The organism is Mesorhizobium sp. LNJC394B00 (genome assembly GCF_000502555.1).
Classification (GTDB): domain Bacteria; phylum Pseudomonadota; class Alphaproteobacteria; order Rhizobiales; family Rhizobiaceae; genus Mesorhizobium.
Window position 1 is genome coordinate 459,463 of the sequence record NZ_AYWH01000002.1, and the last position, 57,549, is coordinate 517,011.

Annotated in this window: 50 protein-coding genes, 1 tRNA gene and 2 pseudogenes (2 of these 53 cut by a window edge); 22 read left to right on the forward strand and 31 right to left on the reverse strand. The window is 63.0% G+C overall.

Annotated features, from left to right (window positions below):
- From X751_RS156955 to X751_RS156930, 7 genes and pseudogenes are all read left to right on the forward strand, one after another.
- A protein-coding gene (locus tag X751_RS156955) for an ABC transporter substrate-binding protein (protein WP_023671169.1) crosses the window boundary here: on the forward strand, window positions 1-220 show its 3' portion. The gene continues 887 nt to the left of window position 1, outside the view; the window shows 220 of its 1,107 coding nt (coding positions 888-1,107); its start codon lies off the left edge, out of view; the stop codon is at window positions 218-220.
- 63 nt (window positions 221-283) lie between these two features.
- Window positions 284-1,198 carry an ABC transporter permease subunit gene (locus X751_RS156950; RefSeq protein ID WP_023671170.1) on the forward strand — a complete coding sequence of 305 codons (915 nt, stop codon included), beginning with the start codon at window positions 284-286 and terminating at the stop codon, window positions 1,196-1,198.
- Window positions 1,195-1,986: an ABC transporter permease gene (locus X751_RS156945; RefSeq protein ID WP_023671171.1), complete on the forward strand. Its 792-nt coding sequence runs from the start codon at window positions 1,195-1,197 to the stop codon at window positions 1,984-1,986. The genes X751_RS156950 and X751_RS156945 overlap by 4 nt, the downstream gene beginning before the upstream one ends.
- Before the next feature lie 30 nt (window positions 1,987-2,016).
- On the forward strand, window positions 2,017-3,081 hold the full coding sequence (locus X751_RS156940; RefSeq protein ID WP_023744179.1) for an ABC transporter ATP-binding protein: 1,065 nt from the start codon (window positions 2,017-2,019) through the stop codon (window positions 3,079-3,081).
- 148 nt (window positions 3,082-3,229) lie between these two features.
- Window positions 3,230-4,794, forward strand: a pseudogene (locus X751_RS01000000163595) (sodium:proton antiporter).
- An 88-nt stretch (window positions 4,795-4,882) separates the two neighbouring features.
- Window positions 4,883-5,791, forward strand: a complete 909-nt coding sequence (locus X751_RS156935) for an endonuclease/exonuclease/phosphatase family protein (RefSeq protein ID WP_023744180.1) — start codon at window positions 4,883-4,885, stop codon at window positions 5,789-5,791.
- A 7-nt stretch (window positions 5,792-5,798) separates the two neighbouring features.
- On the forward strand, window positions 5,799-6,644 hold the full coding sequence (locus X751_RS156930; RefSeq protein ID WP_023683217.1) for an EamA family transporter: 846 nt from the start codon (window positions 5,799-5,801) through the stop codon (window positions 6,642-6,644).
- Window positions 6,645-6,656: 12 nt separating this feature from the next.
- On the opposite strand, the gene X751_RS156925 is transcribed toward X751_RS156930, so the two are convergent.
- The 14 genes from X751_RS156925 to X751_RS156860 all read right to left on the reverse strand — a co-directional run bounded on the left by X751_RS156925 (window position 6,657) and on the right by X751_RS156860 (window position 22,771).
- Complete coding sequence (locus X751_RS156925) at window positions 6,657-7,874, reverse strand: MFS transporter (RefSeq protein WP_023744181.1); 1,218 nt, start codon at window positions 7,872-7,874, stop codon at window positions 6,657-6,659.
- 89 nt (window positions 7,875-7,963) lie between these two features.
- On the reverse strand, window positions 7,964-8,281 hold the full coding sequence (locus X751_RS156920) for a Dabb family protein (RefSeq protein ID WP_023683219.1): 318 nt from the start codon (window positions 8,279-8,281) through the stop codon (window positions 7,964-7,966).
- 20 nt (window positions 8,282-8,301) lie between these two features.
- The gene (locus X751_RS156915) at window positions 8,302-9,930 is read right to left on the reverse strand and encodes a choline dehydrogenase (protein ID WP_023744182.1); all 1,629 of its coding nucleotides are present in this window, start codon (window positions 9,928-9,930) and stop codon (window positions 8,302-8,304) included.
- A gap of 12 nt (window positions 9,931-9,942) precedes the next feature.
- On the reverse strand, window positions 9,943-10,704 hold the full coding sequence (locus X751_RS156910) for a 3-ketoacyl-ACP reductase (RefSeq protein WP_023671178.1): 762 nt from the start codon (window positions 10,702-10,704) through the stop codon (window positions 9,943-9,945).
- The gene (locus tag X751_RS156905) at window positions 10,701-12,203 is read right to left on the reverse strand and encodes a GMC family oxidoreductase (RefSeq protein ID WP_023744183.1); all 1,503 of its coding nucleotides are present in this window, start codon (window positions 12,201-12,203) and stop codon (window positions 10,701-10,703) included. The genes X751_RS156910 and X751_RS156905 overlap by 4 nt, the downstream gene beginning before the upstream one ends.
- A gap of 5 nt (window positions 12,204-12,208) precedes the next feature.
- A complete protein-coding gene (locus X751_RS156900; protein WP_023671180.1) occupies window positions 12,209-13,324 on the reverse strand; it encodes an ABC transporter ATP-binding protein in 1,116 nt (371 codons plus the stop codon).
- A 20-nt stretch (window positions 13,325-13,344) separates the two neighbouring features.
- The gene (locus X751_RS156895; protein ID WP_023671181.1) at window positions 13,345-14,304 is read right to left on the reverse strand and encodes a carbohydrate ABC transporter permease; all 960 of its coding nucleotides are present in this window, start codon (window positions 14,302-14,304) and stop codon (window positions 13,345-13,347) included.
- Window positions 14,301-15,251, reverse strand: coding sequence for a sugar ABC transporter permease (locus tag X751_RS156890; protein ID WP_023671182.1), 951 nt, complete (start codon window positions 15,249-15,251; stop codon window positions 14,301-14,303). Before X751_RS156890 ends, X751_RS156895 begins: the two co-directional genes overlap by 4 nt.
- A 253-nt stretch (window positions 15,252-15,504) precedes the next feature.
- On the reverse strand, window positions 15,505-16,758 hold the full coding sequence (locus X751_RS156885) for an ABC transporter substrate-binding protein (RefSeq protein WP_032888198.1): 1,254 nt from the start codon (window positions 16,756-16,758) through the stop codon (window positions 15,505-15,507).
- A 58-nt stretch (window positions 16,759-16,816) separates the two neighbouring features.
- Window positions 16,817-18,328: an aldehyde dehydrogenase family protein gene (locus X751_RS156880; RefSeq protein ID WP_023744184.1), complete on the reverse strand. Its 1,512-nt coding sequence runs from the start codon at window positions 18,326-18,328 to the stop codon at window positions 16,817-16,819.
- A 10-nt stretch (window positions 18,329-18,338) separates the two neighbouring features.
- Window positions 18,339-19,115, reverse strand: a complete 777-nt coding sequence (locus X751_RS156875) for an enoyl-CoA hydratase/isomerase family protein (protein WP_023744185.1) — start codon at window positions 19,113-19,115, stop codon at window positions 18,339-18,341.
- Window positions 19,108-20,709, reverse strand: coding sequence for an acyl CoA:acetate/3-ketoacid CoA transferase (locus X751_RS156870; protein ID WP_023744186.1), 1,602 nt, complete (start codon window positions 20,707-20,709; stop codon window positions 19,108-19,110). Before X751_RS156870 ends, X751_RS156875 begins: the two co-directional genes overlap by 8 nt.
- Window positions 20,706-21,716, reverse strand: a complete 1,011-nt coding sequence (locus tag X751_RS156865) for a Gfo/Idh/MocA family oxidoreductase (RefSeq protein ID WP_023744187.1) — start codon at window positions 21,714-21,716, stop codon at window positions 20,706-20,708. The genes X751_RS156870 and X751_RS156865 overlap by 4 nt, the downstream gene beginning before the upstream one ends.
- Entirely contained in the window at window positions 21,713-22,771 is a 1,059-nt protein-coding gene (locus X751_RS156860) for a LacI family DNA-binding transcriptional regulator (RefSeq protein WP_023744188.1), read from the reverse strand. The genes X751_RS156865 and X751_RS156860 overlap by 4 nt, the downstream gene beginning before the upstream one ends.
- A gap of 229 nt (window positions 22,772-23,000) precedes the next feature.
- On the opposite strand from X751_RS156860, the gene X751_RS156855 reads away from it, so the two are divergent.
- The 7 genes and pseudogenes from X751_RS156855 to X751_RS156835 all read left to right on the forward strand — a co-directional run bounded on the left by X751_RS156855 (window position 23,001) and on the right by X751_RS156835 (window position 28,427).
- Window positions 23,001-24,155, forward strand: coding sequence for a dihydrodipicolinate synthase family protein (locus X751_RS156855; RefSeq protein WP_023744189.1), 1,155 nt, complete (start codon window positions 23,001-23,003; stop codon window positions 24,153-24,155).
- Window positions 24,156-24,259: 104 nt separating this feature from the next.
- A complete protein-coding gene (gene gmd / locus X751_RS156850) occupies window positions 24,260-25,330 on the forward strand; it encodes a GDP-mannose 4,6-dehydratase (RefSeq protein ID WP_023686427.1) in 1,071 nt (356 codons plus the stop codon).
- 9 nt (window positions 25,331-25,339) lie between these two features.
- Entirely contained in the window at window positions 25,340-26,308 is a 969-nt protein-coding gene (locus tag X751_RS156845; protein WP_023744190.1) for a GDP-L-fucose synthase, read from the forward strand.
- 81 nt (window positions 26,309-26,389) lie between these two features.
- Entirely contained in the window at window positions 26,390-26,596 is a 207-nt protein-coding gene (locus X751_RS1000000165380) for a hypothetical protein (protein ID WP_023710933.1), read from the forward strand.
- A 404-nt stretch (window positions 26,597-27,000) separates the two neighbouring features.
- Window positions 27,001-27,539 (forward strand): annotated as a pseudogene (locus tag X751_RS01000000163600) (Hsp20 family protein).
- 65 nt (window positions 27,540-27,604) lie between these two features.
- Entirely contained in the window at window positions 27,605-28,027 is a 423-nt protein-coding gene (locus X751_RS156840; protein ID WP_348524324.1) for a DUF982 domain-containing protein, read from the forward strand.
- 112 nt (window positions 28,028-28,139) lie between these two features.
- Window positions 28,140-28,427 carry a DUF982 domain-containing protein gene (locus tag X751_RS156835; RefSeq protein WP_245263703.1) on the forward strand — a complete coding sequence of 96 codons (288 nt, stop codon included), beginning with the start codon at window positions 28,140-28,142 and terminating at the stop codon, window positions 28,425-28,427.
- A gap of 206 nt (window positions 28,428-28,633) precedes the next feature.
- Here X751_RS156835 and X751_RS156830 read toward each other — a convergent pair.
- Window positions 28,634-28,708: transfer RNA gene (locus X751_RS156830), tRNA-Val, on the reverse strand.
- Between the two features lie 115 nt (window positions 28,709-28,823).
- The gene (locus X751_RS156825; protein ID WP_023671195.1) at window positions 28,824-29,186 is read right to left on the reverse strand and encodes a response regulator; all 363 of its coding nucleotides are present in this window, start codon (window positions 29,184-29,186) and stop codon (window positions 28,824-28,826) included.
- 164 nt (window positions 29,187-29,350) lie between these two features.
- On the opposite strand from X751_RS156825, the gene X751_RS156820 reads away from it, so the two are divergent.
- Complete coding sequence (locus X751_RS156820; RefSeq protein ID WP_023733490.1) at window positions 29,351-30,292, forward strand: N-formylglutamate amidohydrolase; 942 nt, start codon at window positions 29,351-29,353, stop codon at window positions 30,290-30,292.
- A gap of 336 nt (window positions 30,293-30,628) precedes the next feature.
- Window positions 30,629-31,402 (forward strand): histidinol-phosphatase, encoded by a 774-nt coding sequence (gene hisN / locus X751_RS156815; RefSeq protein ID WP_023671197.1) that lies wholly within the window; start codon window positions 30,629-30,631, stop codon window positions 31,400-31,402.
- 12 nt (window positions 31,403-31,414) lie between these two features.
- On the opposite strand, the gene X751_RS156810 is transcribed toward hisN, so the two are convergent.
- The 4 genes from X751_RS156810 to X751_RS156800 form a co-directional block, all read right to left on the reverse strand.
- A complete protein-coding gene (locus X751_RS156810; protein WP_023744192.1) occupies window positions 31,415-32,245 on the reverse strand; it encodes an AraC family transcriptional regulator in 831 nt (276 codons plus the stop codon).
- A gap of 127 nt (window positions 32,246-32,372) precedes the next feature.
- Window positions 32,373-32,612 carry a DUF1127 domain-containing protein gene (locus tag X751_RS156805; RefSeq protein WP_023686421.1) on the reverse strand — a complete coding sequence of 80 codons (240 nt, stop codon included), beginning with the start codon at window positions 32,610-32,612 and terminating at the stop codon, window positions 32,373-32,375.
- A 3-nt stretch (window positions 32,613-32,615) separates the two neighbouring features.
- Window positions 32,616-32,786 (reverse strand): hypothetical protein, encoded by a 171-nt coding sequence (locus X751_RS1000000167455; RefSeq protein ID WP_023683236.1) that lies wholly within the window; start codon window positions 32,784-32,786, stop codon window positions 32,616-32,618.
- A 164-nt stretch (window positions 32,787-32,950) separates the two neighbouring features.
- On the reverse strand, window positions 32,951-33,910 hold the full coding sequence (locus X751_RS156800) for an alpha/beta hydrolase (protein ID WP_023704020.1): 960 nt from the start codon (window positions 33,908-33,910) through the stop codon (window positions 32,951-32,953).
- A gap of 458 nt (window positions 33,911-34,368) precedes the next feature.
- On the opposite strand from X751_RS156800, the gene X751_RS156790 reads away from it, so the two are divergent.
- On the forward strand, window positions 34,369-34,836 hold the full coding sequence (locus X751_RS156790) for an Hsp20 family protein (protein WP_023671202.1): 468 nt from the start codon (window positions 34,369-34,371) through the stop codon (window positions 34,834-34,836).
- A 157-nt stretch (window positions 34,837-34,993) separates the two neighbouring features.
- Window positions 34,994-35,758, forward strand: coding sequence for a sulfite exporter TauE/SafE family protein (locus X751_RS156785; RefSeq protein WP_023744193.1), 765 nt, complete (start codon window positions 34,994-34,996; stop codon window positions 35,756-35,758).
- On the opposite strand, the gene X751_RS156780 is transcribed toward X751_RS156785, so the two are convergent.
- Entirely contained in the window at window positions 35,755-36,651 is an 897-nt protein-coding gene (locus X751_RS156780) for an MBL fold metallo-hydrolase (protein WP_023737640.1), read from the reverse strand. The two genes, X751_RS156785 and X751_RS156780, sit on opposite strands and share 4 nt — an antisense overlap.
- Window positions 36,652-36,669: 18 nt before the next feature.
- Window positions 36,670-37,719 carry a low specificity L-threonine aldolase gene (locus tag X751_RS156775; RefSeq protein ID WP_023686416.1) on the reverse strand — a complete coding sequence of 350 codons (1,050 nt, stop codon included), beginning with the start codon at window positions 37,717-37,719 and terminating at the stop codon, window positions 36,670-36,672.
- Window positions 37,720-38,228: 509 nt separating this feature from the next.
- On the opposite strand from X751_RS156775, the gene gltB reads away from it, so the two are divergent.
- Window positions 38,229-42,980 carry a glutamate synthase large subunit gene (gltB, locus tag X751_RS156770; protein WP_023744194.1) on the forward strand — a complete coding sequence of 1,584 codons (4,752 nt, stop codon included), beginning with the start codon at window positions 38,229-38,231 and terminating at the stop codon, window positions 42,978-42,980.
- A gap of 139 nt (window positions 42,981-43,119) precedes the next feature.
- The gene (locus tag X751_RS156765) at window positions 43,120-44,574 is read left to right on the forward strand and encodes a glutamate synthase subunit beta (RefSeq protein ID WP_023686414.1); all 1,455 of its coding nucleotides are present in this window, start codon (window positions 43,120-43,122) and stop codon (window positions 44,572-44,574) included.
- On the opposite strand, the gene X751_RS156760 is transcribed toward X751_RS156765, so the two are convergent.
- On the reverse strand, window positions 44,571-45,776 hold the full coding sequence (locus tag X751_RS156760; RefSeq protein WP_023744195.1) for a DUF459 domain-containing protein: 1,206 nt from the start codon (window positions 45,774-45,776) through the stop codon (window positions 44,571-44,573). The two genes, X751_RS156765 and X751_RS156760, sit on opposite strands and share 4 nt — an antisense overlap.
- A 103-nt stretch (window positions 45,777-45,879) precedes the next feature.
- A complete protein-coding gene (locus X751_RS156755) occupies window positions 45,880-47,103 on the reverse strand; it encodes a lytic murein transglycosylase (protein WP_023744196.1) in 1,224 nt (407 codons plus the stop codon).
- A gap of 206 nt (window positions 47,104-47,309) precedes the next feature.
- Between X751_RS156755 and galU the strand changes: the two genes are divergently transcribed.
- Complete coding sequence (galU, locus tag X751_RS156750; protein ID WP_023671956.1) at window positions 47,310-48,215, forward strand: UTP--glucose-1-phosphate uridylyltransferase GalU; 906 nt, start codon at window positions 47,310-47,312, stop codon at window positions 48,213-48,215.
- Here galU and X751_RS156745 read toward each other — a convergent pair whose 3' ends face one another.
- The gene (locus tag X751_RS156745; protein WP_031246981.1) at window positions 48,216-50,000 is read right to left on the reverse strand and encodes an outer membrane beta-barrel protein; all 1,785 of its coding nucleotides are present in this window, start codon (window positions 49,998-50,000) and stop codon (window positions 48,216-48,218) included. It abuts the gene before it with no gap.
- A gap of 150 nt (window positions 50,001-50,150) precedes the next feature.
- Between X751_RS156745 and X751_RS156740 the strand changes: the two genes are divergently transcribed.
- Entirely contained in the window at window positions 50,151-51,146 is a 996-nt protein-coding gene (locus tag X751_RS156740) for a KpsF/GutQ family sugar-phosphate isomerase (RefSeq protein ID WP_023744198.1), read from the forward strand.
- 87 nt (window positions 51,147-51,233) lie between these two features.
- Here the strand turns inward: X751_RS156740 and X751_RS156735 are convergent, their stop codons facing one another.
- The 6 genes from X751_RS156735 to X751_RS156710 all read right to left on the reverse strand — a co-directional run.
- The gene (locus tag X751_RS156735) at window positions 51,234-51,698 is read right to left on the reverse strand and encodes an NfeD family protein (RefSeq protein WP_023671953.1); all 465 of its coding nucleotides are present in this window, start codon (window positions 51,696-51,698) and stop codon (window positions 51,234-51,236) included.
- A gap of 37 nt (window positions 51,699-51,735) precedes the next feature.
- On the reverse strand, window positions 51,736-52,686 hold the full coding sequence (locus X751_RS156730) for an SPFH domain-containing protein (RefSeq protein WP_023671952.1): 951 nt from the start codon (window positions 52,684-52,686) through the stop codon (window positions 51,736-51,738).
- Window positions 52,687-52,844: 158 nt separating this feature from the next.
- A complete protein-coding gene (hemH, locus tag X751_RS156725; RefSeq protein WP_023686407.1) occupies window positions 52,845-53,909 on the reverse strand; it encodes a ferrochelatase in 1,065 nt (354 codons plus the stop codon).
- Window positions 53,910-54,064: 155 nt separating this feature from the next.
- Window positions 54,065-56,092: a bifunctional UDP-sugar hydrolase/5'-nucleotidase gene (locus X751_RS156720; RefSeq protein WP_023744199.1), complete on the reverse strand. Its 2,028-nt coding sequence runs from the start codon at window positions 56,090-56,092 to the stop codon at window positions 54,065-54,067.
- 197 nt (window positions 56,093-56,289) lie between these two features.
- On the reverse strand, window positions 56,290-56,667 hold the full coding sequence (locus tag X751_RS156715) for a hypothetical protein (RefSeq protein WP_023683250.1): 378 nt from the start codon (window positions 56,665-56,667) through the stop codon (window positions 56,290-56,292).
- A 188-nt stretch (window positions 56,668-56,855) separates the two neighbouring features.
- A protein-coding gene (locus X751_RS156710; RefSeq protein WP_023683251.1) for a homospermidine synthase crosses the window boundary here: on the reverse strand, window positions 56,856-57,549 show its final stretch. It continues 752 nt past the right edge of the window; only the last 694 of its 1,446 coding nucleotides appear in the window; its start codon lies off the right edge, out of view; it ends in the stop codon at window positions 56,856-56,858.

The following is a 57,549-nucleotide window of genomic DNA, read 5'->3' on the forward strand; positions in this document are numbered from 1 at the left end:
CTCCGACGAAGGCCAGATCGGCTGGCTGAAGGGCTATTGCCACCCGATCCGCTTCAACGATCTTGCCAAGAACGGCAAGCTCCCGGCGGACGTGATGGCCAAGCTGCCGCCGGCCGAGGCTTACGCTGCCGCGGTGTTCCCGACGCTGGACGAGCAGGGCAAGGCAAAGGAAGCCGTCACCAAGAACTGGGATGCCGTCGTCGGCGCCAACGTCAAGTAAGGCTTGAAACCAACCGGGCGGCTTCGCGGCCGCCCGGTGTTCCTCGGAGACGGTAGCCGGCGCATGACAGATATCTCGCTTTCCGATCACGCAGTTGCCGGGAAGACCGCGCCCCCCAGCGAGGCGCGTGCAATGCGACTGCCGACGCAATGGCTCGGCGTTGCGCCATTCTTCATCTTCGCCATCATGTTCCTGATTCTACCCACGCTCTATCTGATGCTGGGTGCATTCCAGAACGATGCCGGCGAATTCACGTTCGAAAACATAGCAGCACTGGCGCAGCCATCGATTGTCGCCGCCTACTGGATCTCGCTCAAGGTCAGCCTTTCCTCGTCGCTGATCGGCGCCTTCGCAGGTCTCGGCATCGCCATCGCCATCGTGCGCGGCGGCCTGCCGGAGTGGATACGTTCGGCGACGCTGACATTCTCCGGCGTGGCTTCCAATTTCGCCGGCGTACCGCTGGCCTTCGCCTTCATCGCCACGCTCGGACGCCTCGGTCTCGCCACGGTGCTGCTCAACACCGTGTTCGGCCTCAACATTTATGCGCACGGCTTCAACATCCTATCGTTCTGGGGCCTGACGCTGACCTATGTCTATTTCCAGATTCCCCTAATGGTGGTCATCATCACGCCGGCGATCGACGGCTTGAAGAAGGAGTGGGGCGAGGCTGCGGCGACGCTTGGCGCCACCCAGACGCAATACTGGCGCATGGTGGTCATCCCGGTGATCTGGCCGAGTTTCCTCGGCACGGTCATCCTGCTCTTCGCCAATGCCTTCGGCGCCATCGCCACCGCCTATGCGCTGACCGGCTCTTCACTCAACATCGTGCCGATCCTGCTCTATGCGCAGATACGCGGTGACGTGCTGCACAATGCCCATCTCGGCTATGCGATCGCCTTCGGCATGATCGTCATCACCGGGCTGGCCAATGTCTTCTACATCTGGTTCCGGACGCGCTCGGAGAGGTGGCTGAAATGAAGTCCGGAAAATTCTGGGCCTGGGTCGTCTTCGGGCTGGGCGCGGCCTATTTCTTCATTCCGCTGATCGCGACGGTGGAATTTTCCTTGCGCATGCGGCGCGGCGCTTATTCCTTCGACGCCTATCAGATCGTGCTTGGCGACCCTCGTTTTCAGGCGACCTTTGGCTACTCAGTGCTTGCCGCCATCTTCACCATCATTCTGGGCGTGTTGATCGTGGTGCCCGCCGCCTACTGGATTCGACTGCGCCTGCCGCAACTGCGGCCGATCGTAGAGTTCATCACGCTGCTGCCGCTGGTCATTCCCGCCATCGTCATCGTCTTCGGCTATATCAGGATGTACGGTTCGAATTCGCCGCTGCCGTTCCTGGCGACCGACATGGGCACAAATGCCTTGCTGGTCATCGGCTATGCAATGCTGGCGCTGCCCTACATGTATCGCGCGGTCGATACCGGACTGCGCACCATCGACGTCAGGACGCTGACCGAAGCGGCGCAGATCCTTGGCGCCGGTTGGGGCACGATCATTGGTCGTGTGATCCTGCCCAATGTGCTGATCGCCGTGCTGTCGGGCGCCTTCCTTACCTTCGCCATCGTCATTGGCGAATTCACCATGGCCAGCTTGCTCAACCGGCCCGCCTTCGGCCCCTATCTGCAAAACGTTGGCGCCAACCGCGCCTATGAGCCGGCGGCGCTTGCCATCATCGCCTTCGCCATCACCTGGGGCTGTATGTCGCTGATCCAGATCCTGTCCCGTTTCGCGCCGAGATCGGCGAACCGCCCGAACTGATCGACAAAGTACTGATCGAAAGAAAAAGCCATGGCCGAACCATTCCTCTCCATCCAGCATGTGCGAAAATCCTTCGGCGCCACCACCGTGGTCGAAGATTTCAATCTTGATGTCGAGCCGGGCGAGTTCGTTTCCTTCCTTGGGCCATCGGGTTGCGGCAAGACCACCGTGCTGCGCATGGTCGCCGGTTTCGAAGAGCCGTCGGCGGGCAAGATCGTCGTCGCAGGCAAGGACATCACGAGGCTAAAGCCCAACCAGCGCAATGTCGGCATGGTGTTCCAAGCCTATGCGCTGTTCCCCAACCTGACGGTGGCGCAAAACATCGGCTTTGGCCTGAAGGTCGCCGGCTTGCCCAAGGCGGACATCGACAGACGCGTGGCCGAGATGCTCGATATCATCAAGCTGCCGCAGATGGCAGACCGCTATCCCTACCAGCTCTCCGGCGGCCAGCAGCAGCGTATCGCGCTGGCGCGTGCCATTGCGCCGAAGCCGAAGCTGCTTCTGCTCGACGAGCCGCTGTCGGCGCTCGATGCCAAAGTACGTGTGTCGTTGCGCGAGGAAATCCGCTCGATCCAGAAGAAGCTCGGCATCACCACCATCTTCGTCACCCATGACCAGGAAGAGGCGCTGTCGATCTCCGACCGCATCGCGGTGATGTATGGCGGCAAGGCCGAGCAGGTCGGCACGCCGTTCGAGATCTACAACCGGCCGGCGACCAAGTTCGTCGCCAATTTCGTCGGCACGCTGAACGTGCTCGAAGGCAAGGTCACTGACGCCGCGGCCGGCACGGTGCAAGTCAACACGCAGGAAGTCTCGCTCAAGGGCAAGCTCAACGGCTCGAAGTCGGGCGACACGCTGTCGCTGGCGCTGCGTCCCGAGGCGATCTCGCTCGGACGCCAGCCCGGTCGCGATTCAAGCCTGTCGGGCGAAATCTCTGAAGTGCACTTCCTCGGCTCGGTCATTCGCGTTCGCGTCGGCATCGGCGGCAACACGGTGTCGCTCGACACCTTCAACAGCCCGGCAACGCCACCGCCGGCTGTCGGCGAGAAGGCCGACATATCGTTCTCATCAAGCGATATGCTGGTGCTGCACTAGCAGAGCAGCATCCTGGGGCGACCGAGACGGTCGATTCAAGCTGGCGCGATGAACGGCCGTATCATTGCCAGACCCGAGCGCTGGACAATCAACAGCATCTTGTCATCCAGCCACTGCCCACGATGCCACTTCGCCGCTACGATAGGCCATGGCGCTATTCGAACTTACCCTCATCCTGCTCCTGGCTGCCGTCGCGCTGACGGCGCTGTCGCGGCGGCTGGAAATTCCCTATCCGTCCCTGCTGGCTCTGGCCGGCGTCGCGATTGCCTTCGTACCCGGTGCGCCGACGATCGAGATCGATCCGGAGCTGGCGCTTGCCCTGTTCATCGCGCCGGTGCTTCTCGACGCCGCCTATGACACGTCGCTGCGCGACCTCAAGCGCTACCGGCTGTCGCTCGCGTTGCTCGCGCTGGGCGCCGTGGTCTTCACCACCGTGGTGGTTGCCTTGGTCGGCTGGAAGATGGCCGGCCTGCCGATCGCGGCGGCAATCGCGCTTGGCGCCATCGTCGCGCCACCGGATGCGGTGGCCGCATCCGCCGTGCTCAGCCAGTTCAAGGTACCGCACCGCATCACCGCCATCCTGCAGGGCGAGAGCCTGCTCAACGATGCCACGGCGCTGCTGATCTACCGGCTGGCGGTTTCGGCGGCGCTTGGCACGATCATGCTCAGCAACGCCGTTCCGGTGATCCTGCTGGCAACGATCGGCAGTGTGATCGCGGGCTATCTGTTTGGCCGCGTCTCGCTGCTGGCGCTCGGCCGCATCGAGGATGCGGCGAGCAGCACGGTGGTGCAGTTTGCCGGAACCTTCGCCGTGTGGATCATCGCCGACAGGCTCGGCCTTTCCGCCATCATCACCATCGTCGTCTATGCCATGACCATTGCGCGCAGGGCGCCGCGCCAGTCGTCGGCGAGACGCCGCGTCAGTACCTATTCGGTCTGGGAGTCGGCCGTGTTCGTGCTCAACGTGCTGGCTTTCGTGCTGATGGGCCTGCAGGCACGCACGATCGTTGGCAGGCTGGCCGGCGACGGGCAAGGCGAAGCATTCCTTTTCGCCGCAACGGTGCTGGTCGTCGTTATCGTCGCGCGCCTTGTCTGGGTGGCGAGTTACGTCGCGATCATCCGGTGGCTTGCCCGCTTCGGCAGCCAAGAGGCAAGGCGGGAATTGCCGACATTCGGCGGCGCCGTCATTGTCGGCTGGTGCGGCATGCGTGGGTTGGTGACGCTGGTGGTCGCCATTGCGCTGCCGGCCGATTTTCCCGGCCGAGACCCGATCGTGCTTGCCGCCTTCGCGGTGGTGCTGGGCACGCTGGTGCTGCAAGGCNGCTGCAAGGCATGACGCTGAAGCCGCTGCTGCGCTGGATCAACTTCGACCCCGATAGAACCGTCGACAATGAGGTGGCGCAAGCGCGCGTCGCCATCATGCAGGCAGCACTGGACGTGCTGAGCCGCAAGACATCTGCGGCCGCCGCCGTCGTGCGCGAACAGTATGAAGCGCAGCGCCTGATTGCGGAAAACCCGGAGGACGCTCAGGCCGCGACCGAATACGACCGGCTGCGCCTCTATGCCATCAACCGCCAGCGCGACACGCTCGAGGAGTTGCGCAGCAACGGCACGATCGGCGACGAAGCCTACCACCGGCTGGAGGAAGAGATCGACTGGGCCGAACTGGCGGCATCGCCGGCGGGCCGGTTCCAGCCGCTGACCACATCATAGACGCTGGCCCAGTTCCGCCGTCGTGCCGGTACATTGCAACCCATCTGCCGAACCGCTACTGCCAAAGCGAAATTGAGCCGGATAAGCAATGAAGCTGGTCAGCTACAACATCCAGTACGGGATCGGCGGCGATGGCCGTTACGATCTTTCGCGCTGCACCAAGCTGGTCGACGGCGCCGATATCATCGCGCTGCAGGAGGTCGAGCGGCATTGGCAGCGCACCAATGAGGACGACCAGCCGGAGGTCCTGTCCAAGCTGCTGCCTAGCTATTACTGGGTCTATGGCCCGGCCTTCGACATGGACGCCAGTGAGCAGCGCGACGGCCGGGTCGTCAACCGCCGCCGCCAGTTCGGCACCATGCTGCTGTCGAAGCTGCCGATCGCCTGGTCGCGGCTGCACGCGCTGCCCATGCGCCGCACGCTCAAGCCGCTCAACACCCGCAATGCGGCGCTCGAATGCATGATCCGCACACCCGCCGGACCGGTAAGGGTCCTGTCGCTGCACCTCGCCCATGTCGCGGCGGAGGAGCGGCTGGAGCAGATCGACTATCTCTTGGCCGAGCATCGCCGCGCGCCGTCCGAGGGCGGCCCGTGGAGCGGCGCGGACGATGAGCCTTCGCGCAACTGGACCAGCGGCGAGGCCGAGCCGGAGAACCCGACAGCTGCGATCTGGATGGGCGATTTCAACATGGAGCCTGGCAGCGCCGAATACAGCCGCATCGTCGGCAGCACGCCCTATCATCGCGGGGCAGCTTATCTCGACGGCTTTGTTGATGCCGCTGCCGTCGCTAGCGAGCCGGCTGCCGATTTCCACACCCATGTGAAAACGATCGACGGGAAAGTGGCAAAACGCCGGCTCGACCATTGCTTCGTCGGCGGTATGTTCGCGGACCGTGTGCGCTCGGTCAGTGCCGATATAGGCGAGATCGCTTCAGACCATTTTCCGGTCCGGATCGATATCGATCTCGAAACGCCTTTGAGCTCAGGAGATCGGTGAGCCCTCGATGACGCTTTTCGTCTTCTTCGCGGTGCTTGCCGCCGCCGCCATGCACGCGATCTGGAACGCGCTGGTCAAGGTCCATCTCGATCGCTTCCTGTCGATCACGCTGATGACACTGGGCATGGGTTTTGCCGCACTGTTCGTGCTGCCCTTCGTCGAGTTTCCAAAGGCCGCGGTATGGCCCTTTATAATCGCCTCGGTGCTCTTTCACATGGGCTACCGGACCTTCCTGATTGGCGCCTACAAGGCCGGCGATTTCGCCCAGACCTATCCGCTGGCGCGCGGCACGGCGCCGCTTTTGACCGCCCTCGGCGGCGTTGTCGTGGTGCAGGAGATGCCGGCGCCTTTCGCCATCCTCGGCATCCTGCTGCTGTCGGCCGGCACGCTGGTGATGTCGTTTCGCGGCGGCGCGCATCTGGAGCGGATCAATGTGCGGGCGGTCGGCTTTGCGCTCGGCACTTCGATCTTCATATCCAGCTACACGCTCTCCGACGGCAGCGGCGCGCGGCTGGCCGCAACGGCAACGAGCTATGCCGCATGGCTGTTCATCTGCGATGCCACGTGGGCGCTGGTGCTGTGCCTCATCTTTCGCGGGCCCAAGGCGCTGCCCGTGCTGGCGCGCGACTGGAAGGCAGGCCTGTTCACCGGCGTGCTTAGCGGCGCGGCCTACTGGATCGTCATGTGGGCGATGACCAAGGCGCCGATCGCCTCGGTGGCGTCGTTGCGCGAGACGTCGATCCTGTTTGCCATGATGATCTCGGTTTTCGCGCTCGGCGAGAAGATGACAGGCTGGCGCGGCGCCGCCGCGCTCAGCATCGTCGCCGGTGTCGTGGCCCTCAGACTGGGCTGAGAGCCTGATACTTCAGCCGAGCACCGTCATCACCTGTCCGCGCCGTTCCGGACTGAAGCGGATGACGACGATGATGCAGACGGCGACCACGCCGGCTAACAGCGCCAGCGCGTAGCCATAGCTGCCTCCAGACGCCTCGGCGATGCCGGCCTGGTAGGGACCGCCATAGGACGCCGCGAGATTGCCGGCCTGGTAGATGAAGCCGGGCAAGGTTGCCCGCACGGCGCCGGGCGACAGCTCGTTAAGATGCACCGGGATGACGCCCCAGGCGCCCTGCACCGCGACCTGCATGACGAAGGCGCTGATGGCCAGCATGAACGGTGTCGAGCCGAAGGCCCAGAGCGGAATCGAGGGCAAGGCAATCAGGCAGGCGAGCGTTATCGCGTTGACGCGGCCGATGTTCTCCGACAGTGCGCCGAACGCCAACCCGCCGACGATGGCGCCGATATTGGCGGCGATGGTGATCCAGCTCACCGTGTGCGGGTCGAAGCCATGCTGCTTCTTGAGGAAGGTCGGGTAGAGGTCCTGCGTGCCGTGGCTGAAGAAATTGAAGAACATCATCAGCACGACCGCATAGACGGCGACGCCCCAGTGCTTCCGCAGCGTTTCAAGAAGGCCAGGTCTGACGGATTTCTGCGCCTCGACGAAGGCCGGCGATTCCGGCACATGCGAGCGGATGAAGAGCACGATCAGCGCCGGCAGGAAGGAGAGCAGGAACATGGCGCGCCAGCCGATCGTGTAACCACCGATCGTCTGCTGGTAGAGCACGCCGTAAACCACGGCCGCCAGAAGGTAGCCGGTGGGATAGCCGCATTGCAGGATGCCCGAGACCATGCCGCGGGCACTGGGCGGAATGGACTCCATGGCGAGCGAACTGCCCAGCCCCCATTCGCCGCCCATGGCGATGCCGAACAGAGCGCGCAGCGCCAGGAAAATGCCGAGATCGGGCGAGAAGGCAGCCAGCGCGCCGATCACCGAATAGCTTACGATGTTGAGCATCAGAATGGGCTTGCGGCCATATTTGTCGGCCAGCCTGCCGAAGAAGAAGGCGCCGATGAAGCGTGTCGCCAGCGTCAGGAACAACGCTTTGGAGACTGCCGGGACGTCAGTGTTGAATTCGGTTGCGATATCGGTGAGCAGGAACGTCAGAAGGAAGAAATCAAAAGCGTCGAGCGTCCAGCCGAGGAAGGAGGCAAGGACGGTTTTCTTCTTCTGCGCGGTGAGAGCCACGACGTTCCTCCTAAACGCCCCCGGGGAACGATATGTTCCTTGGGGCGCAAAAGAGAACAGGCGTCAGCCGGCTTTCGAAAGAAGCGCGGTCACTTTTTCGTAATGTCGAGATCGAACACCATCAGCCCGTCGGTGCCGCCTTCGAGCGCTGCGACCAATCGGGCGCCGGCGCGCTGATGCGCTTCATGCACGAGATAGGCGTCGCGGGCGGCGGCATCGCGGAAGTCGATGGTGAAGGCATGGCTGAAGCCGCGCGCGAACGGCTCCGGGCTGACATTGGTGCTGAAATGGACCGTGTCCATGCCGTCGACAACGGAGCGCAGTGCTTCGAGATCGGCGTGGATTGCCGTGCGCTCGGTGGCGGGCACATCGCTGCGGAAGCGTACGAAGACGCAGTGTCTGATCATTGGTTCGTTCTCCTAAGTGGCTATGCGGCCCGATTGCCGGAGAACACCGCCGGCGGAAGCGGCTCGCGGCCGAGGATGATGTCGGCGCCTTTTTCGCCGACCATGATGGTCGGCGCATTGGTGTTGGAGGAAGGCACGCGCGGCATCACCGAGGCATCGCAGACGCGCAGGCCCTCGATGCCGCGCAGACGCAGGTCCGGTGTGACCACCGCCATATCGTCATGGCCCATGCGGCAGGTACCCACGGGGTGATGGTCGGTCTTGGCGGTGCGGCAGGCATAGTCGATCAGCTCGTCATCGCTGGCGAGCGATGGTCCGGGCAGCACCTCGCGCAACACGTAAGGCGCAAGCGCCTTCTGCCGCATGATCTCGCGCGCAAGCCTGAGGCCCTTGATCGACATGGCGCGGTCATAAGGGTCCGACCAATAGTTGGGATCGATCAGCGGGTGGTCGGCCGGGTCGGCGCTGCTCAGCCGCACCGTGCCGCGCGAGCGCGGGCGCAGGAAGGCCGAGTTCAAGGTCACGCCGGGGTTCTTCAACCTCTCGACGCCGGCCTCGATGCCGGAGCCCAGTCCCAGATGGAACTGGATGTCGGGCGAGGCGGCGGTCGGATCGGCGTACCAGAAGCCGCCGGTCTCGAACAGGCTGGAGGCGACCGGCCCTTTCTTCAGCAGCAGATACTGCAAGCCGGCCCACGCGGTGCGGTGCAGCTTGGCGTAGTTGTCATAGGTGTGGTCGCCGGTGCATTCGGCGATGACGAACAAATCGAGATGGTCCTGCATGTTGGAGCCGACACCGGGCAGATCATGCACCGGCGTCACGCCGACCGATTTCAGGTGATCAGCCGGGCCGATGCCCGACTGCATCAACAGCTTCGGCGAACCGATGGCGCCGGACGAGACGATCACTTCGCGCTCGGCGCGCATGATGGTCTTCTCGCCGCCGGGCCTGTCGACGATCTCGACGCCGATGGCGCGGCCTTTCTCGACGACGATGCGGGTGACCAGCACATCGGTTCGGACTGTCAGGTTCTTGCGGGCGCGGATGGGCTTCAAATAGGCGACCGAAGCGGATGAGCGCCGGGCGTCCTTCTGGGTCAGCTGGTAGTAGCCGACGCCTTCCTGGCTAGCGCCGTTGAAATCCGGGTTGAAGGGGATGCCCATCTCTTGGCCGGCACGGAAATAGGCCTCGCAAATCGGCAGCGGCGAAATCGGGTTCGACACGCCGAGCGGCCCCTGGTCGCCGTGAAAATCGTTGGCGAAGCGCTGGTTGTTCTCGGCGCGCTTGAAATAGGGCAGCACGTCGCGATAGCCCCAGCCCGCGAGGCCCTCTTCCTTCTCCCATGCGTCGTAGTCGCGAGCGTTGCCGCGCGTGTATATCTGGGCATTGATGGACGAGCCGCCGCCGACCACCTTCGCCTGCGTATACCAGAAGACGCGGTCCTGCATGTGCCTCTGCGGCACGGTCGACCAGCCCCAGGAAGCGATGCCCTTGGTCATTTTGGCAAAGCCCGCCGGCATGTGGATGTAGGGGTGCCAGTCCTTGCCGCCGGCCTCGAGCAGCAGCACGGAATTCGCTGGATCCTCGCTCAGCCGGTTGGCCAGAACGCAGCCGGCCGGGCCGGCACCTACGATGATGTAGTCGGTCATAACCCTATCCACCTACAGTCGAGGCACGGAGAGCGCGCCGTCGACATTGATAATCGAGCCTGTGGAAAAGCCGAGCTTGCCGGCGGCAAGCGTCGCCACCACGGCGCCGATGTCCGATGCTTCGCCCCAGCGTTTTGCCGGCACCAGGCCGCTGTCGATAAGCGCGTCGTATTTGGCTGATACGCTCGCGGTCATGTCGGTGCGAATGATGCCCGGCCGCAGTTCGAACACGCCGATGTTTTCCGGCGCAAGCCGTAGCGCCAGGTTCTTCACCCACATCGAAAGGCCGGCTTTCGAGATGCAGTAGTCGGCGCGTTCCGGCGAGGCCATATCGGCGCTGACCGAGGTGATGGTGATGATCGAGCGCGGATGATTGCTGGGAGCCGCCAGCATCGCCTTGGCGACGGCCTGGCTAAGGAAGACTGTGCCGCGCAGATTGACGTCCAGCGCACGGTCGAAATTCTCGGGCTTCAGCTCCAGCAGATCGCCGCGCACCACGGCGCCGATGCCGGCATTGTTGACGAGGCAGTCGATGCGGCTGAAGGCACGTATGGCGGCGTCGACGAGGGCCGTGTGATCCTCGAGGTTGGCGATATCACAACGGACATAGGCGAACTCCGCACCCCGTGCGGTGATGTTGGCGGCCAGTTCGTCCGGCGCTTGTTCGGCAAGGTCGGCGATCAAAATGTCGAAGCCGTCCCCGGCCAGCGCCTCGGCGCAGGCGAGCCCAATGCCGCGCGCACCGCCGGTGACGATTGCTGCGGGGCGGGTCATGCCGCGAGGTCCGTTCGGCGAATATGCTCGGCCACGCGCAGCGCCTGTGCCGCAATCGACAGCGCCGGATTCACGGCGGCCGAGTTCGGCAAAAAACTGGCGTCGACAACGAACAGGTTCGGGTGGTCGAAGGCGCGGCAGAAAGGGTCGAGCGGCGACGTCGCCGGATGGTCGCCCATTTTCACCGTGCCGCACTGGTGCGAGGGCGTGCGCTTGTCGAAGGGACGCGACAGCACGATGGGATAACCGCAGGCGCGGAAGTTCTCACGCATCACCCTGGTCAGCCCGTCCAGCGACTGCATGTTGGAGCGCCGCCATTGCATGACGATGTCCTTGCCGTCGACCATGATGCGGCTTTCCGGATCGGGCAGATCCTCGCACATCAGATACCAGTCGACGGCGCGACCGGCCATGTAATCGAGCGCGAATTTCGGCACGCGTTTCACGTTGGCCTTCAACATGTTGCCGTCGATCTTGCCGAGCAGCTGGACGTTGCCGAGCGGCTTGCCGCCTTTGCCGTCGGAGAGATAGTAGTCATTCAGCATAAGCGTCTTCTGGTAGACGCTGTCGTTCCTGCGGCGCGGATCGATCGCCAGCATGGCGCTCGAATTATGGTTCATGAAATTGCGGCCGACCTGGTCGGAGCTGTTGGCGAGGCCTTTGCCATCTGGTGAAGGCGAGCGCAGCAGGATGACGGCGGAATTGACCGCGCCGGCCGACAGGATGACCAGCTTCGGCGCGACTTTCTTCAGCTCGCCATTCTGACGGTAGTGAACGGCAGCGATGCTTTTGCCGTCGGACGACGCTTCGAGATATTCGACATGGCAGCCGGTTTCGAGCCGGATATTGCTGTCCTTAAGTGCCGCCGTCAGCGGTCCGGTCTGCGCATCGACCTTGCCCTGGGCGGTATTGGGGAATGCGTCCCAGCCGGTCTTGCCCTCTTTCAGCCAGGTGTCGATGTCGACGCCGAGCGGCAGCGAGGCCGGATGCAGGCCGAGGGCTTTCAACTCAGCGCGGGCGCGCGCAATCGGCGCTTCGTCGGGCACCGGCTTGAAAGCATAGGGCATCGAGTGGAACGGTTCGGTCGGGTCCTCGCCGAGCGAGCCGCGGACGCGAAACAGCTGCTCGGCTTTCGAATACCAAGGCTCGAATTCATCGTAGGAAAACGGCCATGCCGGCGAGACGCCACCGAAGTGCTCCATGGCGGCGAAATCCTCTTTGCGGTAGCGGATCAGCACCGCGCCGTAGAATTTCGAATTGCCGCCGACATAGTAGTAATTGCCGGGGTTGAAGGCCGCACCGCCGGCCTCGCGCCACATCTCCTTCGGACGGTAGTGGCCGTCGACGAAGATGGAGCGCGTGTCGCGGGCATGCGGCGTTGCCGTCAAGGGCTCACCGCGCTCCAGCATCAGGATCGTGGCACCGCTGCCCGCCAGGCCGGAGGCGATCGTAGCGCCGCCGATACCGGAGCCGATGATGACGATATCGGGGCTGACCATCTCGATCAGCGGATGCGGTGTTCGGTCGCCGGATCGAAGAACACGGCCTTGGTCAGGTTGAAGGCGAGCGGCGTGCTGGTGCCCGGCTGGATGTTGGCGTCGGCCCGCAACCGCGCCACCACGCCCTTGCCGCCGAGGTTGGTCACCGCGAACGTGTCGGACCCTGCCGGCTCGACCACTTCGATGTGCAGGTCGGCAGTGGCAATGTTGGAGGCGTTGCGTTCCGCACCTTCCGGATCGGTCAGCGCTTCCGGGCGCACGCCGAAGATGATCGGCTTGCCCTGGAATGCCGAAAGACCCGCCGGCGCGTTGGCCATCGGCAGCGTGATCGGCTCGCGCGCCTCGCGCTCCAACACGACGGACAGCGCATTGCCCGACGTGGCAATGGTCGCCGGGATCAGGTTCATCGCTGGCGAACCCATGAAGTCGGCGACGAACAAATTGGTCGGGTTGTTGTAGATCTCGGCCGGGGTGCCGAACTGCTGCACCTCGCCGTCGCGCATGACGGCGATCTTGGTAGCCAGCGTCATCGCCTCGATCTGGTCGTGGGTGACGTAGACGATGGTTGTGCCGGTGGTGGCATGCAGGCGCTTGATCTCGATGCGCATGTCGACGCGCAATTTGGCGTCGAGGTTGGACAAAGGCTCGTCGAACAGGAACAGCTTGGGGTCGCGCACCAGCGCCCGGCCCATGGCGACGCGCTGGCGCTGGCCGCCGGAAAGCTGGCTCGGCTTGCGCTGCAGGAGGTGGCCGATCTGCAGGACCTTGGCCACCTTGTCGATCGCCTTTTGGCGTTCGTCGGCCGGCACGCCGCGCATCTCCATGCCGAAGGAGATGTTTCCGGCCACCGTCATGTTCGGATAGAGCGCATAGCTCTGGAACACCATGGCGATGTCGCGCTTGGATGGGTGCAGATCGTTGATGGCGCGGCCGTCGACGCGGATTTCGCCCTCGGTGATCTGCTCCAGGCCGGCAATCGTGTTGAGCAAGGTGGACTTGCCGCAGCCGGACGGGCCGACCAGCACCAGGAAGCCGCCCTTTTCGAGCTCGACATCGATGCCCTTCAGGATCTCGACATTCCCGAAGCGCTTCTTCAGCCCATCAATTTCCAGAAAAGCCATGGTCGTTCCTTCCGAATTGATCAGCCCTTGACCGCGCCAGCCATCAGCCCGCGCACGAAATAGCGGCCGGCGACGACATAGACGATCAGAGTGGGCAGAGCCGCGATCATCGCGGCCGCCATGTTGACGTTGTATTCGACGACGCCGGTCGAGGTGTTGACGACGTTGTTGAGCGCCACCGTCATCGGCATGGAGTCGCCTGTGCCGGCGTAAGCCGAAGCGAACAGGAAGTCGTTCCAGATGTTGGTGAACTGGTAGATGACGGTGACGACGAAGATCGGCATCGAGTTCGGCAGCATGATGCGGCGGAAGATCTGGAAGAAGGAGGCGCCGTCGACCTGCGCCGCCTTGATCAGTTCGTTCGGGAACGCCTCGTAATAGTTGCGGAAAAACAGCGTGGTGAAGCCGATGCCGTAGACGACATGGACGAAGACCAGGTTGACCGTCGGATTGCCGAGACCGAAACTCGTACCCGTCGCATTCTGCAGCTTCACGCCGAAACGTCCCAGGCTGCCGAGGATGGTCGCCATCGGCAGCAGCACCGACTGGAACGGAATGAAGCAGGCAAACAGCATCAGCCCGAACACCAGCGTGGCGCCGCGAAAACGCCATTTGGTCAAGACGTAGCCGTTGAGCGCGCCGAGCATGGTCGAGATCAGTACGGCTGGAACCACCATCTTGATCGAGTTCCAGAAATAGCCCTTGATGCCGGCGCAGGTGAGGCCGACGCAGGTCTCGCCCCAGGCCTTCAGCCACGGGTCGAAGGTCGGCGCCGTGGGCAACGCCAGCATGTTGCCGTTCTGGATCTCGTCCATGGTCTTGAACGAGGTCACCAGCATGACGAACAGCGGCATCAGATAAAACAGCGCAAACAGCGCCAGAAGCCCGTAAATTACGATGCGGTTGAGGGTCTTGGTGCTCATGCCGCCGGAGGCCTTTTGGGAAGCAGCGGGGCGGGCAGGGGTGGCGACAGCGCTCATCGCGGCTTCTCCCGCAGTTCGGAATAGAGATAGGGCACGATGATGGCGACGATGGTCATCAGCATGATCACGGCACTGGCCGAGCCGACGGCCATTTCGTTGCGCTTGAAGGTGTACTCATACATGAAGTTGGACGGCAGCCAGGCCGAGCCACCGGGGCCGCCGCTGGTCAGCGCCACGACGAGATCGTAGGACTTGATGGCAAGGTGCGCGAGCACGATGAAGGCCGACAGGAAGATTGGCCGCAGCAGCGGAATGACGATGCGGCGGTAGAGCTGAAAGGTGGTGGCACCGTCGATCTGCGCCGCCTTCATGATCTCGCCGTCAATGCCACGCAGGCCGGCCAGGAACATCGCCATGATGAAGCCGGAGGCCTGCCAGACGCCGGCAATGACCACCGTGTAGATGACGAAATCCTTGTTCTTGATCCAGTCGAAATGGAAGCTCGTCCAGCCCCACTGATGCAAGGTCTGCTCAAGACCGAGGCCGGGGTCGAGGAACCATTTCCAGGCGACGCCGGTGACGATGAAGGACAGCGCCATCGGGTAGAGATAGATCGGCCGCAACACGCCTTCGCCGCGAATCTTCTGGTCGAGCAGGATGGCCAGGAACAGGCCGAGCGCCAGGCAGATGGCGATGTAGAGAAAGCCAAAAATGCCCATATTGACGATCGACGTGTACCAGCTCGATGGCGGGTCGGAGTCGAACGTCCAGCCCCACAGCCGTAGATACGCGCGTGGTCCGGTAATGACATAGGACGGGAAGGTCTTGGAATTAGTGAAGGACAGATAGACAGTCCACAGGATAAAGCCATAGACGAAGACGATGGTGATGGCGAAGCTCGGCGCCAGCACGATCTTCGGCAGCGCGTCCTGCAATCGCGCGCGCACGGAGGGGCGAGACCGCTCGGGTGTCAGCTTGATCTGGGTCGTCGCTACACTGCTCATGAGGCTCCTCCCGTTAGGGTCGTCCGTGCTCTGCCGTCAGGAGGCAAGGCGGCCCCGTGCATACGGGTCTCTGGTCGGCATGGTGTTCAAGAGGGTTTCACCGTTTCACGGAAACGGCGAACCTCTCTAACTCTTTCTTTTACGCAATTCCGGCCGGAAAACCGCTCACACTTTTCCTGGAATTGCGCCAGCCGGCCAATCCTGAGGCGAACCTTCCCCGCCGAAGCGGGAAAGGTGTCTTGCCGGCCAGGGCTTACTTGGCGTCGTCGATTGCCTTGACCAGTTCGGTCACGGCTTCGTCCGAGGTCTTGATCTGACCGTGGACGAACTTCGAAACGACGTCCTTGTAGGCATTGGCGACCGCCGGAGGCGCGCCATAGCCCTGGGCAAGCGAGCCGAACAGTGTGCCGCCTTCGTTGGCAGCCTTCAGGTCGGCGATGCCCTTCTTGCCGCACGCGTCGAAGTCGGTGTCCGGAACGTCGGTACGGGCGGGAACCGAACCCTTGACGACGTTGAAGGCCGACTGGAAGCTCTTCGACAGGGTGGCGGTGGCCAACGCGACCTGGGCGGCCTTGCGGTCGTCCGGAACGTTGAACATGCCGAACATGTCGGAGTTGTAGACCACCGAGCCTTCCGTGCCCGGGAAGCGATAGCACAGGAAGTCGGTGCCCGGCGTTTTCTTGGCGGCGTTGAACTCGCCCTTGGCCCAGTCACCCATCACCTGCACCAGGGCATCGCCCTTGATGACCATGGCGGTGGCAAGGTTCCAGTCGCGGCCCGAGAAGTTCGGGTCGACATAGGTGACGAGCTTGGCGAGGTTGTCGAACGACTTCTTCATCGTGTCCGACTTGAGGGACTCGTCGTCGAGGTCGTTGAAGGCCTTCTTGTAGAACTCAGGTCCGCCGGTCGACAGCACAACCGAGTCGAACATGGTGGCTTCCTGCCAGTTCTGGCCGCCAAGGGCGAGCGGAATAACGCCAGCCGCCTTGGCTTTGTCGAGCAGGGCGACGAAGTCGTCGAAGGTCTTTGGCTCGGTGCCGCCGATCTTGTCCATCACCGCCTTGTTGATCCACAGCCAGTTGACGGAGTGGACGTTGACTGGAGCAGCGACCCACTTGCCATCATAGACGGAGAACTTCTGCAGGGCTGCCGGAACCGACTTGTCCCAGCCTTCCTTCTTCGCCGTCTCGGTCAGGTCGCCCATGACGCCGGCCGCCGCATAGTCGAGCACGGTGTAGCCGAGCATCTGCGACGCGGTCGGGTAATTGCCGGCCGCGACCATCGCCTTCAGCGCAGTCATGGCGGCGTCGCCGCCACCACCGGCCACCGGCACGTCCTTCCAGGCATAGCCTTCCTTGGCAAGGTCGCCCTTGAGGACGTTGAGAGCAGCCGCTTCGCCGCCCGACGTCCACCAATGCAGCATCTGCACTTCCTTGACGTCCTCGGCATGGGCCGAGAAAGCAAAGGCCGTCGCCAGAGCCGTTCCGATAAGCATTTTGCGCAACATGTTCTACCTCCCTTGTTGCATTACACGACCGGTGGAAGCCCACCGGGTTCTTCCAAACTCAGCCGACCCACCAACCGGTGCGCTGGCCGCGATGAAACTGGATTGTCTTTTCCTCGGTATAATCCTCGACAGCGCGTTTGCCGAGTTCGCGTCCGATGCCGGACTGCTTGTAGCCCCCGAATGGCAGCTCGGGAAAGCCTTCCATGAATGTGTTCACCCAAACGGTCCCCGAACGCACACCACGCGCCACCGACATACAAGTGTCGATGCTGGCGCTCCACACCCCTGCCGACAGACCATAGGGCGTGTTGTTGGCGATGTGCAACGCCTTTTCAATCGATCCAAAAGTCAGCACGGAGAGCACCGGGCCAAACACTTCCTCGCGCGCAATAGCCATGTCTTCGGTAACGCCGCGAATGATGGTCGGATCGAGGTACTGGCCGGCATTGGACGCCAATTGGCCGCCACCGCTATAGACATTGCTGCCGTCTTTTGCTGCTGCCGCAACGTAATCTGCGACCTTGGTCAGATGGTCGGCGGAAATCATCGCGCCAACCTTGGTTTGGTCGTCGAGTGGGTCGCCGACCGTTACCTTGGCGGTCAGGGCCTTGACAGTGGCGAGGAAATCGTCGGCGATGGCTTCATGCACGATCAGCCGACTGCCGGCATTGCAGCATTCGCCGGCGTTGAAGAAGCCGCCGAACACTGCTGCGTCAGCGGCCGCCTCGAGATCGGCATCGGGGAAGACGATCTGGCCGTTCTTGCCGCCGAGCTCCATCGAGACTTTCTTCAGCGACTGCGCGGCGGAAGCCATGGTCATCTTGCCGACGCGGGTAGAGCCGGTGAACGACACCATCTCGACCAGCGGATGGCTGACCATCGGCCCCCCGACATCGGCGCCGAGGCCGGCCAGGATGTTGACGACGCCCGCGGGCAGGCCGGCCTGCATCAGGATGTCGCCGAGGACGAAGGTCGAGGCCGAGGTCATTTCGCTCGGCTTGACCACCGCGGTGCAGCCGGCGGCGAGCGCGAAGGGCAGTTTCTGGCTGACGATCAGGAACGGGAAATTCCACGGGGTGATGATCGAGACGACGCCGATCGGCTCGCGCAGGACCACGCCCAGCATGGCGTCGCCGAGATTGGCGTAGCTTTCGCCGTGCAGCGTGCGGGCGAGCGAGGCGGCATAGCGCCAGATGTCGATGGCGCCGCCGATCTCGCCGCGCGCCTGGGCGATCGGCTTGCCGGATTCCAGCGCATCGAGTCGGGCGATGTCTTCGAGCTGGGCCTCGATCAGGTCGGCCGTCTTGAGCAGGATGGCTGCGCGCTCGGCCGCCTTCGTGCGCGGCCACGGGCCGGTCTCGAATGCCTTGTGCGCGGCCTGCATGGCCGCCTCCACCTCGGCCTCGCCGGCCTGCGCATAGCGCGAAACGGTGAAGCCATGGCCGGGGCTGTTGCGCGCAATCGTGCGGCCGTCACGGGCATCGACATGCTTGCCGTCGATCAGGAGCTTGTAAACCTTCGGCGCCTTGGACGCCTCGGCCGGCATGGAAATGTTGAGCGGTGCGTTCATCATGCTTTCTCTAAGATCTGGAAAAGGCCGGCCTCTGCTTGGCCTTGAAGGCGCTCACGCCGGCTTTGAGGTCGCCGGTCAGCGCAACGAAGCCGCTGGCGAGCGCCTCGGTGGCGGCCGCACTTTCCTCGCCTTCGGCGACTGCGATCATCAGCTTGGCGGCTTCGGTTGCGAGCGGCCCGCGCCCGGCGATTTTTTCGGCCCAAGTCCTGGCCTCTGCCAGCGCCTGGCCGGTCTCGACCACACGATCGACAATGCCGAGGGCGAGCGCGTCGGGGGCGGCAAAGACCTCGCCGCCGAGCGCCATGCGGCGCACGATCTGCGCCCCGAAGCGGCGCACGGCGCGCTGCGTGCCGGACCAGCCGGGGACGACGCCGATCGATGTCTCGGGAAAGCCGAGCTTCACCTGCGTTTCGGCGACACGGAAGTCGCAGGCGACTGCCAGCTCCAGCCCGCCACCCAACGCATGGCCGGAAAGCACCGCGATGGTCGGTTGCCGCAGCCGCGCCAGTCGGTCGAAGACGCGGTGGCCGTAGCGCACCCATTGCACCTGAAAGTCGGCAGCGCTCATCTCGCCCCAGGCCTCGACATCGCCGCCGGCGCAAAAGCCCTTGCCTTCGCCGCGGATCAGCGCGACGCGCACGCCTTCAGCCATTTCGGCTTCGTCGAGCGCTGTCTCGAGCGCGCGCAGCATCGGAATGTCCAGCGCGTTGAACTTCTCCGGCCGGCGCAGCGTGACGATACCGATGGCGCCGTCCTGCTCGAAGGTGACGAGGCGCTCAGCCATGCGCGCCTCCGAGAGAAGCGCCGCCATTCAGCGACAGGCCGATCGGCCGATCCTGGTACAGCGCCGCCGGTGTCACCTTGAGGTCGTTGGCGACGCCGAGCGGTGTTTCGGACTGCGCCAGCACATCGCGTTCGAGGTCGATGCCAGGCGCCAGTTCCGTCACCATCAGACCGTCCGGCGTCAGCTTCATCACGCAGCGCTCGGTGACGTAGGTGATGTCCTGCCCTTGTGCGACGGCGCGCTTGCCGGAGAAGGAGATGTGCTCGACCTCGTTGACCACCTTCTTCACCTTGCCTTCTGCATCGATGCGAATGCCGCCATCGGCGAGCGACAGTTTTGCGCCGGCATTGAAGAAGCCGGAGAAGACGATCTTTTTCGCCCGTGCCGTGATGTCGACAAAGCCGCCGGCCCCGGCGGTGACATGTGGCCGGGCCGAGAGTTTCGACACGTTGACGGAGCCATGGCGGTCGATCTGCAAGAAGGAGAGCAGCGAGGCATCGAAGCCGCCGGCCTGGAAATAGATGAACTGGTGCGGCGAGGGCATGATCGCCTCGGCATTGGAAGCGCAGCCGAACTTGAAGTCGAGCAGCGGCACGCCGCCGACGGCGCCCTGCTCGATCACCCAGGTGACTTTGCCGTGCTGGTCTTCCTCGAGAAGGATACGCGGCACGTTTGCCGAGATGCCGAAGCCGATATTGACCGCCATGCCGTCGCGCAATTCCATGGCGACGCGGCGCGCGATTACTTTCTGGACGTTCATCTCAGCGTTGCGGAAGCTGGACAACGGCCGGAAGATCTCGCCCGAAATCGCCGGGTCGTAAGGCGTCAACGTCGTCTGCAACTGGTCCGGCGCCACCACGATGTGGTCTACCAGCACGCCGGGCACGCGCACGTCATGCGGCTTCAGCGTGCCGTTCTCGACGACGCGCTTGACCTGCGCAATGACGATGCCGCCATTGTTGCGCGCGGCGAGCGCCTGTTCGAGGCCGCCCAAATAGGCGCCTTCATGCTCGTAAGTGAGGTTGCCGCGCTCGTCGGCGGTGGTGGCGCGGATGATCGAAACGTTGGGCACGATCGAGCGGAAATAGAGCCATTCCTCGCCGTCGAACTGCTGCACCGAGACGATCGGCTCGCTTGCAGCCTCATTCATGGCGCAGCCCTGGTGGCGCGGGTCGGCAAAAGTGTCGAGGCCGACCTTGGTCAGCACGCCCGGCCGCTTGGCGGCGGCCTCGCGGTGCATGTCGAAAAGGATGCCGGAGGGCACGTTGTAGGCGGCGACCGAATTGTCGCCGATCATCTTCCATATCTGCGGCGGCTCGGACGAGGATGGGCCTGAGGGATAGGAGCCGCAGAGCGTGCGCTTCAACAAGCCGGGCTTGGCCAGATGGTCGATGCCCTTGATGCCATACATGTCGCCGGCGGCGATCGGATGCAGCGTGGTGATGTCTTTCGGATGGCCTTCGGCGTCGAAGCGCTCGCCGATGGCAGCCAGGACGGCGTCAGGGCAGCCAAGGCCGCTCGACGACGAGACGGAGACGGTCATGCCGTCCTTGATGAGGCTTGCTGCTTCAGCGGCGGAGACGAGCTTGCTCACACGACACCTTTCGGATCGATAGTGACGGCCTTGCCGGACTTTGCCGACTGCAACGCTGCTTCGGCTGAGGCCAGCGACCAGACGCCGTCCTCGCCGGTGGCGGAGGGCTGGCCTTCTCCACGCATGGCGGCATGGAACTGGCGCAGCGACCTGGCGTAGAGGTCTTCTCGGTCGAAGCTCAGTTCTTCCTCGCCTTTGGCGGTGCGTAGCAGCACCGAGCCGACTGGCTTCTGCGTCATCACATTTTTTGCGACCAGCGAACCTTCGGAACCATGCACCTCAAAGCCGGTATCGGCGAACTTGGTTGTGAAGCCTTCATGCGACTGGGCGATGATGCCCGACCAGAAGCGCCAGATGCACATGGCGCCGTCTTCCAGCCCGCTGCTGGCCATGCCGGCCAACTGGGTGAAGGCCGAAATCTCGACCGGGTCGTCGCCGAGCACGAAGCGCAGCGTGTCGGCATCATGCACGGTGATGTCGAGCACCACGCCGCCGCCGGACTCAGGCTTGGTAATGCGCCAGCCCTGCAGGTTTTCCGGCAAATAGACGGAATGGAAGACGCGCGCGGCAATCGGCTTGCCGATATGGCCGGCTGATATGGCGTCGCGCATGGCGCGGTGGGCGCCGGCATTGCGCAGATGATGATTGGTGCCAAGCACGACACCGGCTTCCTTGGCGGCGGCGACCATTGTGCGCGCGTCGGCGCTGTTCAGCGCCAGCGGCTTTTCGCACAGAACATGCTTTCCCGCCTTGATCGCAGCCAATGCCTGTTCGAGATGCAGTTCATTGGTGGTCGAGATGTAGACGGCGTCGATTTCGGCGCCGAGCAGGTCGTCCAGCCTCGAGACGGCAAGCGGAATATTCTGTTCCGCGGCATAAGTCTTGGCGCGCTGCGGACTGGAGCTCATCACCGCCGCGATCTCGCCACCCTCTTGCGCGCGGATGGCGTTGATCATGAACTGTTTGGCGATCGTGCTGGCGCCGATCAGTCCCCATTTGACGCTCATGCCGCGTCTCCCATTCCTGCTGATGTGTCCTGGGCGCCGCGATCGGGACCGCAGCTGTCCCTGACGACTAGATTGACGGCGCCGATATGGTCCTCGGCATGCGTGATGCGCGACTGGATCATCTTCAGCATGACGTGGGCGGCGCGTTCGCCGAGGCCGGGTGTGTCCACCGAGACGCTGGTCAGCGCCGGCATATAATGCTCGGCCTCGACCACGTCGTCGAAGCCGACGACGGCGAAATCCGCGCCGGGCTCCAGCCAGCGCTTGCGCAGCGCCAGCATGACGCCGAAGGCGACGGCGTCGTTGAAGCACAGCGCCGCCGTCGGCGGCTCGGCCATGGCAAGGGCGGTTTCCAGGCAGGCGATCCCGCCCCTGCGGCTGGTCTCGCCTTCGACGACAAGCACGTCGCGTCTGGCCATGCCCAATGTCTCGCAAGCTTCACGAAAACCGCCCAGGCGCTCCTGATAGACGACCAGGTCGGAGGTGCCGCCGAAGAAGGCCAGCCGGCGATGGCCCTTGCCGATCAGATGGGCGGCGGCGAGATACGCGCCGCGATGGTTGTCAGGAGCGATCACCGGGATGCGGCTGTCCGGCAGGCGGCGCATGGCGAAGACGACCGGCACGCCCGCCATCTCGAGGCGACGGAAGGCGCCCGGCGTGGTGCCGCGTGCCGGTGACACGATCAGGCCTGCGACGCCCTGTTCCATCAGCGACTTCAGCACTTCTTCCTGGCGCACCGGGTTCTCCGCCGTGTTGGCGATGAAGGGCACGATGCCGGCTGACTGGAAGACGCGCTCCATGCCGACCGCCAGTTCGGCGAAAAAGGGGTTGGTGAGATCGTTGATGACCATGCCGATGACGTTGGAATGGGCTTTGCGCAGATTGGCGGCGCCGCGGTTGTAGACATAGCCGACATCCTCGATCGCCTTGCGAACCTTGACCGCGGTTTCAGGCCGGATCAGCCCTGAGCCTTGCAGCACAAGCGACACCGTCGATTTGGACACACCAGCCTCGCGGGCGATGTCCAGGATCGTTGCCTTGGCCCGGCTGGCCATGTCGGTGGTTTCCTCCGCTTAAATGGGCAAATCTATTGGAACGTTCTAATCACTCTGCCAACCGAGAGTCAATCGGGATTCTTGCGGAGATCGATAAGGTGATGAATGTGGTTCCTAGCAAGGACTCTTAGCCTTCTTCGGCATTTGGACCGGTTCAATCGCCGCAATCATAAAGGTTCTTGATTTATTGGAACGTTCCATTTATAGGATGCCGAAAACGGAGGTTGCCATGGATATCACCCTGCCTACGCAGAATGGCGGCCGCGTCAGCTACAAGCTGGCGGGCAGTCCGGTCGAGCCCGTAATCGGTGCGGTTTTCCCGCGCATCGCCTATGCCGCGGCCCATGTCGTCGCCGATCCTTTCGCGATGACCGACCCCTGGTCGAAGCCTGCGGTCGATTGGGACAAGACGATGGCGTTTCGGCATCATTTGTGGCGGCTTGGCTTCCGCATCGCCGAGGCGATGGACACCTCCCAGCGCGGCATGGGTTTCGACTGGGCGAATGCGCAGGAATTGATCCGCCGCTCGATCGCCGAGGCGCGCAGCGTCGAAGGCGCAGACCTCGCCTCGGGCGCCGGCACCGATCATCTGGCGCCGGGAGCTGCCAAAACCCTCGACGAGGTGACCGCCGCCTATGAGCAGCAGTTCGCTTTCATAGAAGGGCAGGGCGGCAAGGCGATCATGATGGCAAGCCGGGCGCTGGCAGCCGTGGCCAAGAGCTCAGATGACTATGTGCACGTCTACGATCGCATCCTCAGCCAGGCATCCGGCAAGGTCATCCTGCATTGGCTGGGCGACATGTTCGATCCGGCACTGAAAGGTTATTGGGGCAGCGGCAATTTCGAGGCCGCGCTCGACACCGTCGTCGCCATCATCGAGCGCCATGCTAATAAGGTCGAGGGGATAAAGATATCGCTGCTCGATGCCGGCAAGGAAGTTGCCTTGCGCAACCGGCTGCCGGAAGGCGTCGTCATGTTCACTGGCGACGATTTCAACTATCCCGTACTGATTGCCGGCGACGGGAAGCGGCACTCGCACGCCTTGCTCGGCATCTTCGACGCCATCGCGCCGGTCGCCAGTGCGGCGCTGGCGAAACTGGCTGAGGGCGACCGCGCCGGCTATGACGCGCTGATGGCGCCGACAGTGCCGTTGTCGCGCAAGATCTTCGAGGCGCCGACGGAGTATTACAAGGCCGGCATCGTCTTCATGGCCTGGCTCAACGGCCATCAGGACCATTTCGCCATGGTCGGCGGCATGCAGTCGGCGCGCGGCATCCTGCACTATGCCGACATCTTCCGCCTTGCCGACCAGGCAGGGTTGCTCGCCGATCCCGAGCTTGCGCTGGCCAGGATGAAGCATTTCTGCGCGGTTGCAGGTGCCTGAGAACGACACAATCGCTGGCTGAAACCTATCCCACGTATGGAGGATTTGCGTTCTCGCGCCAAATCTGTATTCGGTTGCCGGGATTGGATGCGGACGGAGCGGCAATGACGGAAAAAGTGGCGCTCATCACCGGTGTAACCGGGCAGGACGGGGCCTATCTCGCAGAATTGCTTCTGCAGAAGGGCTATATTGTCCATGGCGTCAAACGCCGCTCGTCCTCGTTCAACACCGAGCGCGTTGACGACATCTATGTCGATCCGCACGAGCGCGGTGCGCGTTTCTTCCTGCATTATGGCGACCTGACCGACGCGACCAACCTTATTCGCCTGGTGCAGGAGACACAGCCCGGCGAGATCTACAATCTCGGCGCCCAGAGTCATGTCCAGGTGAGTTTCGAGACGCCGGAATACACCGGCAATGCCGATGCGCTGGGAACACTCAGGCTGCTCGAGGCGATCCGCATCCTGCGCCTGGAGAAGTCGGTGCGCTTCTATCAGGCATCGACGTCGGAGCTTTACGGCAAGGCGCGCGAGGTCCCGCAAAGCGAGGCGACGCCCTTCCATCCGCGCTCGCCCTATGCCGCCGCCAAGCTTTACGCCTACTGGATCACGGTCAACTACCGCGAGGCTTACGGCATGTTCGCCGCCAACGGAATCCTGTTCAACCACGAAAGCCCGACACGCGGCGAAACCTTCGTCACCCGCAAGATCACGCGGGCCGTCGCCTCGATCCATCACGGCCTTCAGGCCACGCTCTATCTCGGCAATCTCGACGCCAAGCGTGACTGGGGCCATGCGCGCGACTATGTGGAGGGCATGTGGCGCATTCTGCAGCACAGTGAAGCCGACGATTTCGTGCTGGCGACCGGTGAGGCGCATTCGGTGCGCGAATTCGTCGAACTGGCTTTTGCCGAGACCGGACGCACCATCCGCTGGCAAGGCGAGGGTGTCGATGAAGTTGGTGTCGATGCCGGTTCGGGCACTGTCCTGGTGCGCATCGATCCGCGCTATTTCCGGCCGACCGAGGTCGACCTGCTGCTCGGCGACCCCGCCAAGGCCAAAGCCAGGCTGGGGTGGTCGCACACGACCGGCTTCAGGGATCTGGTGGCGGAAATGGTGCAGGCCGATCTGGCGCGCACCGCCGGCGGCACGCGGCAGAACAGCCGTTCTGCGTGAGGCAGGTTCATGGACGCGACATTTGATCTGAAAGGCAAGCGTGTCTTCGTCGCCGGGCATCGCGGCATGGTCGGTTCGGCCGTCGTGCGCCGGCTGGCGAGCGAGGACTGCGAGATACTCACCGTATCGCGCGACAGGCTCGACCTGCTCGACCAGGCAGGGGTGCGGCGCTGGATGGCCGAGCACAGGCCGGATGCGGTGGTGATGGCGGCCGCCAAAGTCGGCGGTATCCTGGCCAATGACCGGTTCCCTGTCGATTTCCTGCAGCAAAACCTGGTTATGCAGGGCAATGTCATTGACGGCGCCTTTCGCAGCGAGGTCGGCAAGCTTTTGTTTCTCGGCTCGTCCTGCATCTATCCAAAGCTCGCGCCGCAGCCGATCAGGGAAGACGCGCTGCTGACCGGTCCGCTCGAACCCACCAATGAATGGTATGCGATCGCCAAGATCGCCGGGCTCAAACTGTGCCAGGCCTATCGGCGCCAGCATGGCGTCGACTACATCTCGGCGATGCCGGCCAACCTTTACGGTCCTGGCGACAATTTCGATCTCCAGTCCAGCCATGTCGTGCCGGCCCTGATGCGAAAGGCGCATGCACTGGCGCTGAGCGGCGGCAACAGCCTCGAGGTCTGGGGCTCGGGCACGCCACGGCGTGAATTCCTGCATGTCGACGACGCCGCCGATGCCTTGGTCTGGCTGTTGAAGAATTATGCCGGCGACAGCCACGTCAATGTCGGTTCGGGCGAGGATGTCACCATTGCCGAGCTTGCCCAGACCGTCGCATCGGTCGTCGGCGTCGAGGCTAATATCGCCTTCGATACGACCAAGCCAGACGGCACGCCGCGCAAGTTGATGGATGTTTCGCGGCTGTTTGCAACGGGATGGCGCCCCCGCTACGCGCTTCGCGGTGGATTGGAACAGACATATGCGTGGTTTCTCAACCATATTGGGAAGGGTGGTGTCCGCCTCGGCGCGGCCTGATTCCAATTTTCCTTGAACCATTTCGCTGCCGCCCGCGACCAAGCGGTGTGTAGCAAACACGGTCCATCAAGGAGAACGTCAATGTTTATCACTTCAAGAAACGCATTTCTCGCCGCCATCGCGGTTTCGGTGCTGGCAGGGTGTCAGACGGCACCGCCGAGGGAATGCGAGAAGACCAAGCCCGGTGTCACCTACAACGGCAAATGCTGCGGCATCGGCACACCGTGCCGTGAAGGCAACAACACCCCTCATGACAAGCCCGACAGGCCCGATCCGCGGCCACAGTGATCCGCGAGCCAGAAACGTCCCGGCACGTGCCGGGACGTTTCGCCCCCGACAGGGCGGATACGGATCGGAAGGCCGCTACCCGGTTCCTTGCTGGCCGGCATTTGAACACGAAACGGGACGGCGGGGCAGTAGACGATGCGGTCGCGCAGATCGCGCGAAAACTTCCCGCCGGATCTGTACTTCAAGGGGCTGTTCGACTGTTCGAAGGGAAGGTCCCGTAGAAACTCAGATTTCGCTTTCCGTCGATGCGAAGGATGCTACTAAAAAAAATTCGAGATGCTCTTGAACTCATTTGGGGCGCCTCCTAATTCGATTTCCGCCAAGGCCATAAGGCTCGGCAAAAAATGGCGGCGCCGCACAGGGCGGCGTCCTTGTACCCATGTTGCTTCAAGGAGGATGTGGCTATGAGAACCTTTGATACCCTCTATCGGACCACCGTCGGTTTCGACCGGCTTTTCGACATGCTCGACAGCGGCACGCGTCCAGACTGGCCGCCCTATAACATCGAGAAGGTCGACGAGAACGATTACCGTATCTCGATGGCCATCGCAGGCTTCAGCCAGGATGAGGTCGAGCTTACCCAGCATGGACCCGAACTGGTCGTGGTAGGCCAGAAAGCTGATGATCAGAGCGGACGCCAGCTGCTGCACCAGGGCATCGCCTACCGCAGTTTCAGGCAGACGTTCAAGCTTGCCGACCACATGAAGATCAAGGCAGCNTGCACCAGGGCATCGCCTACCGCAGTTTCAGGCAGACGTTCAAGCTTGCCGACCACATGAAGATCAAGGCAGCCAAACTGGAGAATGGCCTCCTCTCGATCGACATTGTCCGCGAGATTCCCGAAGAGCTGAAGCCGCGCCGCATCAGCATCGGCGTGGGCGACACGCCGACGGCCGCCACTCAGATCACGCAAGACACGGACCGCGCGCGTAAAGCCGCGTAATCCTGTCGATCTGTCACACTTTGAACTGCGGGTCCGCCTCCCGGTTTTCGGCCGGGAGGCTGTGATTGCGGAGAAACGAAGATGATCACTGCAGGACGTACTGGCGCGCCTCTGTCGCGCGCCCGCAGTTGGCCTGGACCGCGCAAACCATGAAACTCAATGGTTCGTTCGATTTGGAGGATCATATGAACGATCGGATGTTCGACAGCGCCGTTTTCGTGAAAAGCGGCGACAACCTTGTTCAGGAAATCACGTGTCTCGAGGACGCTCTGGAGTTCCTCTATGAATGGCCGAAGGACAGGCGCGGCCCCATTCACCAAACCGCATTGCGGGCCTGCCAGCGAGCTTTCGATAGCGATTATCCGCTTTCCGCAGCCAGAGACGCGTTCAGCGGTTTTGCGAAAGCAGCCAGAATCCTTGAGGAAGTATCCACGACAATGCCGTGGATGATGGGCAGAGGTGGCGAAGGCGGAGGAGTGACTGCCTAAAGCGCGTCGCGAAACGGATTCATGCGACACGCTTTAAGTCTTTGTTTTGATGCATGTCGTTGTCCCAGAACCGCGGCATACTTCTGGGTGACATGCATTAGGAAAGGAGGTCATGATGCTATCGAAACCTTTTGAGAAGCCAGTCCGGGTGTGGGTGGGATTGGGCTTTCCCCGCCAACTCAACACGGTCGCGGATGCTTATCAATTCGCAGCCGAATGGTGTGGCAACAGCCCGGAGCAGAGAGCTGCTATTCGCGCTTGCAAAGCCGCTCTGATTGGTGATGTGGAACCCGAGACAGCACGAGGCGTCTTCGTCGCGTTCGCTCGCAAGAAGGATATTCTTATGGAGGACGGCATCGAGCCTGCGCCTTCAAGGACGCTAAGTCCGCGCCACGTCTAAAGCGCGTCGCGTTTGAACGGACTCAGACGACGCGCTTTAGGTCTTTGTTTTTATGCATGTCGTAGTCTCAAAACCGGGGCACTTTTGAGCGCCATGCATTAGAATGTCCACAAACACGAGGCGGCTGCCATAAGCGGTGGCCGCCTTACCGGCTAAGTCGTCGAAGGGGTGCGCCAAAAACGGGCTTGGCTAAGTTATCGAAAGGATGGTGGGCGTGACAGGGATTGAACCTGTGACCCCTGCAATGTCAATGCAGTGCTCTCCCGCTGAGCTACACGCCCATCCGAAGCCGCGCATACACCATTTTTGGTCCAGCGCGTCAATAGCCGGAAAAGGGAAAGAAAGGCTCGTTTTGCCGCGCCGCCGACGAAGCGGCGAGATCACACTGTGCGCGCTTCAGGCGGCCTGAAGCATTTTTTCGACCTCATTGACGAGATCGCGCAGGTGGAAGGGCTTGGACAGCACCTTGGCGTCTTTCGGCGCCTTGGAATCGGGGTTGAGCGCGACGGCCGCGAAACCGGTGATGAACATCACCTTGAGGTCGGGATCGATCTCGGTGGCGCGGCGGGCGAGTTCGATGCCGTCCATCTCCGGCATGACGATATCGGTCAGCAGCAGGGAGAAAGGTTCTTCGCGCAGCCGCTCGTAGGCGCTGGCGCCATTGTCGAAATCGCTGACGTGATAGCCGGCCCGCTCCAGTGCCTTGACCAGGAACCGGCGCATGTCGTCGTCGTCTTCCGCCAGCAGAATGCGTGCCATCTTGTCCCGTCCGAATCACCCCAGCCGAGCCTGCCGTCCGGCAAGCCCGTTAACCATCCTGTATATGAGGAGCTGACGGTAAACATCAAGTGAACGTTGGCGGCATTAATCCTGATTTGACGGGGTTCCTGACATGCCGAAATGCTGGACATGCGGCCGATGAGGTGGCAGTTTCCCATCATGATGCATTGCTGTTTCCGGGTTCGTTCAAATTGACGACGGCAGCCGAAGATTTTTCGGTCGTTCCACCCTTCGAAATCCGATCGGGCGCCGAGCAGCGCGTTCCGTTCGTCTTCAACTCACCGCATAGCGGCCGCTATTATCCAGACCGCTTCCTGGCCATGGCGCGGCTCGACCGGAGCGCCATCCGCCGCTCCGAGGATTGCTATGTCGACGAACTGTTCGGCGGCGCGGTGGCGCTGGGCGCGCCGATGCTGGCGGCGAATTTTCCGCGCGCCTATCTCGACGTCAATCGCGAACCCTGGGAACTCGACCCGCGCATGTTCGCCGAGCCGGTGCCGTCCTTCTGCAACATCCGCTCGGCGCGCGTTGCCGGCGGGCTCGGCACCGTGCCCAAGCTGGTGGGTGAGGGGCTCGACATCTATTCCGGCCGTCTGCCGCTGGCGGAGGCCGTCCAGCGCATAGAGGCGGTCTACAAACCCTATCACGAGACGCTGAAGCGGCTATTGACCAGAACCCATGCCAGGTTCGGCTATGCCGTGCTGATCGACTGCCATTCGATGCCGGCGAGCATCAGGGTGGGCGACAGCGGCCTGCGGCCGGATTTCATCGTCGGCGACCGTTTCGGCATCTCGGCCACGGCAGCCCTGACCGAGACGGCGATCGGCCTGCTCATCGGCATGGGCTACACCGTCGCCCACAACAAACCCTATGCAGGCGGCTTCATCACCGAGCATTACGGCCGGCCGGCGCGCCATCTGCATGCGCTGCAGATCGAGGTCAATCGCGGCCTCTACATGAATGAGCGGACGTTCCAGAAATCGGCCGGCTTCGATGCGCTGGCCGACGATATGGCGCGCTTTTCGGCCGACCTGATGGCGATGCCCGACCACCACTTCATAGACCTGCCGCTGGCCGCCGAATGACACGGAGCGGCGGCTGTTCATGAGATCCCGCGCTGGCCATCCCGCAGCGTAAAAAAAGACCGCATCGTTTGCACGACACGGTCGAAGTCTAGGGAGGAAACGCCCAAGGAGGGCATGGACAGGAAAACCTGTCCGAGAACAAATTTATTGTGCGATGCACAAATGTCAATCGATCCCACGCTTTTTTAATTCACTCTGATGTGAAAATGCGTTTCGATGGCGCCGATGTGTGATATTTCGGCAACGCTGATGTCTCTAATAAATCGATAAACCGGCTTGTTTTGGTGGGAAAGTGCCTGCAGACCGGGTTGGCACTCTGCAATGCGGGAGAATCACGTGGACATCAGCATCGATTTCATGCGCCGGATCGCGCAAGCGGCGGCGGCTGAAACCTTGCCGCGTTTCCGCGCACAGGGCGCGGTGGCCAACAAGGAAAAAGGCAGTTTCGACCCGGTCACCGAGGCCGACCGCGAGGCCGAGCGCGCCATCCGGGCGCTGATCTCGGCTGAGTATCCCGATCACGGTATCCTTGGCGAAGAACATGGCAGCGAAAACATCTCCTCAAGGCATGTCTGGGTGATCGATCCGATCGATGGTACCCGCGCCTTCATCTCAGGCCTGCCGGTGTGGGGAACGCTGGTCGGATTGACGGTCGACGGTGACGCCGTCGCCGGCATGATGGCGCAGCCGTTCACCGGCGAGCTGTTCTACGCCAACGCTTCCGGCTCCCACTACGAAGGCCCCGGTGGGCCGCGGAAGCTGTCGACCCGCAAGAGGACGAAGCTTGACGAGGCGACCTTGTTCACCACCACGCCGGCGCTTTTCAAGGGCGAGGCGCGCACCCGCTACGACGCGTTCGAGAAACAGATCCAGCTCGCCCGGTACGGAGCCGATTGCTACGCCTTTGCCATGATTGCCTCGGGCAGCGTCGACATCGTCGCCGATCCCGGATTGAAACCCTACGACATCGTGGCGCTGATCCCGATCATCGAAAAGGCCGGCGGCGTCGTCACCACATTCGAGGGCGGTCCGGCGGAAAAGGGCGGCGACATCCTGGCCGCCGCAACGCCGGAGCTTCACGCGGCTGCAATGGCAGCCCTGCGCGGCTGATAGTCGACCCGATCAGCGCGGCTTGATCGAGCGCTGGAATTCCGCCGGCGTTCGCCCGTAGACCTGCCTGAACGCTGAGCTGAAATGGCTGTGGCTGGAGAAGCCGAGGTCCAGGCCGAGCGTGGTCAGATTGTCGTAGCGGCCAAGCAGGTCGAGCGCGCGCGCCAGCCGCAGGCGCAGATGGTAGCGATAGAGCGGCATCGCCTCGACCTGCTGGAAAACCTGCGTGAGATAAACCGGTGACACCCCGACTTCAGCGGCGATCTCGGCCAGCGTCCAGCGCCGCGAAAGATCCGAGGACAGGACGAGCTTGGCGCGATCGACCAGCTTCTGCCGGCCAGCGCTGGCGCCGGCGGCATGCGAGGTGCCCTCGCCGAGGGAGCGCCGCACCAGCGTCAGCGCCAGGGTTTCGGCCTCCAGCGTTTCGGCAATGTTGCGGCTCAGGCTGTGGCGCAGCACCGCCACCAGCGCCTGAGCCCGCGGGTCGATGCGGCGGCGCTGACGACGAAACGCCACGGCGCTGCCCAAGCGCAACTGCTCCTTCGGCGTCAGCTCCTGCAGTTGCGCCTCCTCGACAACGAGATCGAGGCAGGAATCGCCACCCTCGACGGGATGGCTGATCCGGTAGCCTTCGGCGTTGTTGAAGAACAACAACTGGTTGGCTTCGGCGACCGCATCGTTGCGGCCGACATGGCGCACGAAGACGCCGCGATAGGGAAACACAAGATGCGTGGCAGCGGTGCACTCTTCTTCGCTCTTGTGCCGGCATTCGCCGCTGCAGAGGACATCCCTCACCCTGACGGTGCCGGTGTCCAGAAGCGTCTGTACCGTGAACTGCGACATGGTGAGCTGAGACATGGCCGTTGCATTCTACCCTTGCACCGAAAGCTGCTCCGGCACATTTAGGCGATTGGCTTGTCCAAACCTGTCAGGAGACTTCACCTGTCGGGCCCTTCGTAGCGGCCATGGCTCAGTCCCACAAACGGCGCATGTATTCGCAGTGAGCGTCGCTGCGCGACAGACCGATGTCCTTGAGCTGTTCGTCGGTCATTTCGAGCAAGGCAAGGCGGCTTCGGCGCCTTTCCAGTTGACGGCCGATCCAGTTGGCCGCCGCGATGCCTTGTGTCCGCAAGGACCGCCGGAACGTCGCGGTTTGAGTTGTCGGCTGATGTGCGAGGCATTGCGCCGCCGCTGCATGATCGGGGCGCATCGCTCAGGCTTCCCCGTTGCCGGCCACTGATGCGCCGGCCACTGAGGCGCCGGCTTCGTTCAGCGCAATCGCGCATTCCTCGCAGCAGACCTCGACGGTCTTGCCGCCGACCTTGACGCGGATCGGATTGGCGTCCAGCTGGCAATCGCAGGCAGCGCAGGTTTTCTCGGTCATGACGTCATCTCCTTGGCGTTCGGTTCGACACGGAGAGATGAGCATTCCGGGGCGGCACCGGCTGTCAGAATCTTTAGCTCTTTGTGTGCTGCCGGCGCTGCTCCTGACAGAAGGCTGTCAGCAGGCGCAAGCTCAAGGCGCCGTAACATGCAGCGCCGGCGGCATCAGGCTGTGGGGTCGTCGTTGCCGGGTATGAAGGCGTCGAAGGCGGCGAGCAACTGCTCGCGATAGACATCGGCCTCCTGCAGGATCTCGTGTTTCGAGCCATCGATCATCAGCAGCGAGCCGAGGCGCAGACGCCTGGCGTAGGCTTCCACGGCCTTGGTCGAGACGACCTGATCGGCGCCGGCGGCGATCATCAGCAGCGGCACTTGGATCCTGGCCATGAAGTCGGGCTCGCTGATGGCTTCGCCTGCCTTGATTGCCGCCTGCAGCCAGCGGATCGTCGGCCCGCCGAGCGCCAGTTGCGGATAGTGCTCGTAGATTTTCGTGTTGCGCTGATAGCGCCCGGGGTCCGATGTCACCTTGTTGAGGGCGAAGGGCAGGGTTTCCCTGGGACGCGGACCCCAGGCGGCGTAGAGCCGACCGAGGCCGAGAAAGCACAATACCGAGCAGACGCGGCGCGCCGTTTTTGCCGACACGGGCGAGTCGGGCACCGTCAGGAAAGGCGCAATCAGCACCATTCGACGCACCCGGTTGACCATCGACGGCGCCGCGAGCAGCGCGATCACGGCGCCCATCGAATGGGCGAGGATGTAATACGGGCCGCGGCAGTCGGGCAGCACGATGTCCTCGAAGAACTGTTCGAGGTCGCCGGTGTAATCGTAGAAGGAGCGGACATAGCCGCGTTGCGGGTCGGCGATCAGCCGGTCGGAATCGCCCTGGCCGCGCCAGTCGAGCGTGGCGACGCCGAGGCCGCGGTCGGTCAGGTTGCGGATGGTTTCGAAATACTTCTCGATGCACTCGTTGCGGCCGGGCAGCAGCACGACGGTGCCTTTCAGCGGCCGAGTGACCGCGGCAAACAGGCCGTAGCGGATCTTCTTGCCGTCGCGCGTGGTGAAAAAGCCGCCGGCGACATTTTGCGGCGGCGGATTGCCTGGCGTGGGATGGAAGAGATCCGTCATTAGGCGCTTGCGTCTTCGTGGTGTCTCACCCGGCAGGGCGTCGGCATGGTGATAGACGCCAATGGATGAAAAGCAAAGGGAGGACGCCAAGGGGGCGGACGAACGACAAGCAAGGCCGGAAGCAGCCTGCGGCGGCGTGCTTCCGGCCTCTGTCGATCCGGGAGGAAGGGACGTTACACCCGGTCGGCCTCGTCGCGGCGCTTTCATCCGGCGCCGCCTGGTTCTTTATCCTGGGGGCACTCTAGCGCCGGCCGGCTGAACGGGCGCCGAAGCAGCGGTTCATCTGCCGTTCATCGACGCCTCGATTGGCGCTCTTCAAAAATCCTTGAAATGAGCTTTTGCGCTCCCCAAATGTCGGATGCAGCCGCCGATGTCGGGGCTGCTGGTCCACCCGAAACGCCTTTCCAGGGTTTCGCACCGGCCACACGCAAACATGTTGCTCAACAGGAGAACACCTCATGCGTCACGTTGATTTTTCCCCGCTCTATCGCTCGACCGTCGGCTTCGACCGCCTGTTCACCATGCTCGACTCGCTGGCCCAGCCCGATGGCGCGCAGACCTATCCGCCCTACAACATCGAGCGCACCGGCGAGGACGCCTATCGCATCTCGATGGCGGTTGCCGGCTTCTCGGACGAAGAGATTTCGATCGAAGCCCACCGCAACGTGCTGACCGTCAAGGGTGAGCGCAAGGAAGAGGGCAATGGCGAAGGCTCCGAGCTGCTCTACCGCGGCATTGCCTCGCGTTCGTTCGAGCGCCGCTTCCAGCTTGCCGACCATGTCGAGGTCGTCGGCGCCACGCTGAAGAACGGCCTGCTTTTCGTCGACCTTAAGCGCAACATCCCCGAGGAGTTGAAGCCGCGCAAGATCGCGATTACCGCCTCTTCGGCCAACGCCAAGCAGATCGAGGCCAAGAACGCCGCGTGATCAAGACGGCGGCGTCACAACGCCCAAGGTTAAAAGCGTCTCCTCCCGAGACGAAAGCGGCGCCGCAAGGCGCCGCTTTTTTTCGCCGCAGCCTCTGTCACCCCAACCGAAGAGTTCTGGCTCTTTTGCGGCGGGCGCCGTCTTCCCATGAAGGGCAATGTCTGATCTCTCGGCTGATTTTTCCCTGGCCCTAACGGCAACCATTGCGGTGACCTTCCTGCTGGCCGGCATCGTCAAGGGCGTTACCGGTATGGGACTGCCGACGTTGGCGATGGGGCTGCTGGGCACAATCATGCGGCCGGTCGCCGCGGCTTCGCTGCTGATCGTGCCGTCCTTCGTCACCAATATCTGGCAGCTGTTTGCCGGCCCGAGCTTCGGCTGGATCCTCAGGCGGCTGTGGCTGATGATGGTCGGCATCGTCGCCGGCACGCTGGCCGGCTCATGGCTGCTGGCCAGCGACAATGTCAAATGGACGACGGCCGGCCTCGGGGCGGCGCTGATCGTCTATGCCGTCTATACGCTGCTGGCGCGGCAGTTGACGGTTCTCGCGTCAGCCGAGCGCTGGTCGTCGCCGATTGTCGGTTTCCTTACCGGCCTCGTCACCGGCGGCACCGGCGTGTTTGTCGTGCCCGCTGTGCCTTACATTCAGGCGCTGGGCTTGAGCCGTGACGATCTGATCCAGGCGCTCGGCCTGTCCTTCACCGTGTCGACGATCGCGCTCGCTGCCGGCCTTGCCTCGCACGGCGCGTTCCAGGTCGGGCATGTCGCCATGTCGTCGCTGGCGGTTGCGCCGGCCTTGCTCGGCATGTGGCTCGGACAGTTGCTCCGGCAGCGGATCAGCCCGGCGACCTTCCGGCGCTGGTTTCTTATTTTCCTGATCTTGCTTGGCCTCGAGCTTTTGGCGCGGCCTTTCCTTGCTTAGCGACCGGTGCCGGTTGCGAGAACGGCCTCGACGTTTTGCCGGTGGACGGGCTCGTACAGCGCGAAGTACTCGACCGCGCCCGTGGCGAACATGTCGGCGCCGAAGGTTTTCAGATCCTGCTTCGCAAGATCAGGCTCACGCCGGCAGCGAAGCAGTTTTTGAACGTAGGCTTGCGTGGCGGCGATGAGGCCTTTGTCGTAGCCGCCTCGCTCAATCGCTTCGAGCGAGCCGTGATTGGGCAAGATGCGGTCTATCGACCAGCCGGCCATGCGTTCGAGATCAACCAGATGTTGCGCCAGCCGATCCGCCTCGCTGACATAGGTGATCGGATCCTCGAGCGTGTCGCCCGCCAGGAGCAGGCCGGTTTCGGGCATGAACAGCACCGTGCCGTCATGGCTGTGGATTTCGACCTGACGCAGTTCGACGGCGATCGATCCAACGGCGAGGTCAAGACTGCCTGCGAAGGTCCTGTTCGGCAGCACGAGAGGCTTGATCGGTGGAACACCGCTTTCGATCTCAGCCCGGTTGTTCGCGAGCGCCGAGGCGGTGAGCGTGTTGGCGATAATCTCGCAATCCTGAAACACCTCATTGCCGGCAATATGATCGTCATGCCAGTGGCTGAGCACGACCCGGATCGATGTTGCGCCCATCTCTTCGAGCGTCTGCCTGATGAAGCGCGCGTGAGGGAGCGAAATATGCGTGTCGTAGACAAGCGCCTGCGAACCATCGACGATCGCATAGGTGCAGATGCCGAGGGCATAGGCGCCGTCGTCCAGCCAGTTCGGCTCGTCCGACCAGGCGCGAACGCCGTCAACGCGGCCATCGTAGAAGCCGAGCACGTTTGGCGCCGGGCGAACCAGCCGCATGGTTGAGCCGAGAGGTGGCTTTGTCATTGGCGCGGTCTCGCGGGTTCAGGCGATCATCTGGCCGAAGCGATCGACCTCATCTGAAGTCGTGGCAAAGCTGGTGACGAAGCGATAGAGCAACTCGTCCTCGCCGACATGGCCGTCGAAGCCGTGCGGCCTGTGCCAGTCGTAAAAGGCTGCGCCGACGGATTGCAGCCTTTCGGCTTCCGCCTTTTTCATCACCGCGAACACCTCGTTGGCCTGCGGCAACCAGGCGAGCTTCGCCGTTGCCGAATCCTCGATCGCAGCCGCCAGGCGCGCGGCCATGGCATTGGCATGACGGGCCGTGTCCAGCCACAGGCCGTCTGTGAAGTAGGCGTCGAACTGCGCTGCGATGAAGCGCGACTTGGAGAACAGCTGTGCGGCGCGCTTGCGCAGGAAGGACAACTCCTTGGCGCGGTCTAGATCGAACAGCACCACCGCTTCGGCGCACCAGCAGCCGTTCTTGGTGCCGCCGAACGAGACGATGTCGACGCCGCGCTTCCAGGTCATTTCGGCCGGCGTCGTCTCAAGCGCGACCAATGCGTTGGCAAAACGGGCGCCGTCCATATGCAGCGGCAGGGAAAAGCGTTTGGCGATCTCCGAAATGGTGGAAATGTCGTCGAGCCCGTACACTGTGCCGACTTCGGTCGATTGGGTGATCGAGACGGCCGTCGGGCGTCCCCAATGGACGATTTCGGGTGCGAAACGGGCGACGGCGCGTTCAAGATTGTGCGGATCGATCTTGCCCAGGGCGCCGTCGACAGCATGGAGACGCGAGCCGCCGCTGAAATATTCCGGCGCGCCGCATTCGTCCTCGATGATGTGCGATTCGCGGTGCGCAAAGGAAATGCCGCCGGGCTTGTTGTAAGCGGCCAGGGACAGCGAGTTGGCCGCCGTGCCGGTAGCGACGAAGAACACCGCGACCTCGCGTTCGAAGATCTCGCTGAAACGCTGGTAGACGGCCCGGTCGAGATCGCCATCGCCATAGGCGGTCGAAAAGCCGCCAGCATTGGCTGACAGCCCGGCGGCAATGTTGGAATGGACGCCCGCCCAGTTGTCGGATGCAAAGAACATCAGGAAAGTCCCTGCCTGGTTGAGAAAGTCTGGTTGCGACAAGAGCGCGACCATGGCCGTTTCGGGGTTTGACGCGCAAGGGCCAAGGGCTGAAAAAGCGGTAAAGCCAAAGGCGATCACGAAGGAGTGCCGGGACCGAAATTTCGTTTCAACAGCGCCCGACGCAATTTTCTGTCGCCAAACGTCCAAGAATTTGGTGAATCGGTCTTGTGTGCGCCTAGGATTTCTGCCATAAAAATTTAGGACAGTAGTGCTGTCTTATTTTGTCGCACAAGTCAGGCTGGATTGGCGTATCATTTGGGCCACTCCGGCCGTTGCCGCGAGCGACGGGTAGACGGCTCGGCTGTGGCCTGTACGATACCGGATACGAACCGGCGGTGCACCGCACGGTCCGCCAAGGATTTCGAAAAGACGTGCCGCAAGAATGAGAGCGGAAGCCAGTCGCTTCCCAAGGTAGACCAGCGCCCCAAATGCTAGACGTGCAAGGGGCCGGAACGGAGGACAGGACGATGACGGAACTGACGCCATCTGCGATTATCGGCCAGGCCGCGCAGACGAAAGCGGCAGCCGTTAAAAATACCGTTCTGACCAAAGAAGGCCAGACCACCAACGGCCTGACCACCAATGGCATGGCCGCGCAGGGTCTCTATGATCCGCGCAACGAGCATGACGCGTGCGGCGTCGGCTTCATCGTCAACATGAAGAACGTGAAGTCGCACCAGATCGTCAAGGACGGGCTCTTCGTGCTCGAAAACCTGACGCATCGCGGCGCTGTCGGCGCCGATCCGCTGATGGGCGACGGCGCCGGCGTGCTGGTGCAGGTTCCCGATCATTTCTTCCGCGAAGAGATGGCGGCCCAGGGCGTCGAACTGCCGGCGGCAGGCCAATACGGCGTCGGCCACTGGTTCATGCCGCAGGATGCGGCACTGCGCGCCCATATCGAAGAGATCATCGCCGAATCGGCGCAGTCAGAAGGGCTGCCGCTGCTCGGCTTTCGCGACGTGCCGGTCGACAATTCATCGCTGTCGAAGGCGCCCGATATTGCGGCCTCCGAACCGTTCCATCGCCAGGTCTTCATCGGCCGCACATCGGACATTCCAGATGACGAGGAATACGAGGCCAGGCTGTACCTGCTGCGCAAGGTGATTTCCGGCCGCATCTACGCCGAGAACAACAACAAGGATATCGGCGCCTACTGTGTGTCGCTATCGGCGCGTACCATCGTCTACAAGGGCATGTTCCTGGCCTACCAGGTCGGCGCCTATTACAAGGATTTGTCGGATCCGCGTTTCGAGACCGCGCTGATCCTCGTCCACCAGCGCTTCTCGACCAACACCTTCCCGTCATGGAAGCTCGCGCACCCCTACCGCATGGTCGCGCATAATGGCGAGATCAACACGGTGCGCGGCAACAACAACTGGATGGCGGCGCGCCAGGCCTCGGTCGATTCCGAACTGTTCGGCAACAACATCTCCAAGCTGTGGCCGATCTCCTATGACGGCCAGTCCGACACGGCGTGCTTCGACAATGCGCTCGAATTCCTGTTCCAGGGCGGCTACAGCCTCAGCCACGCCATGATGATGCTGATCCCGGAAGCCTGGGCCGGCAACAAGCTGATGGATGCCGACCGCAAGGCTTTCTACGAATACCACGCAGCCCTTATGGAGCCGTGGGACGGGCCGGCCGCGGTCGCCTTCACCGACGGTCGCCAGATCGGCGCCACGCTCGACCGCAACGGTCTGCGCCCGGCGCGCTACATCGTCACCGACGACGACCGCGTCATCATGGCGTCAGAGGCCGGCGTGCTGCCGGTGCCGGAGGAGAGGATCGTCAAGAAGTGGCGGCTGCAGCCCGGCCGCATGCTTCTGATCGACCTCGCCAAGGGCCGCATCATTTCCGACGAGGAGATCAAGTCGGAGATCGCCACCAGGCATCCCTACAAGACCTGGCTCAACAACACGCAGCTGATCCTGGAGGATCTGAAGCCGGTCGAGCCGCGCGCGCTGCGCAAGGATGTCAGCCTGCTCGATCGCCAGCAGGCGTTCGGCTACAGCCAGGAAGACACCAAGCTGCTGATGTCGCCGATGGCGACCACCGGCCAGGAAGCGGTGGGTTCGATGGGCACGGACACGCCGATCTCGGCGATGTCGGACAAGTCGAAGCTGCTCTACACCTACTTCAAGCAGAATTTCGCCCAGGTCACCAACCCGCCGATCGACCCGATCCGCGAGGAACTGGTGATGAGCCTGGTGTCCTTCATCGGGCCGCGGCCGAACATCTTCGACCTGGTTGGCAATTCGCGCCGCAAGCGGCTCGAAGTGCGCCAGCCGATCCTGACCAATGGCGATCTGGAAAAGATCCGCTCGATCGGCCACACGGAAGACCGTTTCGACACCAAGACCATCGATATCACCTACGGGTCGAGCGAGGGCGCGTCCGGCATGCAGGGCGCGGTCGAACGTCTGTGCGAGCGGGCGGAAGCCGCTGTCGCCGGCGGCTACAACATCATCATCCTGTCCGACCGCCAGGTCGGTCCCGACCGTATCGCCATTCCGGCACTGCTGGCGACGGCTGCGGTGCACCACCATCTGATCCGCAAGGGTCTGCGCACCGCGGTCGGCCTGGTCGTGGAATCCGGCGAGCCGCGCGAAGTGCATCATTTCTGCTGTCTCGCCGGCTACGGCGCCGAGGCGATCAACCCCTACCTTGCCTTCGATACGCTGCTCGACATGCACAAGCGTGGCGAACTGCCGGCTGAGGTTGACGCCTACGAGGTGGTCTCGCGCTACATCAAGTCGATCGGCAAGGGCATCCTCAAGGTGATGTCGAAGATGGGCATCTCCACCTACCAGTCCTATTGCGGCGCGCAGATATTCGACGCCATCGGGCTGAAGTCAGATTTCGTCGAGAAGTACTTCACCGGCACAGCGACGCTGATCGAAGGTGTCGGCCTGGACGAGGTCGCGGCTGAGACGCTCAGCCGCCACACCGACGGTTTCGGCAACGATCCGGTGCTGCGCAACAGCCTCGAGGTCGGCGGCGAGTACATGTACCGCATGCGCGGCGAAGCCCATATGTGGTCGCCCGACGCCGTCGCCACCTTGCAGCACGCCGTGCGCCAGGGCTCGTGGGAGACGTTCAAGGAGTATTCCGCGCAGATCGACAGCGAGACGGCCCGTGCCCAGACCATACGCGGCCTGTTCAGGATCAAGCTTGCGGAAGAGACCGGCCGCAAGAAGGTGGCGATAGAGGACGTGATGTCGGCGGCCGATATCGTCAAGCGCTTCTCGACAGGGGCGATGTCGTTCGGCTCGATCTCGCGCGAGGCACACACGACGCTGGCGCGCGCCATGAACCAGATCGGCGGCAAGTCGAACACCGGCGAGGGCGGCGAAGAGGCCGACCGCTATCTGCCGCTGCCCGGCGGCGGCAAGAACCCCGAACGTTCGGCGATCAAGCAGGTCGCCTCGGGGCGGTTTGGCGTCACCGCCGAGTATCTCGTCAATTCCGATGTCATGCAGATCAAGGTCGCGCAGGGCGCCAAGCCCGGTGAGGGCGGCCAGCTGCCCGGCCACAAGGTCGACGCCACCATCGCCAAGGTCCGGCACTCGACGCCTGGCGTCGGCCTGATCTCGCCGCCGCCGCATCACGACATCTATTCGATCGAGGATCTGGCGCAGCTGATCTACGATCTGAAGAACGTCAACCCGGCGGCCGATGTCTCGGTAAAGCTGGTGTCGGAAGTCGGTGTCGGCACGGTCGCGGCGGGCGTCGCCAAGGCGCGCGCCGACCACATCACCATCTCCGGCTATGATGGCGGCACCGGCGCGTCGCCGCTGACCTCGCTCAAGCATGCCGGCAGTCCATGGGAAATGGGCCTTGCCGAGACGCACCAGACGCTGGTGCTGAACGGGCTGCGCTCGCGCGTTGCACTGCAGGTCGATGGCGGCTTGCGCACGGGGCGCGACGTCATCATCGGTGCGCTGCTCGGTGCCGACGAGTTCGGCTTCTCGACCGCGCCGCTGATCGCGGCCGGCTGCATCATGATGCGCAAGTGCCACTTGAACACCTGCCCGGTCGGCGTCGCGACGCAGGACCCGGTTCTGCGCAAGCGTTTCAAGGGCACGCCCGAGCATGTCATCAACTTCTTCTTCTATGTTGCGGAAGAGGCGAGGGGGCTGCTGGCCGAGATGGGCTACACCCATATCGACCAGATCATCGGCGACAGCGACCTGCTGGAAAAGCGCGAGATGATCCAGCATTGGAAGGCGCGTGGGCTCGATTTCGGCAAGATGTTCTTCAAGCCGGACGCGCCGCATGAGGCGGTGCACTGGACCGAACGGCAGAAACACCCGATCGACGATGTACTCGATCGCAAGCTGATCAAACTGGCGAAGCCCGCGCTCGAAAGCAAGCAGCCGGTCAAGATCGAGGTCGACATCCGCAATGTCGATCGCTCCACGGGCGCCATGCTGTCGGGCGAAGTCGCCAAGCGCTTCAGGCACAAGGGCCTGCGCGAGGACACGATCCAGGTGAAGCTGACCGGCACCGCCGGCCAGTCGTTCGGCGCCTTCCTGGCGCGCGGCATCTCGTTCGATCTCGTCGGTGCGGCCAACGACTATGTCGGCAAGGGCCTGTCGGGCGGACGCATCGTCATCCGGCCGCCGGAGGAGTCCAGGATCGTCGCGGCGGAATCGATCATCGTCGGCAACACCGTCCTCTATGGCGCGACCGAGGGCGAGGCCTATTTCGCAGGTGTCGCCGGCGAGCGCTTCGCGGTGCGCAATTCGGGCGTCGCCGCCGTCGTTGAAGGCGTCGGCGATCATGGCTGCGAATACATGACCGGCGGCATCGTCGTCGTCATCGGCCAGACCGGTCGCAACTTCGCTGCCGGCATGTCGGGCGGCGTGGCCTATGTTCTGGATGAGGCCGGCGATTTCGCCGCGCGCTGCAACATGGCGATGGTCGAGCTGGAGCCGGTTCCGGAAGAAGACGATCTGATGGAAAGGCTGCTGCATCATGGCGGTGACCTCGACCACAAGGGTCGCGTCGACGTCTCGGGTGACATGACCACCCATGACGAGGAACGGCTTTACCAGCTTATCTCGAACCACGTCCATTTCACCGGTTCAGTACGCGGCCGCGAGATACTCGACGACTGGACGACCTTCCGGCCGAAATTCCGCAAGATCATGCCGGTCGAATACCGCCGCGCGCTGATCGAGATGGAACGCATGCGCATGGGCGTGGCGGCGGAATAGTTTTTCGACTTGCCGGGAGGCGCAGGCTTCCCGGCGGAACTTTCAGCGACAGTTTGACCTCGGATGCAAGGTTGCCACGGCTGCCTCAAGGGGTTAACGGGTGCGAAAACCGCACCATCTGGACAGCAGGAACTGGACTATGGGCAAGGTAACAGGCTTTCTCGAAATCGACCGGCAGGTGCACAAGTACCAGCCGGCCTCCGACCGCATCCGGCATTTTCGTGAATTCACGCTGCCGATGTCGGACAAGGAGGTCGAGAAACAGGCCGCGCGCTGCATGGATTGCGGCATCCCGTTCTGCCACGGGCCGACCGGTTGCCCGATCCACAACCAGATCCCGGACTGGAACGACCTCGTCTACAATGGCGACTGGGACAATGCGATCCGCAACCTGCATTCGACCAACAATTTCCCCGAGTTCACCGGCCGCATCTGCCCCGCGCCCTGCGAGGAAGCCTGCACGCTGAACCTCGAGGACATTCCGGTTGCCATCAAGACTGTCGAACAGGCAATCGCCGACAAGGCTTATGAAACCGGCCATATCCGGCCTTATCCGCCAGAGAAGAAGACGGGCAAGCGGGTCGCTGTCATCGGCTCCGGCCCGGCAGGGATGGCGGCGGCGCAGCAGCTTGGCCGCGCCGGCCACGAGGTCAGCGTTTATGAGCGTGAGAGCCGTCCCGGCGGGCTGATGCGCTACGGCATTCCCGACTTCAAGATCGAGAAGCACTATATCGACCGCCGCATCGAGCAGATGCAGGGCGAGGGCGTGACCTTCCATTGCGGCGTCAATGTCGGCGTCGACAAGCCGGTGGCAGAGTTGCTCGCCGGATACGATGCGGTGCTCTATTGCGGCGGTTCGGAATCGCCGCGTCCGGCCAATATTCCGGGCGACGATCTCGGCGGCGTCTATGACGCCATGCCCTATCTGGTGCAGCAGAACCGCCGCGTCGGCGGCGAGCCGATCCAGTCGGTGGCCTGGCCGTCGCATCCGATCATCGCCGGCGGCCAGCATGTCGTCGTCGTCGGCGGCGGCGATACCGCGTCCGACTGCGTCGGCACCGCCTTCCGCCAGGGCGCGGTGCGTGTCACCCAGCTCGACATCCGCCCGCAGCCGCCGGAGAAGGAAGACAAGCTTTCGGTCTGGCCTTACTGGGCGACCAAGATGCGCACCTCGTCCTCACAGGCCGAAGGTGCGGAGCGCGAATTCCAGGTGGCGACGCTCGAATTCATCGGCGAGGACGGCCAGCTGACCGGCGTCAAATGCTGCGAAGTCGACGAGAAGCGCAAGCCTATCCCCGGCACCGAATTCGTCATCCGTGCAGACCTCGCCTTCATCGCCATCGGCTTTGCCGGACCGGCTGCCGCCGGCGTCGCGAAAGAGCTGGACGGTGAGATGAAAATCACCACCGACAGCCGCCGTTCCCGCAATGTCGAAGCCAACGATCGCGACTACAAGACCAGCGTCGACAAGCTCTACGCCGCAGGTGATGTGCGCCGCGGCCAGTCGCTGGTTGTGTGGGCGATCCGCGAAGGCCGCCAGGCCGCGCGCTCGATCGATGAAGCGCTGATGGGGTCGACGGTACTCCCCCGTTAACGGTTGATCGCCGTCGTCGTATCCGTCGCGGCAGCGGCCTTGGGCGGCCACGAGAAGTCGTCGGCGCGGCCGGGCGAGGCCTCGGGCGCCTTGCCTTCGAGGATTAGTTTTTCGCCGGGCAGATCCGGATTGGCTTTCGGCGCCGCCGCCGCACCGAGAAGTTCGGTACCGCCGTCGAGCGCCGGATCGTTGAGCAGCATCGGAACGGTGCGGTCGACCACGATCGGGGCGGCGGGCAGCGACGGCGCCTCGACCGGGGCGCCGGCCGGTGCGGCAGCCGTCACCACGCTTCCCGGCGCTGCCAGGCCGAGGATCTTGGCCAGCGGCTTTTCGGTGTAGAAGGCGAGCTTTCGCTTGCCGGCTTTCGAGACGTTGATGCCGTCGTCGGAGCGCAGCCGCACGGCCTGGCCGTTAATGTCGGGGCCGGTCGAGACAAAGGCGCCGTTCTCGTCGACGAACCCATCCCAGACATCGACGAATTCGCCGCCGTTCTTCTCGGCAGCCGAGTGGTAGATGTCGTTGAATGCCAGCATGTCGGAGGTCATCTTCGGCGTCTTGAAGGCTGGCATGCCGACCCACAGATAAGGCACCTTGGTCGCCGCCAGTGCCTTTCCCAAGGCTTCGGTCCGGCGTTCGTATTCCTTGGTCCAGTTCTCGGAGCGCGGCTGCTCGCGCACTTCGTTGACGCGCATCTGCTGGCGGTCGTTGGAGCCGAGCATGACGACGACCACGGAGGGTTTTTCGGTCTCGACCAGCGATTTGACCTGTTCGGGCCAATTGTAGACATCATCGCGCACGAAACCCGAAGAACCGTTGGCGCGCTCGACGATCCTGACGTTGGCATTGTCGGCAAAGGCTGTTTCGAGGCCTTCGGCCAGGCCGTAGGCCATGAAATCGCCGATCACCAGAACGACGCGGGCATCCGGTGTCTTCTCGACAATCGGAGCGGAAGGTTCAACGGGTGCACGGGGCTTCTTCTTGACCTTCGGCTTTGCCTTGCGGACGTCGAGCGGCGGCTCGATGCGTTCGCTGCGGCGCGGGAACAGAAGGTCGCGCAGCGACCAGCCGCGGTTCTGCGGTTGTTCCTGCGCCAAAGCCGGTGTGTCGAAACTGCCGGCGACCCCCGTCGCCAGGACAACGATGGCCAGAACGAGGATCGGCAAGCGGAAAACGATCACACGGATACGCGCTGCCGAAACCAAGCACCCTCTCCATCCCTTGGTGCATGGCCCTCGCAGCGGATCATGCACACATCAATGCTACGGCATCCCTTGTGCGCCGCAATGCGCGGCGCTGCCGATGGCTCTATTTCTTTCTGAGCCATTTGAGCACTTCCATGCTCGGATACCCGTCCTGGGTCAAGCCGACCGTTGCCTGATAGGTCATGATGGCGGTTTTCGTGCCGTCACCGATCTTGCCGTCGAACTTGCCGTCGTAAAGTCCGTGCTGCGAAAGCCGCTTCTGCAACTCCTGCCTTTCCTCGAAGGACAGTTTGGTGAAAGGCCGCTTCCAGTCCTGCACCAGACCATTAGAACCGGCGATTTCGTCGGCAAGAAGGCCGACGGCCAGGGCATATTTGTCCGCGTTGTTGTAGGCCTTGATGACGGAGAAGTTCTTGATCATCAGGAAGGCCGGTCCGCCGCGGCCGTCCGGCACTTTCAGGGTCGCCTTGTCGGTTGCGTTCTTGAACGGCTTGCCATTGGCCCTGGCGACGCCGAGCGCCTGCCACTGCGCCAATGTCTTCGAGCCGGCCGGCAGTTTGCCCGCCGGAATGGTGACCTCGTAGCCCCAGGTCTTGCCGCCCTGCCAGCCATTCTTCTTCAGCAGATTGGCTGATGTCGCCAACGCATCGGGGATCGAATTCCAGATGTCGCGCTTGCCGTTGCCGTCCATGTCGACGGCATAATGCTGGTAGCTGGTCGGGATGAACTGGGTCTGGCCCATGGCGCCGGCCCAGGAGCCCATCAGGTGGCTTTCGTCGATGTCGCCGGTCTGCAGGATTTTCAGCGCGGCGACCAATTGGGTGCGGGCGAATTTCGAACGCTTGGCGTCGCCATAGGCGAGGGTTGCCAGCGAGCGGATGACATTGCGCATGATGTCGTCGCGCTTGAGGATCTCGCCATAATTCGATTCCATCGACCAGATGGCGAGCAGGATGTAGCGGTCGACGCCGAACCTGGCTTCGATCCGGTCCAGCCACGGCTTCCATTTCCTGGCCATCTGCTGGCCGACGGCAACGGACTGGTCGTGGACGCGGTTGTCGAAATAGTCCCAGGCGGGCGCGGTGAACTCGGGCTGGGTGCGTGCCTTTTCCAGCACCACCGGGTCGGGTTCATTGATGCCCCGGAACGCTCGGTCGTAGACCGCGCCGGAAACGCCGCCCGCCACGGCCGTGGCGCGGAAGCCGGCGACCCATTGCCGAAACCCGGCATCGGCGAAGGCCGGTCCGGCCGGCATCAGCAAGGCGAGCGAGAGGCTGGCCGCCGTCAGCACGCTGGTAAAGAGTTTTGCGGCACTGCGAACGGACATATTTTCCCCTTTCTCTATCTCAGGAAAGACCATTCATCGCCGAACCGGGTTAGCAATTGGTTTACCATAGGCGGCGCCTGGAACGAAAAGACACCTGGATGCTTTACCGGTTGATGTTCCCTCAATGGCCCGATAATCCACAATTCCGGCGCGAAAATGTCGCGAGGCGGGATTGCCGGGCACGCCCTCAAACGGATAATTGACGCATGAAGCGAGTTCGCAAGGCAGTTTTCCCGGTCGCCGGTCTCGGCACACGGTTTCTCCCGGCCACCAAGGCCATTCCCAAGGAGATGCTGACCGTCGTCGACCGGCCGGTCATCCAGTATGTCGTCGATGAGGCGCGCGAGGCCGGCATCGAACATTTCATCTTCGTCACCGGCCGCAACAAGGCGGTCATAGAAGACCATTTCGATATCCAGTTCGAGCTCTATGATACGCTGGCACAGCGCGGCAAGGACGATCAGCTGGCCCGCTTGCAGCGGCTGCAGCCGGCGCCGGGGCAGACCTCGTTCACCCGCCAGCAGGTGCCGATGGGGCTCGGCCACGCCGTCTGGTGCGCCCGCGAACTGGTCGGCGACGAACCCTTCGCGCTGTTGCTGCCCGACATGATCATGCAGTCGGAGAAGAGCTGCACGAAGGCCATGGTCGAGCTCTACGAGGAGACGGGCAACAACATCATCGCCGTGCAGGAATGCGATCCGGCCGAGACCCACAAATATGGCATTGTCGGCCGCGGCGAGGACACGCATCACGGCTTCCGCATCACCGAGATGGTCGAAAAGCCGAAGACCGGCACCGCACCGTCCAATCTCTACATCAACGGCCGCTACATCCTGCAGCCCGAGATTTTCAAGATCCTCGAAAGCCAGGAAAAGGGCGCCGGCAACGAGATCCAGCTCACCGACGCGATGCTGAAGCTGGAAAAGCAGCAGCCCTTCTTTGGCTACCACTTTCAGGGCCGCACCTTCGATTGCGGCTCGCCGGAAGGCTTCGTCGAGGCCAATGTCGCCTTCGCGCTGTGGCGCAGCGACATGAACGAGAACATGGCCGGCGTCATCCGCACGCTGCTCGATGAGATGAAGCCGTCCGAGCGTCGCGGCGCTGCTTTTTAGCTACCGCTGCAGCTTCAGCCCCAAATAGATGCTGTTGGCGGTGTAGTTGCGCCCGGGCAGATTGCTGGTCAGCTTTTCGGTGCGGGCGCGGCTGGTGAGGCCGACATAGCGGTTCAGCCACCAGGTCAGCCCGGCCTCTGCACTCAGCGTCATGTCATGGCCGTCGGAGCCGGTGTAATTGCGCCAGTCGAGCCCAAGGGCTGCGTTGCCGGTCAGGTCGGCGCGGATCTGCCGCTCGCCGGTGAGGCGGCCGGAATAGAGGATGTCGCCGCTCTCACCGGCATTCGTTGTGCCTTCGACCGTGGTTCGCCCGGTGAGGCCGATGATGGTACCGCGCTCGGGCGACCATTTGAGGTCGGCATTGATGGTGGCTCCCGAAATCGCCTCCAGGTTCTTGTCGTCGATCGCCTCCCTCAGCCAGCCGGCCGAGAACTCACCCTTGAGCTTCTCGCCCATGTCGACTTCGATACCGGCGCGTGCGCCAAGCCGGGTCGAGGAGCGCTCGAAGCCCTTGTTGTCGATCCGTTGGTCATATACCCGGCGGCCGAGCTCAATCTCAGCAAAGGGCGTCAGAGCCGGGGAAATTTCATAGCCAGTCCGCAACGTTGCGGTGTAGAGCGTGTTGTCCTGGTCCTTCTGCGACAGCGAGGTGCCATCGGTAAGTTCGGCATCGCCATAGATGTCGTGGGAGACGGCGCCGGTCAGCGCAAAGCGCATCTTGCCGACGTCCTTCTCGACGCCGAGGCTGCCGTCGACCGTCTGGCGGATCGGCTGCGATTTGACGCCGGCAATGGCGTCGGGCGCGGAGGCCGATTCCGGTGCAATCTCGTAGCCGAGCTTGGCGATGGCGCGCAGTTCATTGTCGAGGTCGACATTGTACGTGCCTTGGATACGGCCGCGTGCCTCATTGATCTTCTGGCCCGAAATGGTGTTGCGGAAATTGCCGTAGCCGTCGATGACCGCCGAATTCTCGCGCCAATCGGAGGCGGCGGAGAAACGCAGCGCCGTTTCGGACAGCACCGCCGACTTGCCGCCAGCGCTGGAATCGGCGTTCGACGTGACGGCAACGCCCTGCTCGAGCGTCGGCCGCAGCAGGAACGAGCCGACCTTGATGCCGGTTGCCGCGTACGGGTCGTCCTCGAGCTTCTTCTTCTGGCCCTCGATGGCGTCGGTGCGCTCGGCGCCAGGGTCGAGCTTTCGTCGGTCGACGCCGTCGACGGTGAGGACACGGCGGTTGGCTGTGTCCTGATCGGCGTCGTCTGCCGCAGTGCCGTCCGGAGTCGTTCCGGTGGTGGTCTGGTCCGTGGCTTTGCCAGGCTTCTTCTTGTCGGCAGCCTTGGTTTTGTCCTTGGCCTTGTCTGCATCCGCGGCGGCGCGTTGCTTTGCCGTCGACGGACGGCGTGGCTGGACGGTTGGCGGCTTGTCCGCGAACGAATCGTAGATGGTCGCCGGCGGGTCGAAAATGCTGTCTGCGCCGGCCTGTGACGGGTCGGTGTCGTCAGGCAAGGCGCCATGGCTGGCCGGCACATAAGCGGTTGGCGTGTTTCCCGTGGGGGCCGTGTCGGCAGGGGCGGGCTTGACCTGCCTGTTGGCCTTGCTCAATTGCCTGGCCCGGCGCTGCTGGTCGGACAGGATCGCCGATTCCGAAACTTCGCCGCGCAGCTCGGTCTCCTGGGCATGAAGCGCAGTTGGCCGTAGCAAAGCGAGCACGCTCGTCGCCAGAAGCAGAGCGCAAAAGGCTCTGCCCGTTCGACCTTTTTTCTCTTGAGGCTGGGCCCGCGACATCGTCACCACTGCTTGCGCGGCGCAAGCGCGCCATACTTACCGAACCGTAAACGGGGATGGTTAACGGAGGGTTGAAGGTGTGCCTGTACGACATGGCTGGACGGCAATTCTGTTGGACAGGCGAACGGCAAAGCGCTAATCGCATCAGCCATGCATGCGGGATCCCCAGAAAAGAAGCCTTTGGAGGCTTCGGTCGCCTCGGCGCTGAGAACGGTAGCCACGGAACAGGCCGGCGTGGCGGCATTGGCCGCCGCGCTGGAGAACGAACTGGCCGAACCTTTCGCCCGCGCCGTCGACATGGTGTCGCGCATCAATGGCCGCGTCATAGTCACCGGCGTCGGCAAAAGCGGCCATATCGGCACTAAGATCGCGGCTAGTCTGGCTTCGACCGGCACGCCTGCCTTCTTCGTCCATCCGGCGGAGGCCAATCACGGCGACCTTGGCATGATCGCCAGAGACGATGCCATCATCGCCATGTCATGGTCCGGCGAGAGCAAAGAATTGATGGGCATCGTCGCCTATTCCAGGCGCTTCTCGATCCCGCTGATTGCGATTACCGCGGGCGCGGCCTCGGCGCTGGCGCGCGCGGCCGACGTGGTGGTGCTCCTGCCGTCCGCGCCGGAAGCCTGCCCGCACGGTCTGGCGCCGACGACATCGACCCTGCTGCAACTGGTGGTCGGCGATGCGCTGGCCATCGCGCTGCTCGAAGCGCGCGGCTTCACGCCCGACCATTTCCGCACGTTCCACCCCGGCGGCCAGCTCGGCGCCAACCTCACGCAGATCCACGAGATCATGCATGTCGGCGAAAGGCTGCCGCTGGTGTCTTCCGGCACGGGCATGCGCGAGGCGATCCTCGAATTGTCGAACAAGGGCTTCGGCTGCGTGGCGATCGCGACGGCGGATGGCGCGTTGGTGGGCATCATCACCGACGGCGACATCAGGCGTCACATCGGCAGCAATCTCATGGAAATGAGCGTCGATCAGGTGATGACGAAAAAGCCGAAGACCGCCACACCGGACACGCTGGTGGCGACGGCGCTGCAGATTATCAACAATTCGGCCATTACGAGCCTGATGGTGGTCGAAGGCAGGCGGCTCGTGGGACTGGTTCATCTGCACGACCTGCTGCGCATCGGCGCCGCCTGAAAAAATCAAAGGACGCGTCGCGTTCGGGAAGCCCTAGGCGACGCGGCCTGATTTTCCGGATCGAAAGCGCCATGCGCTTTCGAAATGTCAAACTGCCTCGACGGTCAGTTCCAGATCGGTGTCGGCCGAACTGACGACGCGCACCTGCGTGCCGGCCGGCAGGTCGGGACCGGAGACGCGCCACAGTGTGTCGCCGAGTTTGATGCGGCCGCGACCGTCCTTGATCGGCTCGGCCAGCGTTGCCATCCTGCCGACCAACTGCGCGCCGCGCCGGTTGAGCAGCGGCTGGTCGCTAGGGGTATTACGCCCACCAACCAGCTTCTTTCCGGCAAAGGCCGAGACCAGCGACAGGGCCAGGAAGGCGAGGACCTGGACTTCCCAGGCCCAGAAGCTTGCGTCCCAGACGAGCAGGGAAATCACACCGATCACCAATGCGGCGATGCCGATCCACAGCATGAATATTCCTGGCGCGATGACCTCCATCACCAGGAGGACGAAGCCCAGAACCATCCAGTTCCACGGACCAAGTTCGGAAATGATGCGGTCGAACATGGGAGTGCGCTCCTATGATCTCAGTTCTCAGCTAGCCTCAATTCTCGCTTGGGCGAACCACCGGAGGGCGGGCGGCTTGCCTGGCGGCGCCGGCGGTACCTTCGCTGCGGAACACCTCCCTGGCGATCTCGCTTATGCCGCCGAGCGTGCCGATCAGCGCCGAGGCTTCCATCGGCATCAGCACGACCTTGCTGTTGTTGGCGGTGCCGATCTTGCCCATCGCTTCAGTGTATTTCAGCGCCACGAAGTAGTTGAGTGCCTGCACGTCGCCCTTGGAGATGGCTTCCGATACAACCTGGGTGGCTCGCGCTTCGGCTTCGGCCGAGCGTTCGCGCGCCTCGGCGTCGCGGAAGGCGGCTTCCTTGCGGCCCTCGGCCTCGAGGATCTGCGACTGCTTGAGGCCTTCGGCGGCGAGGATCTGCGCACGCTTGTTGCGTTCGGCGGTCATCTGACGGCCCATCGATTCGATGAGGTTGGCCGGCGGATTGATGTCCTTGATCTCGACGCGGGTAATCTTGATGCCCCACGGATGCGCCGCTTCGTCGACGACGCGCAGCAGCCGTTCGTTGATGGCGTCGCGGTTCGACAGCAGTTCGTCGAGGTCCATCGAACCCATGACGGTACGGATGTTGGTCATCGTCAAATTGAGGATGGCGTTCTCCAGGCCGGCGACCTGGTAGGCGGCCTGGGCCGCATTGAGGATCTGGTAGAAGGCGATGCCGTCGACGCCCACAATGGCGTTGTCGCGCGTGATGATTTCCTGGCTCGGAACGTCGAGCACCTGCTCCATCATGTTCATCTTGGCGCCGATTCGGTCGACGAACGGCACGATGAGGTTGAGGCCGGGGCTTAGTGTTTTGGTGTAACGACCAAAGCGCTCCACCGTATAATTATAGCCTTGCGGGATTGTCCGGATGCCTTTGATAAGAAGCACCAATACCAGAAAGGCAAGCGCACCAATCGCAATACCGAAACCACTGAAGTCCATTTGAATCTCCCTCAGATGCCGGCCATGGCGTTGATTCCATGCAACCGACTTCACCAAACACTTAGGTGTGTTTCAATAATGTTACAATCAGGTGATCGTTGATTATTAGTGCATGGAATAGCGCAACTGCGGCGATCGATCGCCGCAACGTGGCGGCCTCAGACCCAGCCCGACAGCTCGCGCCGCACCATCGCCTCGATCACCGCCATGCCTTCTGCACTGTCGTTGAGGCACGGGATGTGGGCGAATTTCTCGCCGCCGGCGTGATGGAAGGTCTCGGCCGCCTCGCGGCCGATTTCGTCCAGCGTCTCGATGCAGTCGACGGAAAAGCCTGGGTTGACGATGGCGATCGATTTCACGCCGTCCTTCGCCAGTTTCTCGACCGTCTTGTCGGTGTAGGGCTGCAGCCATTCCTGGGCGCCGAAGCGCGACTGGAAGGTGATGATCAGCTTCTTTTCATCCCACCCCAGTCGTTCACGCAACAGCCGTGTCGTCTTCTGGCAGTGGCAGTGATAGGGATCGCCCTTCTCGAAATAGGGCTTCGGGATGCCGTGATAGGAGGTGATGACCACCTCGGGCTCGAAGTCTAGCGTTGCCAGATGCCGTTCGATCGAATGGGCGAGCGCCTCGATGTAGACCGGCTCGTCATAGTAGGGCGGAACACTGCGCACGGCAGGCGCGCGGCGCATCTTCATCAAGGCGCGAAACAGCTGGTCGTTGGCGGTCGCGGTGGTGGTCGCGGAGTATTGCGGGTAGAGTGGGAACGACAGGATGCGGTCGCAGCCTTGCTCGACCAGCCTTTGAGCGACGCTCGCGGTCGAGGGGTTGCCGTAGCGCATCGCCCAGTCGACCACGACATCGGGTAGGTCGATGAGCGCTGCGGCCAGCTTTTCGCCCTGCGCGCGGGTGTAGGTGCGCAGCGGCGACTCGTTCCTCTCGCGGTTCCATATCCTGGCGTAATTGGCGCCGGACTTCTTCGGTCTGGTGGTCAGCACCAAGCCGTAGAGGATCGGATACCAGATCGCCTTGTTGAGTTCGATGACGCGCGGATCGGACAGGAATTCGCGGAGATAGCGCCACATCGGCTTGAAATCGGTACCGTCCGGCGTGCCGAGATTGACCAACATGACGCCGATCTTGCCTGCCTTTACCGGCGGATGTCCGGCCGGCAGCGGGTCGAGCGCTTTCGCGGCTTTGGGGTCGACAGGCGTGGAAAGCGTCATGAAGGTCTCCCGACACCGCGAAACCGACGATGTCGGGCGAACCTAGCGATGTGGCGCGAGTTTTCAATGCCGCGTCTGGCCGCACCTTACCCTGAAAGCCAAAAACCCGTCCGGTTACCCGGACGGGTTTTGCTGGTCGCAAGTGCGAAGCGAGGTTACTTCGCCGGAATGGTCAAGGTCGCGCCGACAGGAAGCCGGCGTGGTTCGTAGCCTTTGTTGGCCTCGGAGATCACCTTCCACTTGGCGCCGTCGCCGTAGGCCTTCTTGGCGAGATCCCAATAGGTATCGCCGGCGACGATGACATGGCTGGCTTCGGCCGGGGCGGCGTCAGCCGGCTTTGCCGGAGCAGGTGCGGCTTCGGCCGGTTTTGCCGGTTCGGCCGGAGCCGGCGTTGCCGGGGCGGTTTCCGCCGGGACAGTCGGCGGCGTGGTGGTGATGTCGCCGGAGCCTGCCGGCAATGCGGGCATCGCCGGCTCCGCCGGTGCAGCCTCGGCCGGTTTTGCCGGTTCCGCTGGAGCAGGTGCCGGTTCGGCTGGTTTTGCCGGCTCGGCGGCCGGGGCAGCCGCTACGGTTGCCGCGACCTCGGTGATGCGGCCGTCGAGCTTCGGCGTATAGGGCCGGTGCGCCGCGAGATAGTCGGCAACCACCTGTTCGAGGCCGGGGCCGTAATCGTAGGCGTTCTTGGCCTTCTCGGCGAAGACCTTGTAGCCGTCGCCGCCCTGGCGGACGTAATTGTTGGTGGCGACCAGATAGTCCTTGTCCGGATTGATCGGCGCCCAGGCACCGTTCTGCATCACCTCGACCGACTTGACTCGGCCGGCATTGGGCGCGACCGACTTGTCGAAGGAGTATTTGAGACCTGCCACCTGCGGGAAGCGGCCGCCGCCGTCCTCGACCTGGCTGACGCCGTTTTCCAGCCCGGCAACCAGATCCTTGCCGGAAATCTGGAAGGTCGCCAGCGTGTTCTGGAAAGGCAGCACGGTCAGCACCTCGCCCATGGTGACGGTGCCCTTGTCGATCGAAGCACGCAGGCCGCCGCCATTGGAGACGACGATCTCGACGCCCTGTCCCTTGACGCGGTCGAGAATGGCGTCGGAGACGAGATTGCCCATCGCGCATTCCTTGGTGCGGCAGCTTTCGCGGCTGCCGTCGATGGCCTCGGTGGTCTCGGCCACTTCCTTGTTCTTCAGCGCCTCGATCGGCGCGCCGAGCTCCTTGATGCGGGCAAGAACGGCCGGATCGGGGATGATCGACTTGTCGAGGAAGATCGGGTCGCCGCTGGCTTCCTTGACGTTGCCGTTGTCGTCGAACACGACCTTGAATTCGCCGAGATATTTCGAATAGGACGCGGCCTGCACGACAGGCACCTTGGAGCCGTCGGGGTTGTCGACCATCGTCGGATAGGGGCCTTCCCCCTTCGGGTCGGTGTTGGACAGAAGCGAATGGCTGTGGCCGCCGACCACCACATCGATGCCCGGGATCTTGGCGATGACATCGCGCTCGCGCCTGTAGCCGATATGGGTGACGGCAATTATCTTGTTGACGCCTTGCGCCTTCAGCTTCTCGACCTCGGCGGTGATCGACTTGACGTCGTCCTCGATGGTAATGTTGGGGCCGGGAGAGGCGAGTTCCGGTGTGTCGTTGGTCACGGCGCCGACAATGCCGATCTTCTGGCCGCCGACCTCAAGCACAATCGACGGCTTGATCTTGCCTGCGGCGCCGGACTTGTCGTTGGGCACGACATTGGCGCTGACGATCGGGAACTTCGCCTTGTCGAGATAAGGCACCAGCGCGCTCTCGCCATCGTCGAATTCGTGGTTGCCGAGCGTCACCGCGTCAGGCTTGATCTGATTGAGGAATTCCTCCTCCGCCGTGCCCTTGTAGGTGATGTAGAACAGCGATCCCTGAAAGCTGTCGCCGGCATTGAGCAGCAGCACGTTCTGGCCTTCGAGCTTCTTGCGCTCCTGTGCGATCGCGGTGACCAGCCGGCCGGCGCCGCCGATGCACTCACCCTTGGTCTCTTCCTCGGCCGAGCAGGTCGACTCGTATTTGTTGTTGCCTTCGATGCGGCTGTGCCAATCGTTGAAATGCAGGATGTTCAACGTGTAGTCGGCAAAGGATGGTGCGGCCGACAGGCCGAGTGTCGAGGCAGAGAGGGCGGCAATGGCGGCGAGCTTCTTCATCTTCGTCTCCCGGATATGATCAAAGGCGTTTAACGCTCTTGCCCGACTGCAGGATAACAGCCAGCATTTCGGGTATGTTCACATCGCGGTTGTGGCGATGCAAGAAGAATCAGGGCGGATAACCGGCATCGGTTTGCCGGCATAAAAAAGGCGGCGGCATCGCGCCGCCGCCATCCGCAAAGCCGCATGGGAAAGGTTCAGCCGCGCCTGGTCAGCACGAAGTTCTGCCCGGCGGAGCTGGTGCAATTCAGCTGGTTTATGGACACCAGCAGGCAGTTGAAAGCGATTGGCTGCTGCCGGATCAGCGAGGTTCCGTTGATCTCGACCGAGGTGGCGCCGGTCTTGGTGTAGCTGCCGTCAGCGAATTTCTCACCGGTCTCCGCCGAAACGGTGGTGAAGACGCCGCCGTTCAATGTCGAGACCGCCTTGCCTTCGGCGTTCAGCCATGAGCCTTCGACGCCTCGCGCCTGCGATGAGATCGGTGGCCCGTCGGAGCCGCCGGTGGTGCAGGCGGCAAGCATCGTCGCAAGAGCGCCCGCCGCGCCCGCAGAAAGAATTTTGCGCGCAATCGTCATATCAAATCCTCTCCTGACGCATCGGCCCAATCGTCAAACGACGTTTTGGAGCACACGATGTGCGTGGCCTCAAGTTTCCAGAGCCGTCCCTCGCGCGTCCAAATGGATGCACACTGCTCTCGTCCGCATCCTTTCAATCGCCCGATTTCCGGGCGATTGCAAGGCAGTGGGGCAGGGGTATGGAACCGCTATCGAACGAGGATGTTGCGGAATTGCCACGGGTCGCTTTTGTCGAGGTCCTCGGGAAACAGGCCCGGACGGTTATCGAGCGGCGTCCAGTCGGTGTAGTAGCCCTTGACCGGTCCGAGATACTGGGACTGCACTTCCAGGCAGCGCTTGTAGTCCATCTCGTCGGCCTCGACGATGCCGGCCTCCGGGTTTTCCAGCGCCCAGACCATGCCGGCGAGCACGGCCGAGGTGACCTGCATGCCGGTAGCGTTCTGGTAGGGCGCCAGCTTGCGGGCTTCGGCCAGCGACAGCTGCGAACCGTACCAGTAGGCGTTCTTGGCATGGCCGTAGAGCAGCACGCCAAGCTCGTCGACGCCGTCGACCAGTTCGTTTTCGTCAAGCACATGGTGGACCGGCTGCGGCTTGCCGGCAGCGCCGAACATTTCGTGCAGCGACAGCACGGCGTCGTTGCAGGGGTGATAGGCATAGTGGCAGGTCGGGCGGTATTGCACCTTGCCCTTCTTACCGCGCACGGTGAAGAAGTCGGCGATCGAGATCGCCTCATTGTGCGTCACCAGGAAACCGTATTGCGCGCCCGGCGTCGGGCACCAGGAGCGCACGCGGGTGTTGGCGCCGGGCTGTTCGAGATAGATCGCAGCCTTGGAGCCATGCTTGTGCTCCTTGCCGTTCTTCGGCATCCATCTCTCATGCGTG

Excerpts from the sequence above, each read along its gene's own strand:
- X751_RS1000000165380 (WP_023710933.1), top strand. The coding sequence starts at position 26,390 with ATGTTTATCACTTCAAGAAACGCATTTCTCGCCGCCATCGCGGTTTCG.
- X751_RS156745 (WP_031246981.1), bottom strand. The coding sequence starts at position 50,000 with ATGTCGCGGGCCCAGCCTCAAGAGAAAAAAGGTCGAACGGGCAGAGCC.
- X751_RS156905 (WP_023744183.1), bottom strand. The coding sequence starts at position 12,203 with ATGGTCAGCCCCGATATCGTCATCATCGGCTCCGGTATCGGCGGCGCT.
- X751_RS156735 (WP_023671953.1), bottom strand. The coding sequence starts at position 51,698 with ATGTTCGACCGCATCATTTCCGAACTTGGTCCGTGGAACTGGATGGTT.
- X751_RS156885 (WP_032888198.1), bottom strand. The coding sequence starts at position 16,758 with ATGTTGCGCAAAATGCTTATCGGAACGGCTCTGGCGACGGCCTTTGCT.
- X751_RS156775 (WP_023686416.1), bottom strand. The coding sequence starts at position 37,719 with ATGTTCTTTGCATCCGACAACTGGGCGGGCGTCCATTCCAACATTGCC.
- X751_RS156890 (WP_023671182.1), bottom strand. The coding sequence starts at position 15,251 with ATGAGCAGTGTAGCGACGACCCAGATCAAGCTGACACCCGAGCGGTCT.
- X751_RS1000000167455 (WP_023683236.1), bottom strand. The coding sequence starts at position 32,786 with ATGACCGAGAAAACCTGCGCTGCCTGCGATTGCCAGCTGGACGCCAAT.
- X751_RS156825 (WP_023671195.1), bottom strand. The coding sequence starts at position 29,186 with ATGGCACGCATTCTGCTGGCGGAAGACGACGACGACATGCGCCGGTTC.
- X751_RS156855 (WP_023744189.1), top strand. The coding sequence starts at position 23,001 with ATGGATATCACCCTGCCTACGCAGAATGGCGGCCGCGTCAGCTACAAG.
- X751_RS156800 (WP_023704020.1), bottom strand. The coding sequence starts at position 33,910 with ATGACGGATCTCTTCCATCCCACGCCAGGCAATCCGCCGCCGCAAAAT.
- gmd (WP_023686427.1), top strand. The coding sequence starts at position 24,260 with ATGACGGAAAAAGTGGCGCTCATCACCGGTGTAACCGGGCAGGACGGG.
- X751_RS156915 (WP_023744182.1), bottom strand. The coding sequence starts at position 9,930 with ATGACCGACTACATCATCGTAGGTGCCGGCCCGGCCGGCTGCGTTCTG.
- X751_RS156900 (WP_023671180.1), bottom strand. The coding sequence starts at position 13,324 with ATGGCTTTTCTGGAAATTGATGGGCTGAAGAAGCGCTTCGGGAATGTC.
- X751_RS156740 (WP_023744198.1), top strand. The coding sequence starts at position 50,151 with ATGCATGCGGGATCCCCAGAAAAGAAGCCTTTGGAGGCTTCGGTCGCC.
- X751_RS156920 (WP_023683219.1), bottom strand. The coding sequence starts at position 8,281 with ATGATCAGACACTGCGTCTTCGTACGCTTCCGCAGCGATGTGCCCGCC.
- X751_RS156930 (WP_023683217.1), top strand. The coding sequence starts at position 5,799 with ATGACGCTTTTCGTCTTCTTCGCGGTGCTTGCCGCCGCCGCCATGCAC.
- X751_RS156835 (WP_245263703.1), top strand. The coding sequence starts at position 28,140 with ATGATGCTATCGAAACCTTTTGAGAAGCCAGTCCGGGTGTGGGTGGGA.
- X751_RS156715 (WP_023683250.1), bottom strand. The coding sequence starts at position 56,667 with ATGACGATTGCGCGCAAAATTCTTTCTGCGGGCGCGGCGGGCGCTCTT.
- X751_RS156935 (WP_023744180.1), top strand. The coding sequence starts at position 4,883 with ATGAAGCTGGTCAGCTACAACATCCAGTACGGGATCGGCGGCGATGGC.
- X751_RS156805 (WP_023686421.1), bottom strand. The coding sequence starts at position 32,612 with ATGCGCCCCGATCATGCAGCGGCGGCGCAATGCCTCGCACATCAGCCG.
- X751_RS156945 (WP_023671171.1), top strand. The coding sequence starts at position 1,195 with ATGAAGTCCGGAAAATTCTGGGCCTGGGTCGTCTTCGGGCTGGGCGCG.
- X751_RS156730 (WP_023671952.1), bottom strand. The coding sequence starts at position 52,686 with ATGGACTTCAGTGGTTTCGGTATTGCGATTGGTGCGCTTGCCTTTCTG.
- X751_RS156790 (WP_023671202.1), top strand. The coding sequence starts at position 34,369 with ATGCGTCACGTTGATTTTTCCCCGCTCTATCGCTCGACCGTCGGCTTC.
- X751_RS156880 (WP_023744184.1), bottom strand. The coding sequence starts at position 18,328 with ATGAACGCACCGCTCAACATTTCCATGCCGGCCGAGGCGTCCAAGGCG.
- X751_RS156755 (WP_023744196.1), bottom strand. The coding sequence starts at position 47,103 with ATGTCCGTTCGCAGTGCCGCAAAACTCTTTACCAGCGTGCTGACGGCG.
- gltB (WP_023744194.1), top strand. The coding sequence starts at position 38,229 with ATGACGGAACTGACGCCATCTGCGATTATCGGCCAGGCCGCGCAGACG.
- X751_RS156785 (WP_023744193.1), top strand. The coding sequence starts at position 34,994 with ATGTCTGATCTCTCGGCTGATTTTTCCCTGGCCCTAACGGCAACCATT.
- X751_RS156950 (WP_023671170.1), top strand. The coding sequence starts at position 284 with ATGACAGATATCTCGCTTTCCGATCACGCAGTTGCCGGGAAGACCGCG.
- X751_RS156765 (WP_023686414.1), top strand. The coding sequence starts at position 43,120 with ATGGGCAAGGTAACAGGCTTTCTCGAAATCGACCGGCAGGTGCACAAG.
- X751_RS156780 (WP_023737640.1), bottom strand. The coding sequence starts at position 36,651 with ATGACAAAGCCACCTCTCGGCTCAACCATGCGGCTGGTTCGCCCGGCG.
- X751_RS156875 (WP_023744185.1), bottom strand. The coding sequence starts at position 19,115 with ATGGCTGAGCGCCTCGTCACCTTCGAGCAGGACGGCGCCATCGGTATC.
- X751_RS156910 (WP_023671178.1), bottom strand. The coding sequence starts at position 10,704 with ATGACCCGCCCCGCAGCAATCGTCACCGGCGGTGCGCGCGGCATTGGG.
- X751_RS156860 (WP_023744188.1), bottom strand. The coding sequence starts at position 22,771 with ATGGCCAGCCGGGCCAAGGCAACGATCCTGGACATCGCCCGCGAGGCT.
- X751_RS156720 (WP_023744199.1), bottom strand. The coding sequence starts at position 56,092 with ATGAAGAAGCTCGCCGCCATTGCCGCCCTCTCTGCCTCGACACTCGGC.
- X751_RS156865 (WP_023744187.1), bottom strand. The coding sequence starts at position 21,716 with ATGAGCGTCAAATGGGGACTGATCGGCGCCAGCACGATCGCCAAACAG.
- hemH (WP_023686407.1), bottom strand. The coding sequence starts at position 53,909 with ATGACGCTTTCCACGCCTGTCGACCCCAAAGCCGCGAAAGCGCTCGAC.
- X751_RS156895 (WP_023671181.1), bottom strand. The coding sequence starts at position 14,304 with ATGAGCGCTGTCGCCACCCCTGCCCGCCCCGCTGCTTCCCAAAAGGCC.
- X751_RS156810 (WP_023744192.1), bottom strand. The coding sequence starts at position 32,245 with ATGTCGCAGTTCACGGTACAGACGCTTCTGGACACCGGCACCGTCAGG.
- X751_RS156940 (WP_023744179.1), top strand. The coding sequence starts at position 2,017 with ATGGCCGAACCATTCCTCTCCATCCAGCATGTGCGAAAATCCTTCGGC.
- galU (WP_023671956.1), top strand. The coding sequence starts at position 47,310 with ATGAAGCGAGTTCGCAAGGCAGTTTTCCCGGTCGCCGGTCTCGGCACA.
- X751_RS156845 (WP_023744190.1), top strand. The coding sequence starts at position 25,340 with ATGGACGCGACATTTGATCTGAAAGGCAAGCGTGTCTTCGTCGCCGGG.